Here is a 57671-nt window from a genome sequence, read left to right as displayed (position 1 = left end):
GGCCCTCGCAGCCACGCAGCCTCCTGCGCCAGCAATGCCTCCGTTGCCTCCAGGCTTTGAAGTTCCTCCGGGTGGATTAGTTCTCACCCAGCCTTCATTGCCTGAACCGACGACAGGTTTTTGGACCTTGGAGCAAGTTTTTCCCGTGCTTCCGCACGCTTCCTATTCACCGAAAGGAAAGCGTTACCTGCTGTTCCGCACCCAGTCTCTGCTGAAGGAAAAGGGGCTCTACACTGCTTCTGTGGATGGAGAAGAAGGCAAGAGCACTCACAATGCCATCGTGCTTTTCCAGGTCCGCAGTGGCTTGCAGCCGAACGGACTTTTGGATCTACCTACGCTCGCAGCACTTCAGCTTTCTGCAGAAGTGGACAAGGCAGATTGGAGTCCTCCTTCCAGCGGTGGGGGCTCAGGTGGCACGCGCCGGCGCACGCAGACTAAAGAAGAGCCAGGTTTCCTGCAAAAGACCGGAGATACGCTCAAGCGTCTGAACCCTTTTGGTAAGTAAGCCAGCCATTTCGCTTTTGTGGGCTTTGTAGATAACAAAGCCTCTTTGGCCTTATCTCACTCTAGGGCCCTGTTGGGGAAGGGAAGGTGATATGGCTTTCTGCCACTTGCCTTCTGAATCTTTGGTGAGTTTCAGCGCGGCCCCCACGCTTTCTTTTTCTGCTTGAGCGGGTGGTTCGAGTTGCTCATTTTTGAGCTCTCGATCTCGGGCATCAATGTCGTTGTCGTGATCCAGATCCTCACTTTCACGATCTGCGGTATCAATTCGCCCATCGCGGTCGAGATCGTGAGTAGGATCATCCGCCAGATCCACGTCCCCATCCCCATCAAGATCGCGCAGGGAATTGTTTTTGGGACGTGATGGAGTTGGCATGGGGAGTTACTTCCTGATGGCTACTGCTGGACTGGGCGTCTTAATAGTCGTCGCTTGTTGCGGGCCTTGGCCTGGACCTTTTACCTGGTTCGGATCTACATGCTTACCGTCTAGGTTGATCTTTTTGCCGATCGCTTGACCTGTTTTGGGACTGAGATCGTTCATCTTATCCAGAGCTTGGTCGATCTTTTTATTGAGATCATCCATTTGGGCTCCTTGGGGGCCATTCTCTGCGCTTTTGCTGATGCTTTTCAGCTCTTTCATCATCGCATCAAACCGATCGTTATCGAGTTTCGCTTTGCCCGCAGCGAGTTTATCGGCCTTCATTTCTGAAAGGATTTTCTCGAGTGCTTCGAGCCATTTTTTCAATTCTTCACCAGCGGCGGCAACGGGATTGTCAGACATAAGGAACTCAAGTTGAATGGATTAATAAGAAAGGCGGGCGGGCTGGCGGCTCGTCATTTCATGCGGTTGGGCGCGCACGGTATAAACACTGCTGCGGTACGTTTTCCCTTCTTGCCCGGGATGGGTCACTAAAAGGTAATAACGAGTCCAGCGCAATCCGGCATCGCGGGTGCCAATGCCTTCGGCCCAGAGACGGGCTTCAGCACCCGTCATCTCACGTGGTAGAAAAGCGATGTGGAGATTCGAATTCACCCAGCCACGATCATCATGATCTACCCAGAACTCAATGCGGCTGCCCACGGGAATGACATCCGTGTCTGCCAGGAAAGCTGGTGGTGTGCTGCAACCGCCGAGGAATAGGAGGCTGAGCAGGCCCAAAATGAGCTGCAGACGGCTGGGGATGAGACTGGATGAGGAGGGCTGCATTGGAAGCTCAGGGATTGATTAGCCAGTCAGGTTTCATGTGTGACAGGCGGGGGAATGATGACGGGGGGCTTTTCTGGAAGCATGGGGCCGCCAGGACTTTCGGGTGGGTCTTCCCCATCCCGCTGCGGGTGGGGGATTAGGTGGGTCACGGGCAGGGTTGGTGGTGAGGGGGGGCTTATGGGATCTTCCCGGTGGCGGCCAAGCCAGTCGCTGAACCGCTCTTCCCAGTAGGCTTTGCTTGCGCGGTGCCTTTGCTCCATCTCCGCTTTGCCAATCTGGCGATAGGGCTCACCCCAGCGGCGCATGGCATCAATGAGTAAAACCAGAATAATAACGATGCCTGCGGCCGCATGTCGGCCCGTTATCAGTGCGCTGACGAGGCAGAGCAGGCCGATGCCATAGAGATCAATCTCAGGCTTCCACCGACGGTAAAAATCAAGGATGGATGACCAGATGCCCATTTTCTGCGATGAGGGTTCCAGAGGTGGACCGCCCAGCCATGAGGGCCTCACGTACCGCATGGCGGCAGTTGCTTTCGGCCGTGGTTCTCATGCGGCGTACGCCCAAGCGTGGTTCGACCCCTTGGGAAACGAGGAGGTCGATGACACCATGACCGGCGGTGAGTTCATAACCTTTGTTGCGTAGGTTTTTCAGCTCTTTGTTGAGCATGATGCTGGCGATTTGTTTTTGAGCGCTGTAGCCGAGCTTTTGGAAAACGCAGCGCACATTAAAACGCGCGAGAACTTCAGGTCTCAATTCGGCAGCGGCCAGATCTTCGATAAAACGCTCGATGGTAGCCATGGGACTGTTTTTCAGTTCCATGAGGGCGTCTGCCCCGATGTTGGAAGTGGCGACGATGTAGAAATTACACAGGTTCAGAGTCTCGCCATTGGCCACGGTGATGCGGCCTGCATCCAGCACCTGGAGGAAAATATCGAGCACCCGTGGATGAGCCTTTTCAATTTCATCAAACAAAATGATGCCGCGCCCTTCAGCCCGGTCATAAAAACGCCCCATGTTGCCTCGGCTATGCTCACCTTGGCCTAACAATAAGCCTAGAGATTCCTGGTTCTGGTATTCAGACATGTCCAGGCGAATGCAGTGTTTGCCCACATCTTTAAAGATGTATTCGCACAGCAGAAGGGTGATTTCTGTCTTGCCTACTCCCGTCGGCCCCAGGAACAAAAAGGTGCCTTTAGGTCGCCCTGGGTCACTTAGACCTAGCTCTCCGTTTTGGATGATGGGGACCACCCTTGGGATGACATGGTCCTGCCCGATGATGCGCTCCTGGAGATAAGGCGGTAAGCCGCGGATGTGCTCAAGGTCAACCATGCTTGTGATTCAAAGAGGCGATGCCGAATCTCATTTCTTTTTGCCACCACTGAGGCCTTGAGAAGAGGTGCGCACACGCAGGCGCTCGTTTTCTTCAAGTTCTTCAATGCGTTCTTTGGCTTTTTCCAGTTGGGCGCTGGCTTGGTCGCGTTCCTGAATGGTTTTTGCGAGATAAAGCTGGATCTCTTTGGCCTCTTCTTCGGCTTCGGTGAATTGGGCTTTTTTCTTTTCCAAGTCACGCTGAAGGTTGGTCAGCTTGGCCATGGTGATCTGGAGGGATTGTGTCTTTGCGACCAAGCTTTGACGCTCCTGGTCCAGCAAGCTGCTCTTGGGCACCTCACTGCGAGAAGGCTCCACCACACCTAGCACCACCCCACGTGAATCCATGGGCGTTGCAGGCAGTCGGGTGTCCCAGCGTGCATCTTGTTCTACCCGGTAAACAGTGTGGGCTTCATGCATCTCACGGCGGTCCTTGCTCGGGAGCCGACCAACATGGTAAGCATGGACTTCTTCATTCAATCGCACACGTGAGCTGTCATAGGGGTCTAGGGCGCGTCCCTTGGGCCAGCCGGAGACGACGGTCTTCGAGTAAGTGGGGATGTAAGCGAGTTCCTGCTGCTCTGGTGGCAGGGCGAAAGGGTCGTCTGAAAGAGGGGTTTCCTTCGTGGCACAGGAGGCGAGCAGGGCACCGGTGGCGGCGAGGGCGAATCGAGTGAAGGGTGTCATGGCGTGGTGCTGGAAGGAGTGGAGGTATCAGCCGTGTCTGCGTCAGATTCATCGTCTGACACGAGGCTGCTGACTCGCGCGGCGCGTTCAGCCGTGCGTTTTTGTTCTTCGGCCTTGCGGGTGGCTTCGGCGACTTTGGTGGCTTCGTCAGAGGCGGCGCTCGCCTCCGTCTGGGCGCGGTTGTAGGCTTCTTCAGCTAGCTGCCAGCTGGAGGCGGCTTTGTTGCCTTGCTTGAGTCCGGCGATGCTGGCTAACTCAGGCTCGAAGACATCCTGGGTGTAAATGTAAAATTGCGTGCCAGCGCCGACGCGGACGAAGTCTAGGTCCTGCTCCAGCTTCTTCGTGAGCATGCCTGAGTAGGCAGACGCCGTCTGTGCCCCGCCGCCGAGTGCCGCATTTCGACTGTTGTTTTGTGGGACCAGACCATAGACGGATTGAAACTGGTCTTGCTTGTTGTTCATGATGCCTTCGAGAGCCTCAGCGACCAAGATTTTCAGCTCAGCATATTGGTCGTTTTGAATGATCTGGCCACGAATGCCAGCGGAGCCGTCGGTGATGGAGTAGCTGCCGTCTGCAAGGCGTTCATGATCCAATGCGATGCCGCTAATGGTGTATTCACGACCATCTGCCCAGACGAAGGTGAATCCCCCCGTGACTTCGATGCGGTCGCGCGTTCTGCCTTTTCCCGCCTTAGCTTGAACCTGAGTGCCTGCAGGAACGATGAGGCGTTTGTTCCAATAAATGTCTTCCGTGACCAGGGCGAGCACGGGTGTCTCAAGCGATGAAGAATCCACCGTGATGACGAGGGCTGCCTTGATGAGCAGGCCACGTGGGGCAAAGAGCTTCGGTTCCTTCGGGACGTGGGGTTCTTGGACCGTGTTGGTGACATGGACCAATTTGGGAAAAGGCGGGGCTTTTTGGGATTTCTTTTGGGTGGTCGTTGTGGGGATCAGCGTGGGAGCCTGGGGTTTTTTGGGCGCGATCACAAGTTTGTCCACCTGCTGGCCGCTGCCTACCGTTGCGGTGCGCTTTTCGCCCAGGGCCACGGTTTTGTCCTGGAGGGCGACTTGGGCCTGAGGCCCTGCTGAGGCGGGAGCAGCATTGACAGGCGCGGGTTGCTTTTTGGTGAGGTAAAAAGCCACACCCGCAATGCCGAGGACGACAGCCAAGAGGCCCATCTGCACGCCGGTTTTTTGGAGATACTTGGTCATGGCAGGAACGGGAGACTATTTGCTGTTATCCGCTGAGGCATCGCCAAAAAGAGCAGGGGAGATTTGACTGCGGCCCGCTTCCGGTAGCTCGACCCGGAAATCTTGATTGATGGAGAGGCCTTCACGCCCCCCGCCGGGCCCTCCCTGGAGGAGGATATCCATGAGCACTTTCTGCCCAGGAGGAGCAATGCCGCTGCAATCCACGAGCTGAGCATTGTAACTGCGCTCCCCCACACGGATCTTCACGCCGTTAGGCTCAAACTCATAAGTCTCCGTTCCGGTATTCACCAAGTGGCAGCGGAAGGCGATGATGTCCTTGGCCGGATTTCGTTGGATCTCATAGATGGTAGCATTGACGTTTTTGTAGGTCGAGGTCATGTCCAGGCCGTTGCGTTCCTGCCAGCCTTGGAAGAGGCCGGGATTGAGCGATTGCAGAGCTTTACGACTTTTGATTTTGCTCAGCATCCCGACGAGTTCTTCGGAATTGAAATCAATGCGGTTTTTAACCACTTGCTCCGGCGTGGTGGGCGCGGCGGCATCTTTTTCCTGAGGTGGAGAAACAATAACGGCTAGGTTCGCTTCATCCGCTGGGACGAAACGCAGCAAATGAATGTGGCGAGAGGTGCGCACGGTGGCATGGCAAGGCTCACCGGGCTTTACCAAACGGACGACCAAGGTGTCTCCGATGACATTTTCGTAATGCACAATGGCGACCTTTGATTGGGTCATCTGCGCGGCAGAGTTGGGGTCGGTCACGAGTCCAAATCCCGTAAGCAAAGTGATCTTTTCAGGGAAGGTAATGGTGGTGGCCACCGTGGCGTTGATGGAGATATCATGGACGAGTTTTTTGGAGTCCAGCATCACGAGTTCACGCCCCTGCTGAACTTGTGCCAAGGAGCCCAAGGCAGGCAGTAGAGTTAGAGAAAGAAGGCAAAGGAAGGATCTCATGAGGCGCTGATTTTCTCCAATTCGTAATTCACCATTTCATCAATCACGGAGGGGAAAGCTTTGTTGCGACGGATGTCTGGGTTCAAACGCCAGAAGAGCCTGAGGCGGAAACGATAAGTTTCATTTTGCTCGTTGTTATTGAAGGTGCTGCGGCGGTAAACAAAACCCGTTGCCTCGGTGATGGCGACCGTTTCGCCAGTTCCTAAAAGCGTGTTACTTTCGATGCTGACTGTTTGGTGCACCGACTGAGCCTTGAAGTAACGACTTTCAGTATCCAGTTTTTTACGAATGCTGGAGTAGCTCTTCTTGGTGCAGAGAAGCGGGAGTCTTTGTGCAAAGGTGATGCCATCTGGGCCACGGTCAAAAATGGCTTCCACGGCCATTTCAGACAGGTTTAGATGCATGGGCTTCATCTTGTTAAAATTCACCCCTGGTGCGATGTAATAGCCGCCATTGCTATCCATGACGACAAAGGGTGGACGTGCCTTCAGTTCCTCAGACATGATGACGAGGTACCAGGCACATAAGCAGGCGATGATGCAGGCGAAGACAAACCAAAACACGGCCGTCTGATCACGCGCAATGAGCGTGTCTATGGCACCTTTTTTCTTGGGGAGGGCAGTGGCCATGTTAAGGTTGCTTCTCAGAGCTGGATGACTCTTTTAGTGTGTAACTGATGTCGTTGCAGACGAACATGAACCGTTTGTTGGTGCGTAAACTCGGATTGCGCTGCCACTGGAGTGTGGCGTTCACGAGGAAAGACTGAACGACGTTTTCTTTCAGCGTGGGGTCGAAACTAAGGCGGATAAGTTGGCCTTCGGTACTGGTCACTGCGCTGCCATCGTCAGGGTTATGAACAATGTCCACCCGGCCAAGTTCCACCATCTGGTGGATTTTACGTTGGTTGAAATCAAAGGCGTTATCTTGGATATCCAGCTTGATTTGATCCAGCCCATTGCCAACGAAAAGCTGATCAATGCGGGCTTTATCCAATGGCCCTCCTGGACCACGGTTGAGGACGGTCTCCATGAGCAAGCGAGTATGAAAATCTGCGGCTTCATTGAGGTCCTGAGGCTTCATCTCACGATCCATGAAAATATCATGCTGCTCAATGGGCACGAAGAGCATGCGCCCACGGCCGGCGATGGCTTGGCCATGGAGATACCAGCCTGTGCCGATGATGCAGCCACAGGAGACAAGAAACCAAAAAATGGCCAGCTTGTCCTTGGCTATGAACATGTCAGTGACGCCTTTCATTCGAAAAATAGAAAAAACTTAGCTACCTGCTGAGCCTACCGCTTTACCCATGGAGCTGGCTCCTCCGCCCATGCTGCCAGCACCTGCCGTCATCATGCCGATGCCTGCCCCTGAACCAACTCCTGAAGCCGTAAGGGCGGCACCACCCGCCATCATGGCCGCACCAGAGGCTGCCTGAACGCCAGCGGTGGCGACGCCGGATGCTGTACTCGCGCCAGCAGAGACAAGGCCCATGCCGATTTGTGCACCTGTGGTGATCGCTTTACTCACAATCTTTGGAGCTGCGAAAAGCACCACAATGAGCCAGACGATGATGATCAAAAGGATGATGACAACTGCGCCGACAGCAAGGATCGTATTAACGATAGGTACAGCGGCCAGAGGACCAAAGATAAAAGTACAAACGACGGACGCCTGCGGGATAGCCCCGGTCATGAGCGCTTCGGTGAAGAGCATGCCGATCCCCCAGCCTAAAGGCCAAAAGCAAATGCTGAGCATGCCGATGTGATATTTTACGGCGGTGTCACGGGTCTGCTCAAACACAAGCATCGCTAGGAACATGGGACCTACAGCACTACCCAAATAAAGAGCGATAATCTGAATCTGAAAACCACACCAAAAGAGGGCATACATGACCATGGAAATGACGATCATGAAAAACATGCCGATGATTTGGCAGAAGTAGGAAGCCCATTCAATAGGGTCAAGCACGCCTAAGATGATGTCCGGTGCTGAAGGCTCATCCCAGGGTCCATCGGCAAAGCTCTCGCCAAAATTGATCAAGGTCGAGAGCGGATCTACCTCCAGATCTGTGAGCAGGTCTGACCCTAAAGCAGACTGAGCCGCCAGCATCCACTCCGCATAAAACGGCATGATGGAAATGATGACCCCCGAGACCACGATGTGACGGACGATGCCGGATAGGTCACTGCCCATCATGCACTTATAGCTGTGAATCAGCAGACTGGCGAAGATGAGAACGAAAGCGATCGGCTGGATGGCATCGCTGCAACGCGAGCATACATCCGCGAGATCGGTGTAGAAAAAGATCAGCGGATTTCCCCCTGACTGGATCAGGTCCACGGTTCCTTGGGCTAATAGAGGCATGGTGCTAAAAAGGAGTGTGTGGGGTGAATGCCGCGCTCAAGAGACAGCGGGAAATTAGTTGGCGGGTGGAGTTGGCTCAGGCTCACCCGTCTCAGGTCCGCCGAGTTCTGGATTGCCCTCTTCACCTCTCCGGCCCCAAGGAAGCTTGAAAGTGCTCGTACCACCTGCGCCAGGGAAGGTGCCTGTGGCATTCAGAGGAGCTGCATCTGGGGATGCTGGACGGTTCAGGTAAGCAGCTTCTTGCTTGCCTTTGATGACGACCCGTGCTTGGCCTTCCAATTCCTTGAGCGTCATTTCAGAGTCTGCCTGGGCCACCATGATGGTGGCATTGCACTCAGCCAGTTGGCCTTCCAGGGCGGTGATCATGCCCTGGAGTTTTTGAATGTTCGACAGGTCTTGGGCGTTGTTGAGGTCTTCGATGATGCCTGAGAGTTCGCGATTCAGGGCCTTCTTTCGCTCGATGGCTTCACCGCGCACTTTTTTGTATTCTTTGACGTGGGCGAGCTGGGCTGCCTCCATTTTATATTTTTCAGGATCACGTTCCACTTCCACCCCATCATCACGGATGACAGTTCTGCCGATGGGCTGCATCACGCCGAAGGCTGTGTCATTAAAGACTTCGGAGCCATCAATGGCCTGCATCATGGTGAGCTGCTCTTCCCGAGTTTTCAGGCTCGTCGCACCCTTACGGATGTCTTCCTGAATCGTGCTTATGGCAGAGGCATTGAGATCTCTCGGCTCTCCAAGACGTTCGAGACTGGTCTGCAGTTTTTCGTTTTGCAGTTGAGCTTCGTTGAGGATTTGGGTGAGTTTGGCAGAAAGCTCAGACTGGCCAAGCTCGAGTGTGGGGGCGGAGGTAACAACGACAGCCCCAGTTTGCGCCTTGGCTGCCGTTGCCAGCATCAGCGCCGTGGTGATGAGCAGGTATGTTTTCATGGCGTTTCAGGTTTGATTGAAAGACGTTTATTCGACGACTTCGATGACGACTTTACGAGGTTCCACGAGCACGCCATCCGTGGTCACATGCTCAGGCACGGGGACTTCATAGTAGCGGCGCTGGATGCTGGAGTCTTCGGTGGGGCGTTCGGCATCCCGCTTCACCCAGTAGAGTTCTTTAATGGCATCGCTGCGGCCTTTGTTATACCCGTCGAGATACTTTTGGCGGACTTCGTTTTTGGCAAAGCTGTCGCTGATAGCACCGGCTGCGTAACCTGCCACAGCTCCGGTGATGAGACCGGAATTGTCTTCTAAAAAGCCACCGTTATCGCTGCTACCGCTAGAGCTGCCACTGCCCCCACCACTGGAACTGCCGGAGGAGGAAGAATTGTCATCCCCATTCAACAGTCCATCACCGATGAGGGCACCAATGAGGCCGCCTGAAGCCGCACCGAGCAGGCCTTTGTTCATGGTGCCGTCACTGCTGGTGCAGGAGGCCAGCGCGATGCAGAGACCGCTGAGGAGAATGAAGTGTCGTTTCATGCTTTGGACTTGGCTTGGCTGAGGATCATTTTGTAGGCGTCGCCGCCGAATTCTTTGAGCTGCTCGTTCTGGCGTTCGAAAGCCTCCCCAGAGGTGGCGGAGGCGAGGATCATTTCCTTCGAGGCCTGATGACGACCGATGGCGATGCGCGGGCGGCCCGTGGCCTCATGGTAATAAACAAAGGAACCGTATGGGTCCGTCTTCATTTCCGAGGGGTCAGGGAAGCTCGTGACTTGTTTTTTCGTGATGGAAGGAATGCGGAAGCCTTCACTCATGCTTTCGACATCGCGCTGGTCAGGCTGCTTGAGCATGAACATGATGCGTGAGTTCCCCACGACGGAGGAGCGTACCGGGTGGTCCTTGATACGCTGGAACTGCTGGATGATGGAGAAGACCCAGCAGGAGTATTTACGCATACGTTCGTAATACTCACGGGTGATGCGGTCTCCGTCTGGCATGGCCAGGAAGGCGGAGAGCTCTTCCAGAATAACACGTTTACGGGTGGAGCGCGGGCGGCTCATGATCTCCTTCCGCAGATCATTCGTGATCAAGAAGGCTGCCACGGTGCGCAGTTCTTTGGCAGATTCGGGAATGTAAGAGAGCTCAAAATGAACGACCTTGCCGCTGAGGTCCACGTTGTTCACCCCATCCAAGATGGCTCCATAGCGACCTGTGCGGCTCCAGGGTTCTAACAGCATGCGTAACAACCCCAAGTCTTCGTGAGCGCGACGTTGGCGGCTTTCCAGATTCAGTAGCTCGACGAACTGACTGTGAGTGGGCATGTCCTCCGCTTTCATCAAAGTGTAGGCGAGGCTCATCAAGTCCCACTGGTTGCCGGGATTGTTGAGGTAATCTTCGACAATGCCTGGATCGAGGACGAGGCGATTGATTTCATGGGCCTCGGAATTGCCTTCCAGCATTTCCGCACTGAAGTCCAGCCAAGCATCGGCTAAGACGGTGCCCGGCGGCATTTTACGCCGACGCCATTCGGAGGCGACATTGACACGACGTGCAGCTTCAAAACGGCCTTCGCTATTGCGGCTGGCCCAGGTCTCAAACTGATCCACGTAGATGCGCTCGATCTGCTTGGAGAGCAGGGCTTGGCGGATGCGATCCTTATCTATGTCTGGCGGTGGACCCGCCATAAGATGGGCGATGGCTGTGGCCCCACCAAGTTGATCAGAGGTGAGGGGCAGGCCGCGTGTGTCAAAGTAATTGAATGTCAGGTTCCCGTTCGGCTGAACGATGATGGGCTTGCACCCGTATAGGCGTGTGAAGAGGTTATACGAAAGGCCTTCTTCAACGATGGCGGTATAGTCGTAATACGGAGCCGTTTGGGTGAGAAGGTCAATGGTGAACACCGATTTGCCAGCACCCGAGGCGCCAAACATGATGCCGTGTTCTGGCCGCATGGCACCTTTGACGCCGACGAAGGTGGTGGCACCGACGAGGGCTCCCCGTGGTCCATCATAGATGGCTTCGGCCTCTGCCAAGTCACCCGTGGGGGTGCTGGAGACCGGCAGTAGATCTGCTAAGTTGACGTCTTCGACGTAAAGTTTGAAGTCGTTGTAGTTCGCCCACGTCCAGCCGGGCATGCAGAGCTGCCAGTAATTCCGCACGCTGGTGGGGAGGGTGGGTTCATAGGCCTGCGCCCCACCCAGCTTCAGGATGGAGTTTTTAATGGCGGAGAGTTTGCTGGCGCAGTTGTCTGGATTGCGGTCCCACACCCGCACAATGAGGTGCATGCGGTAAGGGACGACTTCGTTCGTGGTGAGGCGGCGGATACGGGTGCGCAGCTTCATCAGAGTGGCCTCCAGAGAGGGGGTGATCTTACCCCGCTCCAGCCGCGCCACTTTACTTTCCGTGGCGACGCGGTCTTTTTCTACATCCCCAGCTTCGATGTTGGCGACGATCTGGTAATCCAGGATGTCCATCTGTGTGAGCAGACGCATCATGCCGATGTAGGTGAACTTAGGCAGCGTCTTCATGACGCAGATGCCCTGGTAAAAACCGTCCATCTTGAAGGTGGATGTGCCCATCCCATAAGGGGCGGCATCACTGTTGAAGCACATCTCACAAACGGTCTTGGATGGATCGTAAATGTCCTCCAGCTTCAAGGCTTCATTCTCGAAAGCGCTGGGATTGAAATAACGATAAAAGGCCTCGAAATGCTCCATGTTATCCATGGGGGAGATTCGGCCTCCGAGGCTGCCAAGCTGCTGGCGCAGCGTTTCTTCCAACTCCGATTGTTCACGTTTGGCGGCTTGCAGGATCTCTTCGTAGTACTGCCTGCCACCACCCATGGTCTTGTTTTGGATTTTGGAGGTGAAGTAAAATTGAAGATGTTCCCGCCTCAGTTGGTGGTCGCGGATCTTTTTATCGTAACGATTGTAGCGTTCCTCGCGCTGCCGGGTGGACCAGCGGTCCTGAGGGAGTTCTTCGGTATTCTGGCGGTAGCGCTCCAGTTCCTTGCGGTAGTCGCTGTCCACGCTCCAGGAGACTTGCATGCGCAGTTCTGGGCGGATCATGCGCAGGAGCACTCGCAGGTTATCCTCGAGGGACATGAGCCAAGACGCATCCGTGTTTTCCGTGTCGGGCATCTCCACGTTATACCCTTTGCCGATGGCACCTCCGCGGGCGAGGCCGCGATAGATGATGAGGTCCTCGTCGAGGTAAGAATTCACGAATTTCGCCATCGCTTTAAATATCTTTCTCCTTGGTCGGATCATCCACCCAGGGCAGGGAAATCGGCTCGACCTGTTTGGGGGAGAAGTAGGGGTTGTTACTGGCCTTGATGATGAGCCACTCGCCGAGTTCTACATCGTATGAGGGGGGCTTGCCCTGCTTGAGGCCAAAGCAGTAGGCGGAGACGACAATCAACGGAATCGAGGCAAATAAGACTGCCAGCAACATGTTAGGGTTGGCTTCACTGGCGAACTTGCGGAAAATAATCATGGCAAGCCCGAGGGCGAGCATGAAAAAAAGCGCATTGAGACCTTCGAAACCGGCGATGCCCTGCTGGGTTTCGCGGCCTTCGTTGGTTTCATGAAGCCGAACGGATTGTTGCTGTTCCATGAGGGCTAGGCGTGACGAGGGAAATCCCCCTCGATGAAGGTGACTTCATCAAGGGGGAGGAGACTCGCTCTCAGGGGACTAACCACCCATGTTGACGTTTTCGATGCTTTCGCTACCGCCGGAAGCATTGAACATGACCTTCACGATGATGAAGGAGAGGCCGCCGATGCCTGCGCCGACGAGGCCGTAAAGCACACGCTCAGTCTGGCCCATCATGAACATGACGGCAGAGAAAAGCAGGCCGCCAAAGGCCAGAACGAGGCCAACCATGTTCAGGATGCTGACGACGCCGCTCATGTTGTCTGCGAGGGTGTCTTCTGTGCCGGCCTGGGCGAGTGGCATGGTGAAACGGAGGATGTTGACTCCTGCCATAGTGATTGCGACTGGGCTCATAGTATTGCGATGGTGTTTGTTGTGTTTGGGTTAGCTTGCGGGCGCTGCGGCCTTCTGCTGCCAATGGTTATGCCTTCTGTTTTCGGGTGTGACAGATTTTTTCTCAACTTTCGGCAGGGGCTGTCTCCCCGCGCGAAAAGATTTACCCGACAAGCGCATTGCGCAAGGCGGCGAGTTCTTCCTGGACGGACTCGTCGGTGGGATCGGAAAGGGTGGCGGCTACAAGGTCACGCATGATTTCTCGGAAGCGTTTTCGCAATCTGGAAATGGATTGTCTCACGGCATCATGACTGATGCCAAGTTGAGCCGCCATTTCGGCATCATTGCCAGATCCGGCTTGGGAGGGATCCAGACGACTGCGTAGCAAGCGAAAATGCTCTTCTTTGCCGGCGGCTGCTTGTTCCTTCGCCAGTTGGTCGATAGCGGCCTCAATGATGCGCAAAGCGCAGAGCCTCTGGTAGATGGACTCCGGCGTCCGGTGATCTGCTGGGTCAATGGTGATCTCATCCTCCGCTTGCGAGGCTTCAATCGAGACGATCTCTCGACCCCCACCTCGTTTTTGTGCATTGGCCTGCCTTTGCCAGTGTTTGATGTGTCGGCTGAAGGCGGTGAGTAGATAATTACGCATTTTACCCAGAGAGGCGTCAGCCGTTGAGAAGAGGTCTTTCTCAAGAGCGAAGCTGAAAAAGCTCTGGGTGAGGTCTTCTGCATCTGCTGGGGCCAGTCCCTGATAGCGTGCATAAGAGTAGATGGGCCGCCAGTAAATCTGACAGAGCTCATCAAGAGCCAGTCTTCCACGACGGCTGTCATCCTCGTCACGCAATGCTAAAACGACGCTCCATCGTGTTGCGGGAAAACCTCCATGATGAGTGTGTGAATTCATGTGCAGCAGCGTAGTAAGCAACGTTCCAACGAAAGGTGCAATTGGCAAATGGCCTGCTGCAACTTCTAAAGAAAAATGCGTCACAAGCAGTTGGTAATGTGGCTAATAACGTCGTCATTGGGGTTGTTTCGCCAGTTTTACCCGACAAAAGACCAATTGAGGTCTTCTTAGAAAAATGAGCATTTAAAATTCATCTTTACTGACAAACCATGGGAGACGCCCCCGCGAAAAAAAAATCCACCACGAAGCTCAATGGATTGAACCCCCTAGGGCTTTTGGATGGAGTATTGGGGGGCCAAGCGACAGATTGGGAACCTCCGATGGCGGAGGAGTTGGAGCCGCTGTTTCCTGGTTATCACGATTTCCAGTTCATTGATCGTGGCGGTATGGGCGCTGTGTATGCGGCCACGCAAAAGTCTTTAGAAAGACGGGTAGCCATTAAAATACTGCCACCCGAGATGGGGCAGGACGTGGCCTTTGTGGATCGGTTCCACCAAGAGGCACGTTTGCTGGCTCGGCTTCAGCACCCTCACATTGTGGCCATCTATGATTTCGGTCGAAATGCCTCGGGCCACCTTTTCATCGTGATGGAGTATGTGGAGGGGACTTCTCTGCTGGATCTGATGAAAAAACAGCCTTTGTCTTTGAGCAAAACGCTCGAAGTCATTACGCAGGTTTGTGAGGCTCTCCAGTTTGCCCATGATCATGGCGTGATTCATCGTGACATTAAACCTACCAACATTCTGCTGGATGTGCGGGGGAGGGTGCGAGTGGCAGATTTTGGCCTGGCTAAATTATCCGCGACGTCTCAACAGGCGACCACGCAGAGCCGCACGGGTATGGTCATGGGAACGCCAGGTTACGCAGCACCTGAGCAGCGCCGTGCAGAGGCAAACCTTGACCACCGGGCAGACATCTTTAGCACAGGGGTGACGCTGTATGAGCTTTTAACTGGTCACCTGCCGGTGGGCGTTTTTGAACCGCCTTCCAAAAAATCGGATGCGCCGGCCCTGCTGGATAAGGTGGTGACTCGTGCTCTGCGTGAACGCCCTGCAGACCGCTACCAGCGTGCGAGTGACATGCAGGCTGCCATCCGGACGGTGGTGCAGCGTCTGGAGCAGCCCTTGATGCAACGGGCCATCGCTAAACGCCCCATCGTGTCCATGATGACGTCAGTCATCGTCGGCGCAGGTTTCATTTACTTGCTGGATGCGCTGAACACGGAACTCTTTGAGAAGCCCAAACCCGTCAATACCGCCTATGTGGACAGCGAGCATGGCCCGACGGTGGTGAAGCTCAATGATCGATTTTCTTTAGTTCGACTCAAGCTGAATTGGGACGAAGCTCGGCGCCGTATCCAAGTGACGCCGGGTGTGGAAATGGCCAGTTTCCATAGCCAACAAGAGCTGCAGGATGTGGCGAAAAAACTGCATGATATGGGCGTGAATGCGCCTCTCTGGACGGGTGGTTGGATGAACGCCGAAAGCGGTCAATTTGCCTGGACGGATCGCAGTGCTTTTGACTTTGAGGCCTGGATGCCGAAGGCGTCAGAGCCCCCTTTGCTGATCACGGAGATTCAGGCTAAAAATCGAACCACTCTTCGCGATAAAGCTGGCAATACACCGGACTGGATCGAGGTGCATAATCCTGGGACATTACCCGTAGATGTCACCGGCTGGCATCTGCGGCACCTCACAGGGCGCTATGCTTTTGAAGGGCGGCTGGGCGGGCTGCGCAGCCAGCATAGCTCGGAACAACTGCTCATCCAGCCAGGAGAATACAAGGTCATTTACTGCATCGAGTCTGAGCCTCAAGAGTCCGGTAGTTTGGCTTTCGGATTCCAACTGGAAGCACAGGGGGGGCGCCTGCGTTGGTCTGACCCGCAAGGCCACATCGTGCAGGCAATGGAAGGGGACTGGCCCGTTTTCCCGGCAGATGCTAGCCTCGTTTATGACATGTCAGGCCAGAAATGGGGCTGGGCATCTCAGCCGACTCCTGGAAAAGCAAATGCTGTGTCTGATGAGCAGCAAGCGATCAAAGACGGAGCCATGACTCCCAAAAATAATCAGGCGATCCTGATGCTGCCAGACTTTGAAGGCCGGTGGTCTCTGGATACGCAGCGCCGCACCGCTTGGTCTCTGGTGCGGCATTCCTCGCGGTGATGAGGTTACTTTTTGAAGAGGTTTTTGAAGAAATTCTTTTTGGGTTTCTCTTCGGTCGGCACCGGTGCTGTGTTGTTAGGAACAGGCGCGGCGGATGTGGCCCCATTGGCAGGGATTTGTGCGGGCGCAAAGCGAGAGGAGTTAGCTCCCGGTGCTGTGGCTGGCTGGCCGGTGTAATCAATGGCCGCAGGTTTCATCATGGGCGCTGCGGCAGTGTCTAGATTGATCACCTTCGGCGTGAGGGCTTTGCCAGACTTGTCGTATTCATGGATGACTTGCTGGAAAAGTTCCCCCTTGAGGTTGGTGAGCCGGTCTTCCTTGCGGCGGCCAAACTCGTCGTAGGTGGACTGGCACCGGGCGACTAGATTCCCCCGTCCATCATATACATTGCCCTGCAGCGGCTCGCCTTTGTCATTGAGTAAAAAGACTTTTTTCACCGTCAGTTGACCGGAGGTGTTGTAGGTCATTTCCGTCATTTCCCGGGTATTCGGGTCTTTGATGGATTCTGTCCGGGAGTCGTCGGTGTGGTAAATCGTACGGCCTACCACGGCGCTGCCAGCAGGATTGCCCTGGGCGAACGTGGCCAAAGGAAGGGAACAAATGCCAAAAATGACGGCGCAATTTTTCATGGTTTCCGAGAAACGTTAAGCCAGACTAGCCGCACGCATCGTTTTCGACAATCATGTTTTCTGCTTCTATGAGCTTGCCTGCCACCCCCACTTCTGACGACTGGAGTCGTTTTCTCGAAACCACCATCGCTGCATTTGGCTGCGTGACGGGCACCCTGCACCGTTTTGATACGGCGGATCAACACCTGAAATTGGTGGCCCAGGTAGGCATTCCTCCGCAGCTCATGCCTGTGATTCAGTCCATCCCCATCGGCAAAGGAATCGCCGGGGCGGCGGCGGAACGGCGAGAGCCTGTGGAACTCTGCAATTTGCAGACGGATACCAGTGGGGTGGCGCGTGAGGGAGCCAAGCAGACTCAGGTCCAGGGTAGCCTAGCGGTGCCGGTTCTGGAGGGGGAGCGTCTTTGCGGCACTTTGGGTATCGGCAAACGGGAGCCGTACGACTTTACCGAGGCTGAAAAACGGAGGCTTACAGACTTGGCTGCCGAAGTGGCTGCCAGACTGGCCCCGTGAGGCCGCATGGATTTATTTGGCCAGCCAGGGACCATACTCTACGGGGACTGTCGCTTCGAAGTTCATCGGCTGGTCATGGATCGGGTGGTGTAGGCTGAGCTTCCAGGCGTGCAGCATCAGCCTTGGCGTGGAGATTTTTTGCCTGTTCGGGTGACCGTAGATGGGGTCTCCCAGGATGGGGAAGCCCAGCCCCTCCTTCATGTGGACCCGGATCTGGTGCGTCCTCCCTGTCAGAAGTTTGCAGCGAATGAGGGCTGTGTCTTTGTAAACGGAGAGTTGTTCCCACTCGGTGATGGCCTCTTTCCCTGCTCCATCATAAAGGATCGCCATGCGCTTCCGATCTACCGGATGGCGGCCAATGAGGTTTTGGATGCGGCCGCTTTTCTCCTTGGGCACTCCATTGATGGCGGCGAGGTAGATTTTACTCATGCGCCGCTCGGCAAATGCTTCGGAGAGACGGCGGTGGGCGATGTCGTTCTTCGCTACTACCATGCAGCCACTGGTGTCTTTATCGAGTCTATGAACGATACCAGGCCGCATCTCACCTCCGATTCCGCTTAGGTCATCGCAATGGTGCAGCAGGGCGTTGACCAGGGTCCCGTCTGGATTACCCGCAGCAGGGTGGACGACGAGACCTGGGGGCTTGTTGAGCACCAGGATGTCTTTATCTTCAAATAAGATTTCCAGGGGGATGTCCTGCGCCACCACAGCTACCGCAGAAGCTTCCGGGATGGTGACGGAAATGGTGTCTCCAGGCTTCAGAGCGATGCTGGCTTTGGTCGCGCGACCGTTGAGTGTGATGTGCCCGTCACGAATCAAATCTTGCAACCGAGAGCGTGACAAGTCAGTAAGACGTCCCGTAAGATGCTTGTCCAATCGTTGCCCAATATCGTTCTGCTCGGTGATGATCCAGTCCACGTCACATAGTCATGATTCGAATAAATTAGGCAATCTGTAATTTCTGGCATTTCATCTGCGATGGAAGTAAACAGCCTGTGAAAGGCATCAATCCCTCAGTGACCCCACCCCCCGAACAGTCTTACCTCAGCACCTGTCCCGTCTGTCAAAACCAGATTGATGTGACATCGCTGGAGCCGTTCACGAAGCTGAAATGTCCTTTCTGCGGTCAAATGGTGCGGGTACGGCGGAAGTTTGATCACTTCATGATCGTGCGCCAGATCGGCGAAGGTGGGATGAGCCGGGTGTTTGAAGCTGAGGATGAGACGCTAGGGCGGCGTGTGGCGCTAAAGATCCTCAACCGCCAATATTCCCGCGATGCGGCCCGGGTGGAGCAATTCCGCCAGGAAGCCCTCATCACGGCGAATGTGAACCACCCCAACGTGATCAAGCTCTACTCCGTGGGCTACGATCAAGGCTACTTCTACATCGCCATGGAACTGGTGAATGGGGGGAGCCTGGAGCAGCGGATCCGCCGGGAAGGGACGATCAACGAGGAAGAAGGCCTGCGAATTGGCCGGGAAGTGGCCGAAGGTCTGCGCGCTGCCCAGCAACTAGGCCTGATTCACCGAGATGTGAAGCCGGCGAACATTCTGTTTACCGAGACCGGAACTTCAAAGGTGGTGGACTTTGGCCTAGCTTTGTTTGTGGAGCGCGGGCCGGATTCTTCGAGTGAGATCTGGGCCACCCCGTATTATGTGGCTCCAGAAAAGATCATTGATAACCGGGAGGATTACCGGAGCGATATTTTTAGCCTCGGTGCAACGCTTTTTCATGCGCTGACAGGCCGCCCACCTCATAAGGCGGAGTCCAACAACATCCAGGAACTGCGCATGATCAAATGCAAGCGCGTGGCCCTGGAGGATAGTGGACTGCGTTTTGCCCCTCGCACCATTCACGTGATCAATCGCATGGTCGCCTTTCGCCCTCAGGAGCGCTGTGCGAACTACGATGAAACGGTGGAGGAACTGCGCCTCGCCGAAGGGCTGGTGGGACAAAACTACAAAGTGCGTTTCAGCAATCGCAAGCTGCGCTGGCTCATCGGGGCCGCAGCCGCGCTGGTGGTGACCTTTGCCGTGGGCTGGCTGATGCGCAGCACGGGGGACCGTGCAGCCGTGGCCATCACAGAGACGGTGGATGCCTCCCGCAATGACCTAGCAGGTGAGGGGGTGACGCTCCAAGCGGGAAGAGAAACCGTGGCCGAGCGTTTCCTGGAAGCTCGCGCCATCATGCTAGAAAAGAAGCGTTTTGCGGAATCTCGGCAGCAGTTCCAGCGGTTGATCGAATCTGGCCAGGCACGGCAGCCCACTCTAAATTGGGCCCGCTTCAACGCGGCTCTTTGCAGCATCGTGATCGGTAAAAAAGAAGATGCAGTCGGGCATTTGAAAAAGATGGCGGAAGACACCGGGGAAGGCAGCAGTCTTGTCTCAGCTGACTTGGCCGCTTTTTTTAAGTCTTTAGGAAGTCGAATGGGGACGAATCTGGGATTGGGCACGCCGCAGGCAGATCTCAATTACAACACTGCGCAGGAACCTGTGCTGGGCTACTTACTCCAGGGATTGGCCGAATGGCATTTTGGTGATGCGGCCTTGGGCGCTGCCGAGTTGGAGTATTTTTCACAGCACTTGGTGGATGTGAAAACGGGGGTGGGCGCTTCGTCACTGGAGTGGGTGCAGAGTTATGCCTCCATTTATGCGTTGTATGAAAAAGATCTCATCACGGCAAAAGGTGTGCAAAATCTGGCTGCGCCCCATGATCTCAAAGGGTGTCAATCCGCGCTAGCCACGGTCAAAAAAGCGCGTGATAGCCTGCGCACAGGCGGAACTTTGAAGCAAGCGCTCGCTAAACGTGAAGATGAACTGAAGCGTGAACTGGTTCGCCTCCGCCTGGATGTGCAGCGCGAGAAAATGGCGAGTGATCGCGTGCTGAGGGAGCGTGAACTGGCGCAACTTTCAGAGCTTTTGGCGGTGATCCCCACCTTGGTTCAGGGCTACGATTACAGTCGTGTGGTGGAGCTGTTAAAGGATGTGCGGTTCGAGTCTCCAGAGGTGCAGTCCGCATTGGAAGGGCGGCGCTATCTTTATGAGCAGGGGCAGGCCTTTCTAGTGCAACTCTTTGCAGACATTTCCACCCAGGGGTACCAAGGGAAGTTGCAGCGTGTGGCTGGCAGCACCGTGGAGGGCAAAGTCACCGCCGCAGACCTGACCCAGATCACCGTAAGCTTGGAACGCGGGGCGCTGACGCTGCCGCTGGATAGCCTAGCTCCAGAAACCTTGCTAGAGGCCGCTCAATTCTTCGCTGCACAAACGACTGACAGCACCGACTACTACCTGCGGCAGGAGCGCATTGCCGTGTTTGCTCGGGTGACAGGACTGCACAATCTTTCTGCCACCGTGGCTGCACAACTGATGGAGGAGAACCGGGGATTCCGCTCCCGCTGGATGAAGGTGGTGCAGTGATGGGCACGGCTCTCAAAGAGCCCGCTTCAGAAAACGCATTTCTTCCGGTAACAGCAGGATGCCTGGGATAGATTCGGCCAGGCGAAAAGCGGGGCCTACCTGGCCGCAGATCGATAAAAGTCCTGCATAAGTGGCCCGTTGGCCGGGGGGGAGGACAGAAGAGTCTAACGGATGAGCAAGTCTAGCTCTGAGCGCGGTTTCATCGCCTAACCGAAAGTCTGCAAGAGCCTTCATCAGGATCACCGCAGGAGATTCCTGCTGGCTGCTGGGAAGCTGACGGGTTGCCTGGATCGTGACTTCAATCTCATCCCCCGACAAAAGTGAGAGGTAATGGGCGCGCGTGGTGTAAACGTGATTTTCGGGGTGGGTGATTGCCTGCTTACGTGCGGAGTTCAGGGCTGCTGTGGTGTCACGACCGCGAAGAGCCATTTCATGAATTTTTTCCAGTAGGAAGCTTTGGTTGTAGGGTTGCAGGGCGGCCACCTCTGCGTAGAAGCGCGAGGCAAGATCCCAGATTCCCATTTGCTCTGCTGTCTCGGCCGTAAGACGCGCCGCCGTTTCATCTTCCCCCCGCCTCGTCTGGGCAAAAGCTGCCTCTAGATGATGGCGGATGGTCTGGATGCCTGTGTCCTGTTTGTCCGCTGTCCGGGCTTTCCAGAGATGGAGGTAGGCTTCGGAGAGGGGCAGTATTTTGGAGCTGTGGAGAAGGTTGTCTATTTCGTTCCAACGATCTAGGGCACTCAAGGCAACGAGGTAGGACTGGAGAATTGGGCCCGACTTGAGGTGCAGTCCTTCGGGCAGGAGATTGAGGACTTTGGCGGGTTCTTTTTCCTGCAGTAGCCAATTGAGTGCGGGGGCCAGCATCTCTACGCCCTGGCCACGCACGGCTGCTACCTCCTTTTCCATGATCGCTGCCCTGTCCTGTGGACGAGCGCGTAGCCGGGCGGAAAGGGCCGCATAACGAGTGCCGGGCGGTGCCGAGGGGTGGGCCTCCACTAGCCGCAAAAGCTCTGCCGCCTCTTCTCCTGTGAGCTGCACCGTAGAAGCTAAAAAATCCAGTGCGGTGAGCCCGGTGAGATTTGTCTGCCGGGCGATTTCCCAGATCACTTTTCGGGCGCGAGATTGGACTTCGGGGAAGGTTTGGTGATGATCCATCATGGCTAGCCGTAACTGCGATTCGGCATCGCTTGGAGCCATGGACAAAGCACGTCGCAAGAGCTCTTCAGCAGCTTCTGGTTGGCCTTCCGCTTGTAAAAGTTGGGCCAGCAGCCGCATGCCTTCAGGTTTTTGCTGATCGCTTAGGGAGAGCTTTTCATACTCTGCCCGCGCCGCGTGGATATGCCCCAGGGAGATGAGGATCTGGCCAACTTTCAGTCTGTCGGCATTTGTGGATTGCTGGACAGACTCCAGCGCGCGCAAGACTTGCAGCAGGGTGAGGTCATCACTGCGACTCGCCGCTAACAGGTCTGCATATGCCCGCAGCACCTCTGGCGCATTCACCTGCCAGGAGCGTGCTTTGGAGAGATTTTGCCAAGCGCTAGCCCAGTCTTTTTCCAGACGTTTTTCCTGCGCTTTTTTGGCATACGCTTCGGCGATGGCCGAGCGCGCCGTCATGATGACCTTTGATCCCAACCCCCAGTAAAAAAGCCCACCCAGAAAAATCCCCCCCATCACCCACGTCAGCCACGGACGGCGGCGCGGGCGCTGTTCTGCAGAATGAGGAGCGCTGACAGACATCTGACGAACACGAGAGCGGAAGCTTTTACGGCGAGGTGAATTCTAAAACGACGCGGAAACCGATGCTGTTGTTCCGGCTGTCACGAGAAATATGCTGGCGATGCCCTGTGCGCAGTTGGTCTTTGGCATGCATTAACCACGAGCCCCCACGGACCACGCGCTCAGAGTCAGAACCTGGCCAGACGTCTTGGCACCACTCCGCCGCATTGCCGCCTAGGCCCTGAATGCCCAAGCTATTCGCGGCCTCCGTCATCACTGGAGCGGTGTAGGAAAAACTGTCGCGATAGCCCTCCATGCGGGTGGCATCCAAATTCGTGCTGGAAGAAGGTGGCGGGAAGGCACCTTCGGCAGACCAAGGGAAATGAAGGCTGGCCTTTTCATGACGTTGCGCAGGGTCCGCTCCAGGCTCAACGGTGAGCCCGGCTGCACGGCTCCATTCCACATCGGTGGGGAGTCGGTAAGTTGCGTTGGCAGAGATAAGTTTGCTGGCCCGGTCCCGCTCCGTCAACCACGCACAAAAGGCGGTGGCTTCATCCCAACTGATGCCCACAGCAGCGTGTTCGGGGGTCAGTAGAAAGGGGGCTTTGTTTTCCCAAACTCGGTCATTGGCCTTTAGCCAAGATTCATAGTCCTGCACCCGGATCTCTGCACTTCCGATGAGGATGGTGGTGCCGGGCAAAGGGACGAAATTCATCCCGAGATCATTGGTAAAAGCCTGCCCCACTTCGGCGGGTTTCAGAGGGGCATTCGAAGTAGCTGCCGCAGTGCCTGTGGATTTGAGCTTTTCCTTCATGGCGGTTAGGTCATCCTTTGTCACGGCACCGCCCATGATCTCTTCCCGGCGTTTGGAGCGAATCTCAGCTTTGATTTTTTCTGCGGAAGCCAACATCGTGGCCGTGCGCTGCTTATCCTCAAAAACGCAGCGGAAGCCGATGGTCGGCATCTTCATGTCAACGGGCACTGTGTAAACGTAGTCTGAGCGCAGGCACTCCGCGCGAAAGTATGCCCAGGAGCCACCGCGCAGCACACCCACTTGCTCCACCCGGACCTGCGGATCCCAGCACCACTCCCAGACGTTGCCCGCTAGATCGTAAACACCTTCAGCACTGGCTTTGAATTGTCCCACCGGGGCCGTAAAAGGGAAGCTATCGGAGTAACCGGGGATTTCACCTTCGGCGAAGTTGGCTGTGTTAGCGGGTGGCGGCCAGTTAGCCCCCCAGGGAAAGGCGCGTTCATCCGCTACTTTTTCTTCGACGGTCAGGTCCAGCTTGCGCATGCGCAGCAAGCCCACTGCGGCGTCCCAGTCGGCACGAGTCGGCAGCCGATAGAGTTGAGCCGCATTTAGGTGCCCCTCTGCGCGCTCTTTATCAGTTAACCAGGTGCAAAAGGCACGTGCGTCCTCCAGCGTCACACCTACCACTGGATGATCTGGGCCTTGTTCAAAATGAGGCTTGTAGCTCCATTCCCGGCCACTGGCCTGAATGAAAGCCTGCCAATCTGACACCCGTGTCTCAAAGGTCGCCAGGAGTGCAGGCGTACCGGGTATGGAGACAAACGGCAGGCCTAAGGTGCTGCGATGCTCTCTTTTCTCATCAGGAATCTGGCCGAAAGCCGAAAGCAGGCAAAACCCGACCAGGAATGCTGGAACGAGTTGGCGGGAGGAAAGAAAACGCAGAATCACAGTCCATGGATAGAACACTCCCCGTCCACCTTCATTCAAAAAGATTGTCCAGCGTTCACTGTTACGGCTGGCGAGTGGATTGAATCGTGTTTTCACGAGCCGCGTATTTTAAAGGCGGGGCTTGTGCTTCGGGCTGATAATGAGCATGGTACATGCTCTGCCTGCCCTCATATCCATGAGGTCAAAAACCCCCATTTTCCCTTTGCCAAACGGTGCCCCGTCAGGGACGACCAAGGGCGGCAGCTTGGGGAGAAACGAAAGCCAGAGCACCTCTTTCTTAGGTCGGTGGTCGTTCGGCATGGGCCGCTGGGCGAAATGGGCCTGCCTATTGACTGTGGGACCGCTTTGGGCCGTTCAGGGGGCGATGGAGCTGATCGCCCGCGAAACTTTTGAAGGGGTGAAAACCTTGAACGCAGAGAACGTCGGCCAGCTTGGGACCTGGATTCGCGGAGCGTGGCACTGCCGCCCCATCGGCCCCCGCGTGGAGGGAACTCCGGCCCCAGGGTGGTCCGGAAGAACGAAAAAGGAGATGGTGGAATTTCGCTGGGATCTTACCCAGGCTCCTTATTCGCAGGCTCAACAGGGCGGCCTAGTAGGTTGTTGGGTGAGGTTTGAGGATCTTCTCAGTGCTGGTTATTTCAATGAAGGCTCCGGGGTGGCTAATCCGGCCCAGATTCTGCAATTGAACTGCCGCCAGGATAACAACCCGTTTCAAATGATCGGCGTGACGCAGAGCGGGCAATTGCTGTGCCGCAAAGCGGGGGTTTGGCACGCGGGTGGAAATGTGGAAAAACACACGTGGTACTGGCTGCAAATCGAGTGGCTAGACACGGAGACTGGCTTTGCTGCCAAAGCGTCTTTTCAAAAGCTCGGCGGTGAGCTTCAGGAACTGAGCACGGAGAGCATCGTGCTGGCAGACCACCCAGCCAGATATGCGATGGTGATGAATGCACCTTTTCAAACAGCGCCTTTCCAAAATTACATTTGGGGAGGACGTTTAGGTGGAGCGACTCTTGCGAAAATCTCCACTCTGGGAGAGGGGCGGCAGTTACCCGATCTCCTGCAGCCTGTCGAAGAGCGCCACACCTGGTATCTGAACCCCTTGACAGGGAATGATGATCATGACGGCCTCAGTCCCGAGAAAGCCTGGAAAACGGTGGCGAAGTTCAATGAAGAAAGTTTGTGTCATGGCCTGTTGTCTCCAAAAAATGGCGGGTATGCCCAGGGGGATACCGTTTCTGTAGATACCTCAGGGGCTCCGTTACTACTCAAGGCTGAGTCATGGCGCATTCACACCCCAGGGTTGAGCATTGTCCCTGCGGCAGGGCAGCAGCGCATCCAGATTCAGGCGCACGGAGATATCTCTGCCCCTGGTGCCAGATGGGAAAGGGTGGATGGATTTCCCAATGTCTGGACCACGACCGATGCGAATGCCGATGACTTAGCACATGTGGTGGTCTGGGAAGATGATCGCTGGCTGCACCACCCGACGGGTGAACAAGCATCCGCCGTCATGGCCGCATTGAATCAAGTGCCGGGGAGTTTTTACAGCGACGGCACCGCTTTGTATTTGCATCCCTTCGGTAGCACCAATCCCAATGTGGATGGTAAGACGTACACGCGCAGTCGCTTTCGCCCAGGGGGCGCTTCAGCAGTGATGCTAGTAGCTCCAGATCTTTACATTGAAGGCCTCGAGATCTGTAAAACTACGCTCGCAGAAGCCAGCACCAATCTACCTTTCACCGCCTATGGCATCCAGGGAGATGAAGGCTTCGGTGGATTGACTGTTTTGAAGCACTGCACTGTCAGTTATGCTGGAAAGCACTGCATCGGCTTTACGGATTCTAATTCAGGGCGGCAGGTAACGGTTGAAGACTGCCAGGTGGAACAAGGGACTCCCTATGCCAACCAAAGTCCCTGGGTGGATTACAATGGTCTGCCCACAGCTTCAGGTAATAAGACGATCTATAAAAATTGTCTTAACCTGAAGCCCATGGGGAAAATCGGCAGCACGGAAGGAGCCACCCAGGAAACGACTTCTTACCTCCTGCATAACAATGGCAGTGGCACGCAGTTCGCTGAGATCGAATTCATCGGCGGGATCTATGGCGGGCAAATCTCTACCTATGTAGGGGTGACCTCACTGAAGCTGACTGGGACCACCTTTGGTGGTGGCGTGAGTGGGGCCCAGACGACGTCTGTGACTCGCTGTGTGATGACGCAGTTGCCCATGGGCAACTCTGCGCCAGATGGGGTGCTGATAGCTCGGCACAATCTGGGGTTATTTTCGGACGGTGTTTTCAACAGTTCTTTCAACGCCTCCTGTCAGGGCACTCTGATCTATGAGGGAAATACTTTTGATCTCCGGCCTTTCCAGCGCAGCGACAATGCGAGTTTCTCCCTTTTCCAGCGAGTGGCCCCGGTGAATTTTGTTTTCAGAAACAATGTCTTTATCACTCCCGCCGATCAGTTTTTCAGCGTGATTGAAAAAGCACAGGCGACGGATGCACTGACTTTTAGCCACAATGTGTATCATCGAGGGCAAACGGGTGCAGCCGCTAGAGTGGTGAGTCTTTACAATGATGGCCTAACCACGGCTGGAAGGAGTTTGACTGAATGGCAAGCTCTCGGTCAGGACACTGAAGGTCTCGGGCAAGATGCGAAGTTGGATGCCTTTTATATGCCAACCTTGGACTCACCTGCCGTGCGTTCCGGGGCTAATCTGGGGGAAGCGCCAGACTTCACTGGCCGCCATTTTTGGGCTCGTCGTAGCAGAGGGGCCGTGGAGCCAGCAGAGTCATTTTCAGACTGGCAATCCCGTCATTTTACCCTAGCGGAACTTGGCCAAACAGCCGTGAGCGGCCCCCAGGCGGATGATGATCAGGATGGCATTTCTAATTTGGTTGAATTTGCTTTTGGCTACGACCCGCGAGTTTTTGAAAAGGCTTTTCATCAAAAGATCCACGTCACTTATTCAGGGCAGGAGAAACAAGTATCACTCGAGTTTCGTAAACCTGCTTATGCTTTGGGGGTTTCCTACATTCCCGAGATGTCTCTGGATATGACGGCTTGGGAGATTTGGCCTAACAATCTTTTGCCCAGTGTGGAGTCCAGGTCTCTGGACGGCATGATAAGTTTCACTTTTGATCAAAGTCTGCCAGAGATCCATGCTGATCGATTGTTCTTCCGGCTGCGGGTGGATCTCCTGGAAAGCTCTCTGGAAGACGAATGAGCCGTGTTTAGTTTTTCATGAATTTGTTAGTCACTGGCGGCGCAGGTTTCATCGGCTCTCATTTGATTCGATTTCTGATCGGTCTGCCTAGCATTGACCGTTTGGTCAATTTGGATGCTTTGACCTATGCAGGTCGATTGGAGAATCTGGTAGGGATACACGGCCAGCATCCGCGTTATGCCTTTGAGCAGGTGGATCTCCGCCATGCTGCGGAAGTACATCGTGTGGTGCAGGCACATGATATCACCCACGTGATTCACCTGGCCGCAGAATCTCATGTGGATCGCTCCATCGAAAAAGCAGGGGTCTTCATGGAGACCAATGTGCTGGGAACACTGCACCTTCTAGAAGCCTGTCGCCTTCATTGGCGAGATTCTAAAAATCACAAATGGGTTCACGTTTCGACCGATGAAGTCTTCGGCAGTTTAGGGCGAGAAGACGATGCTTTTGATGAAAGTTCATCGTATCATCCCAATTCACCTTACAGCGCTAGTAAAGCCGCTTCAGATCACCTCGTCCGGGCTTGGCATCACACCCATGGTCTGCCCACCATCGTTACGAATGCCTCTAACAACTACGGTCCTTTTCAATTTCCTGAGAAGCTGATTCCGATGACGATTTTGAAGGTGCTGAGCGGTGAGGAGATCCCCCTTTATGGGGCTGGGGAGAACGTGCGCGATTGGCTGCATGTGGAAGATCACTGCGCTGCTTTATGGACTGTCTTGGAAAAGGCACGGATCGGCGAAACCTATTGCATAGGCGCTGGGCAGGAGAGGCGGAATGTGGATCTGATGAAAGAGGTCTGTGAGATTCTGGATGAAGAGCGTGCAAATCTAGTGCCTTCCTTGTCGAAGGCTGTGCCTGCGGCTTCCTTGATCACTCCAGTTCGTGATCGGCCCGGACATGATTTTCGTTATGCCATCAACTCAGATAAAATACGGAAGGAGTTAGGCTGGCAGGCCGAGAAGAATTTGCATCAGGGCTTGCGAGACACGGTGCGCTGGTATTTGCGGAATTTAGATTGGCTGGCAACTGCCAGCGGTCGCAAGTTATGGACCTCATAATACCCCCACGTTGATGAAAGGACTCATTCTAGCAGGAGGTGCTGGCTCGCGGCTTTACCCGTTGACACAGGTGATGAGTAAGCAACTGCTTCCTGTCTATGATAAGCCCATGATTTATTATCCCCTCACGGTGCTCATCGCCGGCGGGATTCGGGAAATAGGTCTAGTTGCTTCACCCCAGGACCTGCCGCGTTTTCAGCAGTTATTGGGAGATGGCAGCCAGTGGGGCATCCAAATTCAATACTTTGAACAGGCAAGGCCTGACGGGATTGCTCAGGCTTTCCTTCTCGCGGCAGATTTTATCCAAAGTGGACCCGTCACTTTGATGCTTGGAGACAATCTTTTCTTCGGCGGGGATGCACTGCCTCGGGCTCTGACTGAGTTTCAAGCTGGGGCCACGATCTTCGCCTATCATGTCAATAACCCCGAATGTTATGGGGTGGTGGAATTTGACCAGGAAGGCCGGGCGAAGTCTTTGGAGGAGAAGCCTGTCTCACCTCGCAGTCCTTTTGCTGTTCCGGGTGTTTATTTGTATGATCATCAAGTGGTAGAAATTGCTCGGCAGTTAAAGCCTTCTGCTCGTGGCGAATTGGAAATCACCGATGTGAATCGTGAATATTTGCGGCGTGGCCAACTTCGGGTCACGCGCTTAAGCCGTGGTTTCGCCTGGCTGGATGCAGGCACCAGCAGCAGTTTATTTGAGGCTTCGGCATTCGTGCAAACGATTGAAAAGAGGCAGGGTATCAAGCTAGGCTGTCCAGAAGAGGCTGCATTGCGGCGCGGCTTTCTGTCGGAGTTGGCGTTTGAGGAGTTGCTCAAAAAAATGCCAGCCTGTGAGTATCGTGATTACTTGGCCAGTGTGGGAGTAGAGATCAGTCGTGGGAGCGCTGTGGCTGCCTAGAAGCATTCTTGATTCGAAGCTGATTTTCTTCAGTGGATTAACAAAAGGTAAGTCATGGGAAGACTCAAACGTGCCATGCAAGCCACTGTGGTCACACAGGGGTTTGCTATCACGGCGATGCTGTTATCCTTGCTAACCGTGCCCCTTTATTTGCAGTGGCTAGGTGATGAGCGGTATGGCGTTTTATTGACAGGCATGGCCTTTGCCAGCTACCTCATGTTTGCCGATGCAGGGCTCACCTGGGCTTCTATCTTGCTCATCGCGCAAGCAAATGGGCGTGGAGATCGGAATGAAATTGCAGCCATCATTCGCACCAATGCGTTGTTGGTGACTCTCTCTTCGTTGCTTGTCCTGGGGTTGATTCTTGGAGCGTATTTTATTCTCATGGCAAAGCCTGTCATCCTGGGGGCATTGGGCCATGAAGAGATGCCTGGACTGCTGCTGGCTATTGGTGCTTCGGCGGTTCTGTCGCTACTGATTTCTCCTATTTACGGCCTTTTCATGGGGGTGCAGGAGATGCATCTAGCTTCCATGTATCAAGGAATTGGAAGGTTGGTGGGTTTGATTTCGAGTGTGCTGGTGGCTACCACGTCAGCTTCGTTAGGGTGGGTTTTTGGAGCCAATGTGACCGCAGTCTTTGTGGTTAGTCTCATAGCCGCAGTGCATTGTTATCTGCGGCATGCCTGGGCATTTAAAGCGGGGCCGTTTTGGGATCGTCAACAGATCCAAGTGCAGTTACGCACCGGTGCTAAAAGTCTTACCATGCAGGTCGGTAACGTGCTTTCAGGCACCGCGCCGCTCTTAGCGGTCAGTAGTTTTGCTGGGGCAGCATGGGTGCCTTATCTTTCGATTCCCCTGGCACTTTTAAACGCACCTTTAAATTTGCTGAACTCCTTCAACGCTATCTTACAGCCTGGTTACGGCGAAGCCATGGGCCGAGAAGAGCAGGCCTGGATTGCCGAGACGATTCGTTCCATTCTGGGGCTGGGTTGGGTTTTTATCGGCGTATTGGCCTCTGGTTTTCTCATCTTGGCGCAGCCTTTTATTCTCCTGTGGACCTTGGGTAAGGTGGATGTGCCGCCGACGATGCTGCTCAGTGTGGTTTTGATCGGTGGCAGTGCCGCTGTGATGGGCGTTTTTCGTTTTGCTCTCACGGGAATCAATCGTCATCGGGTGGCCGGGTTCAGTGAGTTGGCCTGTGGACTTTCAAGTCTGATTGCCTGTACTTTGGCCGTTAAGATGGGAGGCTTTAGCTTCGTCGGAGTTGGGGCATTAGTGGCGGTATTGCTCACCAGTGGCTGGGTCTTGCCCGCACAACTCAAAAAGGCTTTAGGGACGCATCAGCCGTGGCTCCAGATCAAACCCATGTTGGCATTAACCTGTGCTTTCGGGGTCAGTTTATTGCTTGGAAAACTCGCGTTGACGCTCATTACCCCTTATGGCCTTGAATGGGCCATCTTGTTTTCGGGTGGAGTTATTGTTAGCGCATACTTTGGACTCGTTCGCCTGCTGTGCTCGGATTATTGGTTGAAAATGAGAGATTTGATCCTGTGTAAATTGGGGAAAACCCCTGGGTGATTGTAAGACTATGAATTTGAAAAACACATTTCGGAAAATGACGCCTGAGCTCTTGTGGCAGACTCTAGGTTTTATCAAAAGATCGCCCGGCTATTGGTTGATGGATCGGAGTGATTCGCTGCGGCTGAAATACAACCAACGCGAGGGGTATTTTTACGTGAGAGATGACCTATGTGTTCATGCCCCAGAAAACATCACGGCACACATTTGCTGGCGTGCTCACGGTTTTGAAGACATTTCTTCTCGGCATGAAACGCAGGATTTTTTGCAGCTTTCCGAAGGCTGTTCTGGTTTGATTGACATCGGTGGGCAGACAGGATTCATGTCGGCGTTGTTTGCTCAATCGCGGCCCGCTGATTATCGAATTCTCTCAGTGGAACCTGATCCTCTCATTCTACCGATTCTCAAGCGCGCTAAGGAACTCAATCAAACCCCTAAAGGGCAGTGGGACATCGCTGAAATGGCGGTGAGTGATGTGGATGGAGTGATATCATTTCTGGTTAGTAATCCCATCTTTGATTTGCCCGAGAATGCACGGCAAGATGAGTCCAGGGAGGTCAAAGCCATCAAACTTTCCACGCTGTTGAGCTCATTGAACTGGACGCCCGATATTGTGAAAGTGGATGTGGAATCTTTTGAGTATGAAATTTTAGCGGCATCCATGGATTCGATCGCAAAGATCAAGCCCAAGTTGCAGTTGGAAGTGCACTGGGAAATCTTGGCTCGACGAGGTAAGTCAGCACGTGACTTCTTGGCGCCTCTGTATGATTTAGGCTATCGAGGGTTATCTAGAAAATTTCATGATTTAGGGGCCTGGGAACGTGATGGGCGCTCGAATATCGTCTCTCGTTTGTCTCTTTCAGTCTGACATCACGGGCGGGAATCGGCCGAACGTCTAACGTCCTTTTTTTAAATCCATGGCTCTCGATTTTAATAATGCCCGTCTCATCCTCTGGCTTCGTGCCAATGGCATTCCTCTGGGAGATGTTTTAACGGTGGGGCGCTTGGGGGCTTTTTTATCCCCTGATTTATTGGCCTCGGATGCTCGTCAATTCGGGATTTCGCCGACTCAAGGCTCTTGGGTGGAAGGGACGAAGGCGAAGTTCTGCGAGGTGGCTTTGTTGGCCATGGGAGCTTCGACGGTGAAGGCGCTGGACTATTCCGATTACGAAGGAGCAACGGTCCTTCATGATCTCAATAAACCGCTGCCGCCGACCCTGGAGGGGTGCTGTGATTTATTATTCGACAGCGGCTCTCTAGAGCATGTTTTTAACGTGCCAGAGGCCTTGGATAGTTACGCCAAGCTGGTGCGGCCTGGGGGATGGATGGTCCTGGACATGCCAGCGAATGGATGCTGTGGTCATGGGTTTTACCAATTTAGTCCAGAGTTGTTTTTCCAGTATTTTGAGGGGCACCGAGGCTGCCGGGTGGCTGCTGTTTTTTGTGTGGAGGATGAGCCCTTGGGGAAATGGTTTTTGGTACCTTCGCCTGCCTCCATTCGCCAACGTGTCTATCTTCACGGCTCCAAGGCCCTGCACATCTATGTGATCGTGCAGAGATTGGAAGCAGGCTCGCCTGCACCGTCAGAACCTGTGCAGTTTGATTATGATCAAGCCTGGCGGGGGGATGGTGAAGCGGAGCCTACGGCTTTGCCAAAAACACAGAGTGGTGGCTGGAAGGAGATGGCGAGATCATTGGTTAGGCGTCTTGCGCCGATCGCGTATTGGCGCTGGAGTGTGATTCGAAACGCAGCTCGTAATCGGAGTGCCTTCACTCTGAATGAATCCCCTCATGTGAAAGAGATTGATCCATTCACTTGGCGACTGCCGCCCTTACCGAAATAATAGTGGTGGCTAGCTGCGAGCGTGATTTGCATGAGAAAAATAATCCATTTGCTCACGGGGCTCGCCAGAGGTGGCTGTGAGGGGAACGCTCTGCGCTTCGTGGAAAATACACTGGGGTTTCACCATCACCTAGTGGTCCTGGGTGCCTTTGGCCCGATGGAGCAGGACTTCAAGAAGGCTGGAGCTACGGTGGATTATCTGTCATTGGAAAAGTCACCCTGGGGGCTCAGTCAGAGGATTCGTGAATGTGTTTTACCTCACAATGCCGCAGGAGTGATCGTGTGGCATGGCATGGTGATGCTTCCTCAAATCCTTCGTGGTCTCCGGGGTTCATCCTTTAACATTTTAGTCCATGGCGGTAATCCTGCGCACGGCATGCTACGGCGAGTGGATCTGCGTTATTACCTTTTGGAAAAACTGTTAGGGCGGCGGGCCGAAGCCACTTATGTGTGCTGCTCGCAACATGTGGTGGACTCGTTTCAAGAGAGTCTTTATCTGCGTCGCTTTCGCTCGGTCGTGGTGCCGAATGGAGTTCATACCCCATCGGTCTCCCTGCATCAACCTCGCGATTTTAGTCCCGGACAAGCGGTGACTCTAGGGATGGTCGCACGTTTGGATTCTATCAAAGATCATGCTACGCTTCTTCGCGCTTTTGCGGCTCTTTTGAAGGAATGGCCCGAGGCTACCTTGGAGCTTGTTGGAGATGGTGCTGAACGGCAGAAGTTGGAAACATTAGCGGATGAACTGCAAATTGCGCAGCGGGTGGTTTTTCACGGAACGTTGTCGGATGTTTATGAAGCTATGACTCGGTGGGATCTCTTTGTTTATTCAACCACGATTCAGGAAGGCTTGGGAAATGCTCTGGCTGAAGCAATGATTCTGGGATTACCCTGCGTGGCGACCGATGTTAAGCCGATCCAAGAATTGGCAGGAAGCCCGAGCTGTGTCGAGTTGGTGGAGCCCACGAATCCCGAGGCTATGACCCAGGGCATCCTGCGACTTCTTCACTCGTTTGAACTTCGGGAAAAGCTGAGTTCTTCAGCCCATCGACGTGCGAAGAAGGAGTTGAGTGCAAAAGTCTATGCACAGCGTTACAGGAGTCTGCTCTCTGTTTAACTTTCCTGAGTCATGGGAGATCCTTTGTTAAACGCTAACTTGCCTAACTGGGTTTGCTGCCAAAGAGGCGCGCGGGAGCATTACGCGCTGCCGAGGGCGCTGGCACGGGTGGGTCGGCTCGAAGCTTTGATAACCGATTTTTGGTGGCGGGGAACACCAGGGGACTCGTTTCCATGGCCGGCCAAGATGGGGCAGCGCTCACACCCTGAACTGACGGGGAAACAAGTTGTCAGTTTTAACGCTGGGTTTGTGCGCTCAGAATTGACGGCAAAGCTTTCTAAAGCGGATTGGTTTCTTCAGCAGCAGCAAAAGAATCGGTGGTTTCAGCAGCGCTGTATCCAAGTTCTCAAAGGTTTGGCAAGAGATGGCAAGCCTCGAGTCGTCTTTGCTTACAGCTACGCGGCGAAGGAAATTTTGGTGTTTGCTAAGCAGCGGGGATGGCAAACGGTGTTAGGTCAAATTGACCCAGGGCCTTTGGAAAGTGAGTTGGTTTTAAAAGAGTATGCACGGCTCAATCTCCATCCCAGCTATTTATACCAAAGCCCGGCTGAGTACTGGCAGGACTGGCGGCAAGAAACAGCGCTGGCAGATCGAATATTGGTCAACTCACCTTGGTCTCTGGAGTGCCTGCAACAGCAGGGGGTAGCCGCCGGGAAAATGGAGGTGATTCCTTGTGCTTATGAGGTTGCCTTTTCTGCCTCTCAAGAGAAACGAAGCTGGCCTAATCAGTTTACTCAGGCCCGTCCGCTGCGTGTGCTCTTTTTGGGGCAAACGATCATTCGCAAAGGCATTCATATTCTGATGAAAGCCGCTTCTCAAATGCTGGATGACCCCATTCAATTTGAAGTGGCGGGTGGAGGCCTGGATCATCCAAACCTGGGCATTCCAAGCAACGTGAATTGGAGAGGACCTGTATCTCGTGAAGAGACTGGGAAACTTTATGAAGCGGCTGATGTCTTTATTTTACCCACGTTGTCAGATGGCTTTGCCATCACTCAATTGGAGGCCTTGGCGCGCGGAATTCCTGTGATAGCCTCACGCCTATGTGGGCAAGTTGTGCGGGATCAAGAGAATGGCCTTATCTTGGATGAGGTAACACCGGAGGCCATTACGGGGGCTTTAAGAAAGTTGCTAGAAAGTCCGCTGTTGCTAGAGAAAATGAGTCAGCATGCGACCGTGCCCGAAGTTTTTTCCATTCAGCATCTAGGGGCTGCATTGACGCTTCAATCATGAGCTTGAGGCCAGATCATCGGCGGTCCATCGCGGCCTTGGGAGATGTCTCCGACCCTTCTTGCTGGAGTGGCACGCCCTGGCATTTTTGGCGGGCGGCTAAGTCTGGTGGCTTTGTTGAGATCCCCTGGGAACTGGATCTGAGCCGGATCACTTGGCAGCGATGGCTCTGGAATCTAGGCGGCTTGATGTTAGGCAGAAAGGGCGGCTTTCAGTATTCAGATTGGTTTCTAAATCTGGCTGAAAAGCAGATACCCCGTGAGCTTTTTGAAACGGAGATCATCACCTGCAATCAGCATTTTCCCCGAGCTGCATCCGTAAAAGCTGCGGGAGGAAAACTGAGCTATTACGTGGATGCACCTTTTGTAGCCTTGGCTTCGGGGCGTGGTCTAGATCTGCATTTGCCTGCGGCTATCATTCAGCGTGCTACGGCACTGGAGATAGAAAATTTTGAAGCCAGTGAGCGCATTGTCACAATGGCGCGTTGGGCAGCGGATGTGATTGTTCAGGAATGCCGGATGCCCCGCACTAAAGTCCACACCATCCTTCCTGGGGCGAATCTAGAACTGCCTGTGGATTGGTCGTTTCCAGGCTTTGTAAAAGGTGCAGGGAAATCGAGAGATCTGGTGCTGGGGTTCATCGGAAAAGACTGGGCGCGCAAAGGCTTGCCTTGGCTGTTGGATCTGCGAGATGAACTGGAGCGACGAGGTTGGCGTGCGATCGTTCAGGCTGCGGGGCATGCTCCGGCGGAGCTTGCTCACCGCAAGGGCTTAGAATTTGCAGGGTTCATAGATAAACAAAAGGAACCTGAGCGCTTTTTAAACTTTTTAACTCGCTGTGATCTGGGCTGCCTTTTTTCCAAACATGAAGCGTTAGGCCTTTCCACGCTCGAATTCCTCCATGCAGGAGTGCCGGTTATGGGTTTTGCCCATGAGGGGATGGCGGATACTCTGCCCCCAGATGCTGGTTTTAGGTTTCCTTCAGACACGCCTATTGTGGAGGCTGCTGGTGCTTTGGAGGGGTATTTGACCGATGAAGAAGCGCAGTGGCAGATGCGAGAGAATGCGCAGAAGTGGTCTCCCCACATGACCTGGGAAAGGTGCATTCGTGAGTTTAGGGAATTGTGGAGCACCGGGAATATTCATTCGCCTGTGTGTCCCTGGTTAGGTCTTTCAGCAGGCACTCCCGCACTTCTATGAAACGGTCGCTTATTCCAGAATCGTTGCGTTGGCTAGCCCAGCACCCGCTCTTTCGCATCCACCCGATAAAGGTCTCACTCCGGTGGATGTATTGGCAAGGACGCCGTTTCTTCACCCAGCGCCCTATGATGATGGATTTCGTCAACGGAAGTCGGCTGCGGGTGCGATATGGAGAAGGCTTAACGGGATATTGGTACGTGATGTTGCCGGACTATGATGAACAACTCTTTCTGCTGCGTTTTTTAAGGAGAGAAGATTGTTTTTATGATGTAGGTGCCAATGCAGGTGCCTTTACGACGTTAGCGGCATCTTTGGGCTGCACTGTGGTCGGCCTAGAGCCGGTGCCGCATACCTTTGAGAGACTTCTTGAAAATGTGAAACTCAACGAAGGGCTGGGAGATATTCGGCTCATTCAAAAAGCCGCCGGAGCAGAGGAAGGTGCACTGAAAATCACAACTCATTTGGGCACGGGAAATCATCTGGTCACGGAAGGAGATGTGGCCAAAGATACCCTTGAGATCCAGGTGACAACTTTGGATATTTTGGCTTTATCTCAGGGTTTCCCATCCTTCATCAAAATAGATGTTGAGGGTTTCGAATTGGAGGTGCTTCAAGGGGCTGGCGCCGTGCTACAATCCGAGCGCTTGCAAGGTCTGCTGATTGAGACTTTTCGCCCATCAAGTTGGCAGGAGCCCAAACTGCAAGCTCTGGAAAAACTTCTGTCAGACCATGGCTTCAAGCCTTATGAATATGTAGTTGACAAAAACGTCTTGAGAGAACTCTCGGCGCCACATTTAGGATCCAGCAATACTTTCTATTTTCGTGATCCATTGCGGGTAGAAGGGCGCTTAAACAAATCCGTTTCGATTCCTCGAATCTGAATCGTTATTCTTTTACTTGAAAAAAATTCTTCATATCTTGGCGACGCCACGCTCCGAAGGCACGCCTAACCTTGTTTTAGATTGGTTATCCACAGGCACCTGCCAACAAGAGGTTCTTGCTATTGAGGCTAGTCCGGCAGATCTAACTGAGCGGCTGAGGTCGTGTGCCCATTGGTATGGTGAGGCTGATGATGGCCTGCTCAAGGGGTGGCGAGAATTTCCAAGGATCACGGCACGGATTCGTCAGGTATGTGAAGAGAGAAGACCCGACCTCGTGATCTGCTGGCCGACGGGTTTGTCTGCCTGGATGACTTTGGGGGCCAGGCTTGCCGGAGTGAAACAAATTCTCGTTCATAGTGGCAATCCACCCACCCGAGGCTTCAAGGCTGATTGGATCACCCGTTACGTTTTCTGGCCTTTGGGCCTGATGGGGGCGAAAGTGATCTGCTGCTCTCAATATGTTCGAGATGAGTTCTTAGCTATCCCAGCTATCCCGAAGGGTATGCTTCACGCGGTGCATAATTGCTCCAGGGTCAAAGCTATCCAAGAACGTGTTCGTTTGGCACAGGCACAAATGGGTCAACGGAAAAGGCATCAAGCCGTCATGGTGGCCACATTGGAAAATCATAAGGATCATGAAACCTTGCTCAAGGCCTTGCCTCTTGTTTTGAAAGTCTTGCCGGATTTCAGAATCGACTTGGTGGGGGATGGCGGCCTGCGGGCTCACTTAGAGTCAAGAGTGCAGCAACTTGGATTGAATGATGTGGTTTTCTTTTTGGGGACACGGCAGGATGTGCCTGAGATCTTAGCGCGGGCGGAATTGTTCGTATTCTCGACCACGCCGCAAGAGGGCTTGGGCAGTGTGTTATTGGAAGCGCTCGCGGCAGGACTTCCCATTGTGGCCAGTGATGTGCCCGCTTGTCGCGAGATTTTAGGGCAGGGCAAATGGGGTGTGTTAGTGCCTCCCGCAGATCCTGAGAAATTAGCTCATGGGATCATCCAACGTTGGTTGGCACCGATGTGGAGTGAAGATTGGCAAATTCAATGTGATGAATACCTGAATGGATTCAGTCCACAACGCATGCTCGACCGCTATTTGAGCATCGCGGATGAACCTTGATGTTAGTAAGGGAATGGAGCGCGGCTTTACTCATTGCTCCGGATTGTCCAGTGGGGAGTGATGACCGTTGAAGTGCGGATGAAGGTGAATAGGGTAATTTTTAAGGCTGATTAAATATGGATTTTCCTCTCTTTTTCTGGATCTCTTTGATCGTATTGGCGGCATTGATCACTGAGGCTGTTTTACGTTGGGATAAAGCTTGGGCAAAACCTGCGGTCGCGGTGTATTTCACCGTGGGTGCCTGGTATCCAGGCAATCTGCTGTACTCGGGCATGCGGCATTTCCAGGGCCTTTTCTCTGACTCTATTATCCAGACGGCCATTCTTCAGTTCATTTTGTTCTTGGTGGTATTTCGCCTCGGGATTCCGATTGCCTGTAAATTGCTCATCAAACGAGGGTTTGCCTTTCAGGCTGGGGCGGTAATGGTCCCGTTTCATCAACAGATTTCGCCTTTATTTTGGTCAATTTTTACTTTGTGGATTACTCTATTTTTAGTCGGCACGGTGCGGTTGGATGGTGATATTCTACCGGTGATTTGGCCACCTTTGGCAAACGAAAAGGTGTCTTTGTTTGTTCATGAAGGGATTGGTGGAAGGACTGGCTTCATCACCGCTATTGCTCAGTATTCGTATCAATTGAGCTGCGGCTTTTTTGGTGTCGCATTTGTTCTGAGTCGGGGCTGGATCCGTGTGTTTGCTTTTGTGTTGATGTGCTTCACTTGGCCCTACTTCTTATTTGATCGTGCACGAAGCGCTCAGTTGGCGATTTTCATGCCAACGCTGATCAGCTATCTATTGCTAGCTCAAACCCGACTATTATTTAAGTCATTGATTACAATCGCTGGAATAGCATTCATTTATTGTTGGTTCATTCTAGTTTCTATTTACCGTAGTGATTATGACATGTCCAAATTCTTGAGTGCACCGCGTCAATCTTCTCGATCATTTTTGGAGAATCGTCATATGGGATTGGATATGATGGAGGAGCTTTGTAACATTAATTTATTCATTGAGCGAGGCACGTATAAAGTTAATTATGGCGAGCGATACCTTCATGAGGTTCTGAACGTGATTCCACGTGCTATTTGGAATAATAAACCTCTGTTAGGTTTTGATTATGCTGTAGCACGAGGTTTCATGAATCCAAATGCAAACTTTCGTGAGGCAGGTGTGGTAGCCACCGTATCTACAGGTATGATTGGCCAAGGGGTGGTCAACTTTGGGCGTTTATTTGGTGCCGCTGCAGCTGCTCTTTTAATGTCATCGTGGGTTGGGCTTTTGGCTCGGCATTGGTCGGAGCGGTGGGTGATTGGGAAAACTTTTTTGTTTATTCTTGGATTAGGGCTCACTTTTAATTTAGGGAGAGACATTACTCTATTAGTGTTGTGGCCTTTCGTGTTTGCTTCTTTTGGGGTTTGGTTTCTTGGAAAGTATGCCAAGAGGCCTTATTTCTACATTCCGACAAAACCTTCGATCCGAAACCGATCTTTGAAATAAGTGAAAGTTAACAGACGTTCTTACTGATTTGTGGTTACAAAAATGAAACCGCTTATTCTGCTAGGATTTATAAGTTATGGGCCTTATCATCTGGCTCGGCTGAAAGCTTCACGCGATCTATTGACTGGAATGAACATTGAGGGGTGGGAACTCTCTCCTATACAGAAGGAGTATAGCTGGGAGCATAAGAGGGTTGATTATCTACATGCAGTTACTGACTTGCCTCTGGAGAGTGTCAGTCGTCTTCAATGGCTAATACAGGTCTGGAGACATTTAAATCAGCTGAAGCCTGATGCTTGTGTTCTGGCTGGATATAGCCATATTGGAATGCTCTCAGCTCTGATCTGGTGCCGTTTTCATGGGCGTCCTGTTGTTGTGATGTCTGATAGTAAGGAAGATAGTGCTCCGCGCCACAGTTGGCTGGAATGGTGTAAAGCTCAGATTCTCTCATTGTATGAGTCAGCCTTAGTTGCAGGTAGCCCACATCGTGATTATTTCATTAAGTTAGGTTATGATTCAGAACGTATTCACAGAGGCTATGATGTGGTCGATAACTCAATCTACACTGCACTAAAAACCAACCCTCCTGGAATAAACCGACCCTATTTTTTAGTCGTAAGTCGATTCATTCCTGAAAAGAATCTTTCTTTTGTTCTTTCAGCTTTTGCTCAATACGTAAAGGGCTGTGGCCGCGAAAAAGCATGGGATTTAGTGATCTGTGGCGATGGGGCTTTACGTGCCGAATTAGAGGGTCAAATTAGATATTTAGGATTGGCTGATAAAATTTTACTGCCAGGATTTTTGCAGATGGATGAGATGCTGCCGTTTTATTGCCATGCAGAAGTTTTTATCTTAGCAAGTTTGCAGGAGACGTGGGGATTAGTCGTGAATGAAGCTATGGCTTCGGCTCTTCCTGTTTTGCTTTCAAAGAAATGTGGTTGTTTTACTGATCTCCTTGTATCAGGATACAATGGTTATGGTTTTGATCCGCGAAATGAAGTCGAATTGTCTTCGTTAATGTTACAGTGTTATGGAATGAGCCCGGAGGAGCGAAGGGCAATGGGAGCAAGGGGGCGGTTGAAGATCGTTTCAGAATATGGATTAAATCATTTTGCAGAAAGCTTAGGAGACTGTTTGAAGAGTTCGTTTCCTGAGTGTGTTCGTTGACAATAGAGCAAATGAAGTCTGCATTTGTCATTGACAGTGTTTCTCGCTTGGCTGGAGGGCTTCTAGAAGCGAATCGGCGGCTGGCTCAATCTCTGGAAAACCGTGGTGATCAAATTCTCATCTTAGGGGGACGTGATTCCTTCACGGACGATGACCGATCCACATGGAGCCCCTTGGCTGTGAAAACCTTTGATTGTTATGGGCCGCGACGTCTGGGCTATGCGCCGGGGATGGGCAAAAAATTAACGGCCTTTGATCCCGAGGTGGTTCATAGCCAGGGGATGTGGACTTACACATCGTGGGTTGCTGCCCGTTGGCGCAGGCGCACGGGTAAGCCTGAGGTGATCCATCCCCATGGAATGCTGGATCCGTGGGCTGTTAAAAATTCCGCCTGGAAGAAGAAGTTGATAGCTCGGATTTTTGAACGTCGTCATTTGAGTGAGACTTCATGCCTGCGGGCTCTGTGTCATGCTGAGCTCGAAGCTATCCGTAGCTACGGTTTGCGAAATCCTATTTGTGTGATTCCTAACGGGATTGACTTACCTGCTGATCATTTGATCCAGAGAAATCAGAATAAACTTTCCCCTAACAAAAAGGTTTTGCTTTATTTAGGGCGGTTGCACCCCAAAAAAGGATTGGTTAATCTACTGCATGCTTGGGGGGCACTTTCAAAGCAGCAAGGGAAGACTTCTGAGTGGGTTTTGGCGATTGCAGGTTGGGATGAAGGAGGGCATGAAGATGAATTAAAAAGATTAGCTGTGAATCTGAAGATGGCCTGGAACGAGGGGGGCAATATCAATTCTGAAGATGATGATAGGGTGCGTTTTCTTGGGCCAAAATTTGGAAGCGAAAAAGAGCAGCTTTACCGCGATTGTGATGCTTTTATCCTCCCTTCTTTTAGCGAGGGGCTACCCATGGTCATCTTGGAGGCTTGGGCGTATGCAAAGCCCGTTATCATGACGCCGATGTGTCATCTGCCGGAAGGTGTCACAGCCCAAGCCGCATTCGAGGTATCACCCGATGTCGGTCAAATCCAGGATGGGCTCAGCCGGTTGATTCAACTCTCTGATGCTGAGCGGGAGGAAATGGGCACGAGAGGCCGGGCCTTAGTGGGACAGCGTTTTACCTGGGATTTGGTGGGCAGTCAGATGCATTCTGTGCAACACTGGCTAGTGAACGGCACTCCAGCACCTGAATGCGTGTTTTTTTGAATACGCCTCTTTTATTCTGCTCTGATCCATGATCTCAAGTTCTACTGAGCAAAATCGGCTAGCAGTCAAATACTCGCCGCAGGAAAAGGCGTTGCGGGTGTTGTGGATGTTGGGACGCGTGGTGTTTGAATGGAGTCCTCGACCTTGCTTTGGATTCCGCCGTTGGTGGTTGAGGTTGTTCGGTGCTCAGGTGGGCAAAGCGGTGAATATTTACCCTTCGGCCCATATTTATTACCCGTGGAATTTGGAGATCGGTGACTGGTCGTGCATCGGCGAATGGGCTTTGGTTTATAACTTGGGACGGGTGAAGATTGGGGAGCATGTGACCATTTCACAGCGTGTACATCTTTGCGCTGGAACGCATGACTATCGGTCTATGGAGATGCCTCTGATCAAGCTGCCGATTGTGATTGAGTCGTCAGCCTGGATTTGTGCGGATGCTTTTGTGGGACCTGATGTGACGGTTGCTGAAGGTTCGGTAGTTGGGGCAAGAGCCGTTGTTATGAAAGATGTCTCAGCTTGGGTGGTAGTGGCGGGAAATCCTGCCACAATCATCAAACAACGTGTCGTGAAGGATGCCATTTCATGACGGCATTCATCTTGGCTGACTGCATGTGTGCTCTAATCCTACTCCGTCATCACTATGAGTGATCTACCTGTTTCCATCTGCATCCCTGTCAAAAACGAGGAGGTGAATTTGCCTGGCTGCTTGGCGGCCTTGGGCGCTTTTGATGAGGTGGTGGTGGTGGATTCTGGGAGTACGGATGGTACTGTGGACTTGGCCCATGGAGCTGGGGCGACGGTGCTGCAGTTTGAGTGGAACGGGCAGTTTCCCAAAAAGCGAAATTGGACTCTCCGAAATCACCGATTTAAACATCCTTGGGTGCTTTTTTTGGATGCGGATGAGCGCGTGAATGAATCTTTTGTGGCGGAGCTGAGGCGCACTTTAACCACGACTTCGCATGTAGGCTTTTGGCTGTCTTTTACCAATTGGTTTATGGGGGCTCCTTTGAGACATGGGGATGTGTTTCATAAACTGGCCTTGATCAAAACGGGGGCAGGTGAGTATGAGCGTTTTCCGGAGGATGCCTGGAGCCGTCTGGATATGGAGGTGCATGAGCATCCTGTGCTGAGTGGGACCACTGGTGTTTTAAAGACTCGTTTAGTTCACCATGATTACCGGGGCTTAAAAAATTACTTGGCCCGGCACAATGAATACTCGTCCTGGGAGGCAAACCGATTTTTATGGCTTCAGTCGGCGGGGCCTGAGGCTTGGGCGACATTGACGGATCGGCAAAGATTCAAGTATCGGTGGATGGACCGCTGGTGGTTGGCTTGGCTCTATTGGGCCGTGGCAGTGATTTTGAAAAGGGGGTTTTTAGATGGTCTGAACGGGCTTCGTTTTGGCATGCTGAAACGGCGATACTTTGGCGAAATTCGGTTGAAGATTCAGGAAGCCCAGAGAACGGGGAAACCAGCGTAATGAAGGTGTTGCTCATTGTCCCTTGCTACCGTGAGAGTTCGCGGATCGGTCTATTCCTGCCAGAGCTCTGTGCGGAGATGGATCGTCTAGGAGATGTACGGGTCATGGTGGTGGAGGACGGATCTGGGGCTGATGAGCAGTTGAAAATGAAGGCCCTCTTGGACGCGTGGCAGGTGCAGTATCACTGCCTAAAGTCACCGCTGATGCTGGATGAAAATGTGGGGAAAGGTGGGGCTGTTTATGAAGGCTGGGCGCAGGCTGTGGATGAAGAGTGGTTGGCATTTGTGGATGCCGATGGCGCATGCCCTGCCCGGGAGGTGGCGAGATTGATCGGTATCGTGCGATCGCAAGACAGCCGCTCGCGTGCGGTGTTCGCTTCACGCGTCAAGATGTTGGGGAAAAACGTGCAGCGTCTTTTGAAGCGGCATTTGTTAGGCCGAGTCTATGCCACACTGGTTTCTGAGATGCTGAACGTGCCCGTGTATGATTCCCAGTGTGGGTTGAAATTGGTGCCTCGGCTGGCGTATGAGCAGGTGGCACGCTCCTTAGCTATCCGTGGATTTGCCTTTGATGTGGAGCTGATGGTGGCTTTGCTGAAAATCGGATGCCCGATCGAGGAAGTGCCGATTGACTGGTGCGAGGTGGCAGGAGGAAAAGTGAGCATGATTCGGGATTCCTGGCGGATGGCTAAGGATGTGTGGAAAATCCGTTCAGAAAGGGGCATTGTTGTAGGCTGACATCATGCGCGTTTTGCTTCTCAATCAGTGTTTTTATCCGGACCATGTGGCGACGGCGCAGTATCTGACTGAGCTGGCTCTGGGTTTGAAAGAAGCGGGACACGAGGTAACGGTGGTGGCTTCCTCTCGTGGATATGACAATCCGCAAAATCGCTATCCAAGCCATGAAGTCTGGCGCGGGATTGATATTCAACGGATCTGGACGCCGGGTCTGGGGAAGGGGGCGAAATGGAGACGGCTTGTGGACTTTGCGAGCTTTTGGTTAAGTGCGACATTGATTTTGCTGCGGCTCAAAAAATTTGATGTCACAGTGTGTTTGACCTCACCTCCTCTGATCTCGACTTTGGGGACGGCCATGACGAAGATCAAAGGTGGAGCGGTGGTGCCCTGGATCATGGATTTGAATCCGGATGAAGCCGTGGCTGCCGGGTGGCTGAAGGCTGGCGGATTAGTGGAAAGAGTACTGAGCCTGCTCCAGCGGTGGAGTTTCCGCCAGGCCTCTCGCATTATCGCGCTAGATCGGTTCATGGCCGCGAGGTTGGAGGCTAAAGGGGTACCTGCGGAGGTGATCCATACGGATCCTCCCTGGTCCCATGATGCCGCAGTGCGCTACGATGAGGATGGCCGACAGGCCTTTCGAGCAGAGCATGGGCTGACTGAAAAATTCGTGGTGATGTATTCGGGGAACCACAGTCCCTGCCATCCCCTGGATGCGTTGCTGGAGTCTGCGCATGAGTTGGTGGGACAGTCGCACATTCATTTTCTCTTCGTCGGCGGTGGCAGTGAACTTGAAAAGGTGAAGCGTTTTCGTGATCGGCATGGGCTGCCTAACATCACGACTTTACCGTATCAGCCGATGGCCAAACTGGCAGGCTCTTTGTCCTCGGCGGATCTTCATACGGTGGTGCTGGGAGATCCGTTTGTGGGGATTGTTCACCCCTGTAAAATTTACAATATTTTGGCCCTCGGTATTCCTTTTCTAACCTTGGGGCCTAAGGAGAGTCACTTGCGAGATCTCGCAACCCAATTACCGCCTGGAGACCATTGGGCGGTGGAAAATGGGCACCCGGCAGAAGTGCGAAAGATGATTTTGTTAGCTGCCGAACGACGCTTTACGGAGCCGAATCCTGCGGCTCAAAGCTTAGCCAAGGAATTTGCCATGGAAGTCTTGCGCTCTCGATTGATTCAAGTCATTGAAGAGGCTGGAAAAGAATCGTGAATTGAATGGATAGGATCACTGCCATGCTGGCTCTCGCGAAAAACTCTGCTGAGTTTGTAGGGCCTTTGAGGCCTCAGCTCTTTGGCTGGGAAGAGATCGTGATCTTTTTCATAGGGGCCATGATGATCAGTTGGGTTGGAACCTGGAGGGTGATCAAACGTCAAGGGACGCTGGGGCTAGACGCACCTGATGGAAGACGTAAACTGCATGAGAAGCCGGTGTCTCGCCTTGGGGGGGCACCGATTTACTTCGCGCTGATGCTGGGCATCGGGGTGGCCTTCTGGTTCCGTCGAGGAGCCTTCGATGGGTGGTTGCCTTTGATCCTCTGCAATTCGCTCATGTTTTCGGTGGGATTGGTGGATGATCTGAAGCCTTTGGGGGCGCGGGTCAAGCTGGTGGGACAGATCGGTGCGGCGTTAATCCTTTACTCCTTCGGTCTATCCATTGACGTACTGAGCAATCCCTTTGGTCCAGGGGGGCTTGAGCTCGGGTGGTGGAGCTTGCCACTGACATTGCTCTGGTTGGTCGCTATTCCCAATGTGATCAATTTGATTGATGGGATGGACGGTCTGGCGGGTGGGTTTGGGCTTTTCCTTTCACTCACGCTGGCCTTTGTGGGGTTCATTTCTGGGTTCTCGGACGTGATGATTGCTTCCATTGTGATGGCGGGAGCGCTGTCTGGATTTTTGTTTTTTAATTTTCCGCCAGCGAAGATTTTTCTAGGGGATGGCGGCGCGTATTTGATCGGCTTTTTCGTCGCGTCAGTCTCGCTGAAATGTTCCAATAAGGGCTCGATCATCGCGGCTCTTTTGGTGATCGTGATCGCCCTGGGTGTGCCGATTTTAGACACGGCCTTTGCCATTCTCCGGCGCTCGATCCGTGGGGTGCCAATCTTTCGGGCGGATGCTGAGCACATTCATCATCGGTTAATCCTTCTGGGTTACAGCAAGGGGCGCGCGCTGGTGGCGATGTATTCGGTCTGTGTGGTTCTCAGTCTGGTGGGCATCAGCATTTTGCTAACAAAGGGAGTTGCCTTACCCGTGGCGGGGGCCGTGCTATTTCTTTTGGCCATCGGTGCTGCTCGCTACCTGGGCTATGTGCGCAGTTGGTCAAATTTGCGCCAGCAGATAGACATCGCGATGGAACGTAGGCACCGGCTGGAACATGCTCGCGCCCACGCAAGAGTGCTGGACTTTGACATTGAGCTCTGTGGGAGTTTGAAGGAATTCGAAACTCTTTTCCGTCATCGGTTGAAGTGGATGGGATTTTTACCGGAAACTGAACCGGGGGGAATACCGGTGGTGGTGCAGCTAAGTGGCGGACGTGTCTTTACCTTGCGTCGGCCGGAGGATCAGCATGAGGCCGATGAATGGCTGCGCCGTGCAGAAGAGCTGGTGACGGTACTCGAACGGTGCCTGGAAAGATGGCAAGGTCTGCCCCTGCTGAGTGACGGGGAAGATGCGCGCTAGTCCCCCGGACTCCGTGTTTATTTACTGAATTTCAAACCGATGTCATCCAACCCGCTAAGCGCTGATAAATCCGAAACGGAAGTGCCTTTGCAAAAGGTCAAAGTATTCAAGCGGAGGCGAGTGTCTGTGGAGAAGAGTGAGGCTGAAGAGACAGCGCCTGGCTGGCGGGGCGTGCTACTGGCCCTGGTCGTGATCGCTTCGTTTTTGTTGGGATCTGGATCCGGGGTTTGGTCCCTTGGGGCGGTGTGTTGCTTGATGGGCGGGGCGGTGGTCTTCGCTCCTCCAGCTTTTCGGTTGCCAGGTATTGCGGCGGTGAGTCTGTTAATCTTCGGCTTGGTTCCTTTGGTGGGGCTGCTGCCTGGGAGTTGGTTTGGCATTCAGGCCCCGTGGCGTGATAGCTTGCTGGAATCCTGGGGCATTGCAGTGCCACAGACACTCTCACCAGATCCGCGAGCCAGTTTTGAATCCTGGTTGGTGGTCATGGCTGGGATGGCGTGGCTGTGGACGTGCTTAGGGCAAAAGATCTCTGATGAGGGCCGCCGCTGGTGTTTATACACTCTGGCTGCGGGGGGGGCGCTGGTAGCGGGGGCCTCGTGGATCCACAGTGCAGGCTATCCTTTTTCCTGGTGGCCGCAAGATCCGCTGGGCAGCAGTTTTGGCCCGTTTGCAAATCGAAACCACACGTCGAGTTTGAATGCAATCACGTGCATCCTATGCGCGGCTGCGACTTATGATACCTACCGGAGAAAGTCTTATTTGGGGTGGATCTTTGCAGGGCTGTTCTTTTTGCCGTTGATCACCATTTTCATGAACACCTCAAGGGGTGGTCTGTTGATCTTTTTCGTCGGCATGGCGGTGTGGATCACCACGGCTGCGATGAAGCAGGGATTGTTCCGAAAGATGGTAGTGGCAGTGGCTATCCTGCTGGCTGTTTTCTCCGTGGCCCTGGTTTCCAGTGGCAAGTTGGGGGAGCGTTTGCGGGGATTGCTCGTGGAGGAAAAGGCCTCTGTCTTCACCTCTTCCTTACGGGTGGATTTGGCCAAGGCCACCTTGGCCAATGTGGTGGATCGGCCATGGATCGGGCATGGGTTTGATACATTCAGTACCATTTTTCCGGTCTTGTCGGATTTGGATGTTTCTGGGGTGCGTTTTTTGCACCCTGAGAGTGATGTTCTTTTGCTCGCCTTTGAGGGAGGTCTGCTAGCACTGATGCCTTGTGGTTTATTGCTGCTCTGGGTCATCAAATCCACAGGGCCTTGGAAGAAGGGGGCGGTGGATCATCGCTCGCATGAGAGATCTGCCCGACGCTGGCGGCAGACCGCAGCTATCGGTGCGGGAATGGCATTGGTACACTCCTTGTTTGATGTGCCTAACCACGGAATTGCCTACGCCATGCACACTTCACTTTTGCTAGGGCTAGCCATCCGGCCTAGACGGCTGAAGGTGGCTACAGGTCGGGTGGAGCAAACCTGCTTTCGCCTCGCAGGCGTGGCGATTGTGGCCTTAGGGGGCGTATGGCTGGCCATCGCTTCATCGGCTTGGTTGCCGAATCTTCCTGCGATCGTTCCGGTGCTGAAGGGGGAGGTGTTTGAATTAACGAAGCAGGGCCGTTTTCGCGATGCTTTGGTGCTGGCTGATCGGGCGATTTGGCTGACGCCTTTAGATTACCGACTTTATTATTTGAGGGCGCAGTTGCTCTTGCAACTCCGGCAGCGCCCTGAGCGTGCTTTGTTAGACTTCGGACGTTCGCGGACACTGGAGCCGCACTATGCAAATACTTGCTTTGAAGAAGGGGTGTATTGGCTGAAATTTGCACCTGAGATGGCCATGATTCCTTGGCGGGAATGCTTGCGTCGGCACCCCCGGGAGTCGGGTGAACTCAGTTCCGCTTATGGTGAAATGCTAGGCTACACGGGGCTCTTTCCAGAGCTGAGACCACCCCTCTGGGCCATGGCGGAAAGCCCTAAAATGCAGATCATTTTTCTGAACGCTACGCAACGCGGAGCGGAGTGGGAGGAGTATCTGAGTAAGTTTTTAGCAAACCATCCCAAGCTGGATTCTGTCGATCCTGAGCAGCTCCAGATTTTCTTTAAACTATGGCATGACAAAGGCAATCAAGAGAGATTGGTCGAGTGGTTGCAGGCTCATCCCAAGATGCTGGTTTATGGGTGGCGGCATGTGTCTCAAAAGTATGCGCGAGACGGGAAATATGAGGAGGCCGTGCTGCTGGTGAGCAAGTTTTTGAAGCGCCCGGAACGGCCAGCAACCTTTGGTGTGGCGGATGTGGCGCGGTTAGAAAAAGCCTTTGTTTTTAATCCCTCCGATCCACGGCCTGGTATCGAACTTTTTTATGCCAAGCGTGCGATGGGAGACCTGACCGCGGCCCGGCTAACGGCGGAAAAAGTGGTGGCGCTAAAAGAGGTGCCCCCGTACATGAAGCTGGAACTAGCTTACATCTACATGGATCTTCATGATGCGCGTCAGGCCTGGGCGCTGCTGGAACAGGTTATGCTGGCAAGCCCTGAAATTTAAAGTTCGCGCGAGATTGCGTGGCGTTAAGCGATTTTCCAGATCCGCGCTGGAGCGCAGGCCCAAGTGGCCAGGTTCTCATGTTCGCCGCGATATTCGCCCCCTGCCGCCCACGGGGAAAAGGCCGGCAGAATCCAATGCTGCATCTCTGCGCAGACGCGCTGTTGGACTAGAGCCGGGAGTTTTAACTTCATCCCAGCGCCGTCACGGAGGGAGATGGCTGGGTGCTCATGGCCTGTGATGAAGATCACCTGTGAGTGGTGGCCAAAGAGGTCCTCTGCCAGTGATGGCGGCGCTATGCCCTGGTGACCATGATGGAAAACGAAGTCCTCTTCCCGATGTGTTTTTTGCAGATGCCACCCTTTTTTGAGCCCCGAGCGATCATGGTTGCCTTCGATCAAAATGAGCTCAGGAACATAGGTTCGTAGGTTATCCAAAAAAGCGCCTGTCTGCGCCACAGAGCCGCTTCCATCCATGATATCTCCCACGATGATGAGTTTGTGTGGGCGATGATCATGGAGCAGGGCCAGCAGGGTGGCGCGGCACTGGCCCATGCCCCAGTGGGGAAGGAGGGCCCCTTGGCGGCTACGGTGGACTTCATATCCATAATGAAGGTCGGCCACCGCCATCCATCCTTGCGTTTGATGCACCAGCGCGCGTCGTGAATCCAGCAGGATACTCGGTGCGATCTCAGCGGTAATGGCAGATGAAAGGGAAGCGGGCACCTTCACTGATACGTGTGAAGGGGAGCCCTGAAACATAGAATCCAGCCCTTATCAAAACAGCCCGACCTGGATAAAGCAGATCGGGCTGTTGGTGGGAGGCAAAAAAGTGCGCTTATTCCAGTTCTTCGAGGTAGTCGAGTAGTTCGGCCTGCTGGGGGGCCGTCAGCTCACGGAAACGAGCATGGTTGGTCGTGCCCGGTGCATGGGTGGTATTAAAAATCACATCCAGTGTGGCCGCTTGGCCCCGATGCAGATAGGGTGGGGTGCTCCACACGGCGCGTAAAGTGGGGGTGTCTAGACCTGTGAGCGTGCCAAAGATCCGTTGGCCGCTGGAGGCATTTTGGGTGCCCACATTGTGCAGCGGAAAAGTGGTGGCATTGCTATCGGTCATCGGGGTCCCCGTGTGGCAAGTCGCGCAGCCTTTATTGGTGAAATGGGTGGCACCTGCGACTGCGCCAGCGGTGAAGCTGCCATCTTGATTTCGGTAAGGGCTGACGTGGAAGCTATTCAGCGAGGTGACGTAAGCGGCTAAGGCATCGAGATCCGCACTGAGACCCGCATTGGAGGTGCCCAGAGGTGTATTCACAGTGCCATTGATAAGGCCAGAGCCTCCACTGAGATCGCGGATTTGATTTTCAAAGTCCTGCACTTCATTGAAGTTTGCACTCCAGTGCAGAGCCCCATGGCCCATGCCGGCATGACCACGCAGATCAATGGTATTGCGCAGTCCTTCGCCAAACTGGGTGAGATCCCACACACGTCCATCTTGGTCTCCTCCAAGGTGGCAGGAAGCGCACGAAATGTAGCCCTCTGAGGCCAGTCGCACGTCTTCGGAGTTATAGAATAGTTTTTTCCCTTGGAGGACCGTGGCGGTCAGGGGTTCAGTCGTCGTCAGATCCACTGAACCTAGAAGTGTGGCGGCCGAGCCCGTGCCCGCCGTCAGTGCGGTGATGTCAAAGACACGTACTTTGCGTTCGAGGAAATTGTGCACGTAGAGCTTGCTGCCATCTGGGCTGGTGCATAGACCACTAGGGCCAAAGCCGAGGACCTGAGTGCCTGTGGCCGTGGAGATAGCGGGCAAGGTATTGCGGGTATTGGTGTCAATCACCACCACTTGCTCATTGCCGATCGCAGCCGCGAATAGCAGGTCGCCTCGTGGAGAAAAGCAGCTTGATACGGTGATGCCAGTGTTATCAATGTCAATGCGGTTGGCGGTCAATTCGGCATTGCTAGTTAGGCTGAGTTGGGAAATGAGAGAGCGTACCGTATTCTCATGGTTCAGCGGGTTGCCATCCCGGGCTGTAGAGGTGCCTCGGGAGATATTGTCCTTTTTCGCGTTGATCCAGGCCTTGAGTCCATCGGGAGAGATCACCACTTGGGAAAGGTAGTTCGCCACACCTCGGGCTGCATTCGGGGCATCCACTGTGGTGGTATCGCGATTGATAGCAAAGGTGCGCACCGGGGTGGCATTACCGGTTAGGACAATCGAAGCTGGGGTATATTCCCAGACTTCACCGCGATTGTCAGGAGAGCGGAAGCGGCTGACAAGAACACGTGTGGAATCCGCAGTGACTGCCAATCCGCGCGGGGCAGATCCAGTATCTACAACACCGGTTTGAGCACGAGTGGCAGGGTCGTATTTCAAGACACCTTCCAGTCCCTCGCAGGCGATAAAAGCAGCACTGCCATCTGGACTAAAGGCGACTCCTACAGGGAGTGAGCCGCGTCCTGTATTGAGGGTGGTGAGCACCGCCCCAGTATCGGCATTGATGATGCTGACGCTGCCAGCACGTTTGTTTGCTACCCAGACTTCCGCATTGCCTGGGCGGATGGCGAGTGCCACGGGTTCGCTATTGGCTCCCAGGTTGATGCGGTTGTTTACAGAACGGGTGACAGCATCGAAACGAACCACAATGCCCTGAGGCGGAGTGCTGACATTATTGTCATGATCGTTGCCATCTGGGGCGACGACCCATACCTTGTTGCGGCTGCTATCATAGGCCATTTCGGCTGAGATGGAAGGCGGCGTCGCCGTAGGGGCATTGTAAATGATTTGAGTCATCGTCGTGCTGACATCGGCACTGCCATCGCTGACAAAAACGGTGACCACATAGCGACCAGGAGCGCTGTAGGTGTGGCCTACCGCAGGGTTATTCGTCCAGGAGGTGCTGGTGCCATCACCGAAGTCATATCGGTAGAAAAGCTCCGTGCCCACATTGGGATCACTGGCCGTTGCGGTGAAGGTGACCGCAGTGCTGGTAGTTGTCGCGCTGGCTGTGGAGGCTAGCGTGGTGATGGTCGGTGTGGCATTGGGGCTTCCTTCGCCTAACGAACCGATGTCGGTATTGCTGAGCAGTTTGTTATACAGGCGAAGGTCATCTATTTGACCATGAAAATTACCACTGGTGACCAGCCTACCGATGTAGAGGGCGAGGTTGTTGGCAAAATCCGTGCGAATGCTGCTGTCAGTGCTCACGAGGCGGCGGTTGCAGTAAATACTCGCCGTGCCAGCGGTGCGATTTACGACAACAGCGAGGTGGTTCCATTGATTGAAGGCAAACACCCCTGTGTTGCTAGAGGCAGAATCGCCCACCGTGCCATTGCCGGTTTCAAAAAGCAGTCGTCCATCCGCCGTGCCCCAGGTATTGATGAAAAAACGGAAGCCATTGCCCATGCTACCGCCTGAAGCATTCGCCAGCACCGTGCGTGAACCCAAGGCGGAGGAAGTGACCTTGGCCCAGAGGGAGACGCTGAATTGATTCCCTAAATCAAGGGCCGTTGTCGTCGCATGATCATCGAGACCATTGGCAATCCCATCGAGATTGAGAGACTCGGTGCCTTGGGCGTGGTCGGCGGAATAACCCGCGCCATTGAGGAGTGTAGCCGTACGATTGAATCCTGATTCATCCCCGCCACTGCTGTCAAAGCGCCAATGGGCCAAAAGTTTACTGATGGCCAGCACTCGGATCTCCGTTTCAGTCAACCAACGTGGATGGATGCGGAGGTCATCGAGCTGTCCATTCAGCAAGCTCGCATTGTCGGCGGTACGGCCGATCTGGAGGGGGCCAGCAGTGGTAAAGTCTGTGCGGGCCGTGCCAGCAGGTGTGCGGTCTGTGCCATTGACATAGATGCGCGAGAGGCCACGCACGCGATCTATCATCAGGGTGACATGAGTCCAGGTGTTGTAAGTCAATGCATTGTTAGCCGTCTGCACTTGGGTGCCGTTGGTGCCATTGCCCGTCTCCAAAATCAGGCGACCAGGAGTGGTGTGTGTGGAACCTGTGGCATACAGCCTCCAGCCTGCGCTGTTCAGGCCCGCGTTGGAATTGGCGGCCAGTGTTTCCAGGGTGCTCGTGCCGGAAGTAACGCGCACCCAGGTGGCGAGCGCGAAGCTATTTCCCAAATCGCTGCTGGGTGCAGTCGCGTAACCCGTGCTGCCATCCAGAGCGATTGAGGCCGAGCCCTCGGCGGAGTCGGCTGTATTGTAAGTCGCACCAGTGCTGCTGAGATTAAGTGCGCTACCATTCGGCGCTGAAGTGGCCGTGGAGCTGTTCATCCGCCAATGAGCCACAGGGTTTTCACAGAGGCTGCGCAGTTGGTCAAAATCGGCAGCGTTAAGCACTCGATTATATAGGCGGAAGTCATCTAGGTGCCCTCCCAGGTAATAAGGACCAGGGCCCATTCGTCCCAGTGCTAAAACGGCACTGGTGGTGAAATCCGTGGTGATGCTGCTGTCCGTCGTACGGTCCGTGCCATTCACATAAATGCGGGCCGTGCCCGTGGTACGATTGACCGTGAGGCCGATGTGTACCCACTGGTCAAAAGGCATGGTGCCGACGGCTGTGGTAGCGGCATTGCCTGCGGTACCATTGCCCGTTTCTAGCTGGATGCGCCCGGCGGTAGTGGCATGGGCAGATCCGTAAACGAAGAGTTTGAAGCCTGCGGTGGAAAACCCACCAGCACAGTTGCCCAATATGGTTTGCAGTCCAGTATTGCCGGAATTGATCCGTGCCCAGGTGCTGAATGAAAAGGTATTCCCCACATCTAAACTCGCGGTGGAAATGACATCATCCGTGCCATCGAGTGCCACCGCACTGCGACCGACCAAGCCGGCGCTCCAGGGGCTTGGGGGGAAGTTGGTGAGTGTCCCGTCATTGCTGCCTGCCGCGTCCTCAGCCGTGGTGCCAGAGGTTTCATTCAGCGGGTAATGCAACACTAGTCCTGCACCCGTAGTATCCACACTGGTGCCGGTGGAAAAGCGAAACACACGTTCCGTTGTGATGGCGTTTCCCTGCGTGTCTTTGATGCCGCCAGCCGTCACCACGATTTCATAAGTGGTATTGGCCGAGAGAGCCGTGGTGGGGCTGAAATTGACAATGCCGCCCATGTTGGAATACGTTCCGGAAATGGCGCTGCCGCCAAAAGGCCGAACGATGAGGCTGCTGGTGCCGATGGATGGCGTGTCCAAAAGGTCTGTGAATGATACGCCGATCATGCTGCTGGTGGCCACCCTCGTTTCACCATCCAGTGGACGCACGGCATTGATGTCAGGTGCACGGGTATCTGGAGCGGTATCGTGAGGGAGGATCCAGCCAGCGGAGTTATTGACTGAAGTGCCTGTGTTGGAGCCATTCACGCAGCCGATAAAGACAAGATTGCCGATGGGGATGGCCACTTCGGGTTTAGGCGTGGGGCTGCCGGATTCGATCCGTCCTGGCAGCGGCACATTGGCCACAATTTGAGCAGGAACAGTATCCACACGGATCTTCTGATAGCGCCCGTTCCCGACGTTACCCAAGTGGACAAATTCATCCTGCATCACAGGGTAACGGGGCGTGCCACCGAGGGTGGTGACTTGATCCACCAGTTGGATGTTTTCGGGATTTTGGATGTCGTAGATGTAAAGGCCGCCTGCCTGGCCACCGCCATACAGACGATGGCCGCTGAGGTAGGAGGTGTAAGTGTTGGCCCCGGTATCTCCACGATAGACACTGATGAGAAGGGGATTGGTCGGATCACTCAAATCAAACGTGGCAATGCCATTGGTTAGGCTGGCTGAGACGACCAGGACGTTTCCCAGCACATACACGGAGGCGCAGCGAAATCCGGTGATGGTGGGAATATCCACGGAACGAACCAGCGTGGGTGCTGCTGGATTACTGACATTGAAGATGTCAATCCAGCCGCTGGCAGTGCCATAACCTTCCCCGCCTGTGTAAAGGTATTTGCCAGCCCAACAGGTAGAATGACTGGAGGATTTACCGCCTGATCCCTGAACCGTAAGCGAGGGGGCTGCGGCATTGCTGATGTTATAGATGGCAAATTTACCCGCACGCACCTGAGTGAGGTCCCCTGAAAACCCCATGTTGTGACTCTTGAAAATGTTGTCATTCAGGTGGGTTCCTACCACGCTGGGATTCACCACTGTGGGGGTTGCGGACTGAGACAATCGCCAAGTTGTGAGGCGTGCATAACCTGTCGGATCACTGGCTCCATTGCGTCCTCCTGCGATGACTAGATGGCCTTGGTGCATGATCGCATAAGTCGGGGCGATGCCGATCTCCAGCGAAGTAAACGTTCGCAAGGGCACATAGAGCTGGCCCGTGGTGTAGGTGGACTGGGGGACAGGCACCTGAGCCTGTAAGGTGGCAGTAAGTGCCAGGGCAAGAACTCCGCGAGTAACGAGGGAGCGAATCATGGTTGGGTGTCGGGTTGGTTGACACCCATGGATCTATCAGAAATGGCCTAACTAACGCTTGGACTTCGTGACGGATTTTTTGGACAATCTGACGGGGTGGCACTTTGTTCTTTTTGCCGATACGCCAGTGGCGTGCAGTGATAACGCCGCACAAAACAGCGGTTGAGGTAACTTTGATCGCAGAAGCCTGATGCTGCAGCGACATCTGCCACCGGATCATCGGTCTCGCGGAGGAGTTGGGCCGCGCGAGCAAGCCGGAGGTCGCGCACATAGTCCACCAATGTGTGGCCAGTGGTATGCTTGAAAAAGGTGCGGAAGACGGTGCCGCCCATGCCTGCAGCGGCGGCGACTTCAGCCAAGCTAAGGGGGTGGGTGAATCGCTCCGCGAGGAATTTAAAAACGCGACGTAGTTGCTCCCGGCGAGTGTCTTCGCGTGCGAGTGCTCGCGGGTCAACTTGCCGAACGCCGAAGGCTTCGCGGAGGTGGTGCAGCACCGTTAGCAGGTGTAGCTTGCATGCGGGATAATGCTCGCGGGCGGTGCCCGGGGCCGTCGCCGCTTCATGCAGGGCCAGGAGAGATTCATGCACGCGCTGAGCCAGCGGGTGGCTGCTTTTAAGCATGGGAGGCACCCCAGAAGGACGCGCCCGTAGCGGATCTAAAAACGCGGCATCACCCGAAAGGTGACCATTGCAGGTGATGAAATCCGCAGGAAATAAAATGACCAACGAGCGATGCGGCCCACTGAGTCTGGACACACCATGAAGGCGCAGAGTATCCACAATCAAAAGATCACCGGGAGCAAAGTCCACATCCCAACTGCCCATGCTAAAACGGCCTGCTCCATCTACGGGAAGGATCATTTCGTGGTAGTCGTGCCAGTGCATCCAGTTTTCTCCCACCATGCCCTGATAGGTGGGAAAGGAGTAGAGTTTAGTCAGTAGAGGCAGATCGGGGTCAAAGTTACGTCGCAGGTAGCGGCGATCATCAATGAGGGGGTGAATCTCAAAGGGCTGCGGTGCAGCCGCTGCTAACTGCGTGAGAGCTGTGGGGACGATGGAGGGCGGAAGCTTCGGTTGGAGGGCCACGGGTGGGAGGCTAACGAAAAATCCATCAGCAGGTCCAGTGCAAATCACGGAGAGCACTGCTTCTATCATGTCTGATCGAGGAAGGCATGATCTGTGCTCGACACAGAGCGAGATGTCCTTATCTCTGCCTGGATGATTTTTACCGTGATTCTGGCTTCACTTTTTGAAATGCAGACACTGGGTGCTCTGGTTCTCGTGGCCCTGGTCTCTTCATTGTTCGCTTGGTGGTTGCAAGAGCGAAAGCTCCGTCTGCGACAGGCTTTACACGCACAAGAGAGGATGCAGGGGCAGAGTCTTCTGGAACAGGTGAAGTCCAGTGCGGCTGAACAAGCCGCCAGCGCCCAGTTAAAACTAGAGGAAGCTAAAGCTGAACGAGTGCAGATGGAAGAGCGTTTTGCTTCTCACCGGGATGCGGCCCAACGCCGAGAAAC

General features: G+C 54.0%; 49 protein-coding genes (2 of these 49 only partly in view). 25 read left to right on the top strand and 24 right to left on the bottom strand.

Annotation, left to right across the window (positions count from 1 at the left end; genetic code table 11):
* On the top strand, positions 1-505 hold the final stretch of the coding sequence (locus HNQ64_RS18950) for a serine/threonine-protein kinase (RefSeq protein WP_184211616.1). The gene continues 1628 nt to the left of window position 1, outside the view; 505 of the gene's 2133 nt are visible here — the last part of the coding sequence; its start codon lies beyond the left edge, outside the window; it ends in the stop codon at positions 503-505.
* 51 nt (positions 506-556) lie between these two features.
* Here HNQ64_RS18950 and HNQ64_RS18945 read toward each other — a convergent pair whose 3' ends face one another.
* From HNQ64_RS18945 to HNQ64_RS18865, 17 genes are all read right to left on the bottom strand, one after another.
* Positions 557-877 carry a hypothetical protein gene (locus HNQ64_RS18945; RefSeq protein WP_184211614.1) on the bottom strand — a complete coding sequence of 107 codons (321 nt, stop codon included), beginning with the start codon at positions 875-877 and terminating at the stop codon, positions 557-559.
* Between the two features lie 6 nt (positions 878-883).
* Positions 884-1282: a hypothetical protein gene (locus tag HNQ64_RS18940; protein WP_184211612.1), complete on the bottom strand. Its 399-nt coding sequence runs from the start codon at positions 1280-1282 to the stop codon at positions 884-886.
* Between the two features lie 21 nt (positions 1283-1303).
* Positions 1304-1708 (bottom strand): hypothetical protein, encoded by a 405-nt coding sequence (locus HNQ64_RS18935; RefSeq protein WP_184211610.1) that lies wholly within the window; start codon positions 1706-1708, stop codon positions 1304-1306.
* Between the two features lie 26 nt (positions 1709-1734).
* A complete protein-coding gene (locus HNQ64_RS18930) occupies positions 1735-2169 on the bottom strand; it encodes a hypothetical protein (RefSeq protein ID WP_184211790.1) in 435 nt (144 codons plus the stop codon).
* On the bottom strand, positions 2144-3040 hold the full coding sequence (locus tag HNQ64_RS18925; RefSeq protein ID WP_184211608.1) for an AAA family ATPase: 897 nt from the start codon (positions 3038-3040) through the stop codon (positions 2144-2146). Before HNQ64_RS18925 ends, HNQ64_RS18930 begins: the two co-directional genes overlap by 26 nt.
* Before the next feature lie 30 nt (positions 3041-3070).
* Positions 3071-3766, bottom strand: a complete 696-nt coding sequence (locus HNQ64_RS18920) for a hypothetical protein (protein WP_184211606.1) — start codon at positions 3764-3766, stop codon at positions 3071-3073.
* Entirely contained in the window at positions 3763-4977 is a 1215-nt protein-coding gene (locus HNQ64_RS18915; RefSeq protein ID WP_184211604.1) for a TrbI/VirB10 family protein, read from the bottom strand. The genes HNQ64_RS18920 and HNQ64_RS18915 overlap by 4 nt, the downstream gene beginning before the upstream one ends.
* A 15-nt stretch (positions 4978-4992) precedes the next feature.
* Entirely contained in the window at positions 4993-5925 is a 933-nt protein-coding gene (locus HNQ64_RS18910; protein WP_184211602.1) for a hypothetical protein, read from the bottom strand.
* Positions 5922-6554 (bottom strand): hypothetical protein, encoded by a 633-nt coding sequence (locus HNQ64_RS18905; protein ID WP_184211600.1) that lies wholly within the window; start codon positions 6552-6554, stop codon positions 5922-5924. The genes HNQ64_RS18910 and HNQ64_RS18905 overlap by 4 nt, the downstream gene beginning before the upstream one ends.
* Before the next feature lies 1 nt (position 6555).
* Positions 6556-7182 carry a hypothetical protein gene (locus HNQ64_RS18900; RefSeq protein WP_184211598.1) on the bottom strand — a complete coding sequence of 209 codons (627 nt, stop codon included), beginning with the start codon at positions 7180-7182 and terminating at the stop codon, positions 6556-6558.
* Positions 7183-7200: 18 nt separating this feature from the next.
* Complete coding sequence (locus HNQ64_RS18895; RefSeq protein ID WP_184211596.1) at positions 7201-8289, bottom strand: hypothetical protein; 1089 nt, start codon at positions 8287-8289, stop codon at positions 7201-7203.
* Positions 8290-8343: 54 nt separating this feature from the next.
* On the bottom strand, positions 8344-9225 hold the full coding sequence (locus HNQ64_RS18890) for a hypothetical protein (protein WP_184211594.1): 882 nt from the start codon (positions 9223-9225) through the stop codon (positions 8344-8346).
* A 27-nt stretch (positions 9226-9252) separates the two neighbouring features.
* Positions 9253-9768: a hypothetical protein gene (locus HNQ64_RS18885; protein WP_184211592.1), complete on the bottom strand. Its 516-nt coding sequence runs from the start codon at positions 9766-9768 to the stop codon at positions 9253-9255.
* Positions 9765-12452, bottom strand: a complete 2688-nt coding sequence (locus HNQ64_RS24375) for a TraG/VirB4 family ATPase (protein ID WP_184211590.1) — start codon at positions 12450-12452, stop codon at positions 9765-9767. Before HNQ64_RS24375 ends, HNQ64_RS18885 begins: the two co-directional genes overlap by 4 nt.
* A 16-nt stretch (positions 12453-12468) precedes the next feature.
* On the bottom strand, positions 12469-12843 hold the full coding sequence (locus HNQ64_RS18875; RefSeq protein ID WP_184211588.1) for a hypothetical protein: 375 nt from the start codon (positions 12841-12843) through the stop codon (positions 12469-12471).
* Between the two features lie 78 nt (positions 12844-12921).
* Positions 12922-13215 (bottom strand): hypothetical protein, encoded by a 294-nt coding sequence (locus HNQ64_RS18870; protein WP_184211586.1) that lies wholly within the window; start codon positions 13213-13215, stop codon positions 12922-12924.
* 163 nt (positions 13216-13378) lie between these two features.
* The gene (locus tag HNQ64_RS18865) at positions 13379-14119 is read right to left on the bottom strand and encodes an RNA polymerase sigma factor (RefSeq protein ID WP_184211584.1); all 741 of its coding nucleotides are present in this window, start codon (positions 14117-14119) and stop codon (positions 13379-13381) included.
* A gap of 209 nt (positions 14120-14328) precedes the next feature.
* On the opposite strand from HNQ64_RS18865, the gene HNQ64_RS18860 reads away from it, so the two are divergent.
* Positions 14329-16281 (top strand): serine/threonine-protein kinase, encoded by a 1953-nt coding sequence (locus HNQ64_RS18860; protein WP_184211582.1) that lies wholly within the window; start codon positions 14329-14331, stop codon positions 16279-16281.
* 5 nt (positions 16282-16286) lie between these two features.
* On the opposite strand, the gene HNQ64_RS18855 is transcribed toward HNQ64_RS18860, so the two are convergent.
* Positions 16287-16910: a hypothetical protein gene (locus HNQ64_RS18855; protein WP_184211580.1), complete on the bottom strand. Its 624-nt coding sequence runs from the start codon at positions 16908-16910 to the stop codon at positions 16287-16289.
* Positions 16911-16963: 53 nt separating this feature from the next.
* On the opposite strand from HNQ64_RS18855, the gene HNQ64_RS18850 reads away from it, so the two are divergent.
* Entirely contained in the window at positions 16964-17422 is a 459-nt protein-coding gene (locus HNQ64_RS18850; RefSeq protein ID WP_184211578.1) for a GAF domain-containing protein, read from the top strand.
* A 12-nt stretch (positions 17423-17434) separates the two neighbouring features.
* On the opposite strand, the gene HNQ64_RS18845 is transcribed toward HNQ64_RS18850, so the two are convergent.
* Positions 17435-18340, bottom strand: coding sequence for an RluA family pseudouridine synthase (locus HNQ64_RS18845; RefSeq protein ID WP_184211576.1), 906 nt, complete (start codon positions 18338-18340; stop codon positions 17435-17437).
* 98 nt (positions 18341-18438) lie between these two features.
* Between HNQ64_RS18845 and HNQ64_RS18840 the strand changes: the two genes are divergently transcribed.
* Positions 18439-20838, top strand: coding sequence for a protein kinase domain-containing protein (locus HNQ64_RS18840; RefSeq protein WP_184211574.1), 2400 nt, complete (start codon positions 18439-18441; stop codon positions 20836-20838).
* 12 nt (positions 20839-20850) lie between these two features.
* On the opposite strand, the gene HNQ64_RS18835 is transcribed toward HNQ64_RS18840, so the two are convergent.
* Complete coding sequence (locus HNQ64_RS18835) at positions 20851-22452, bottom strand: tetratricopeptide repeat protein (protein ID WP_184211572.1); 1602 nt, start codon at positions 22450-22452, stop codon at positions 20851-20853.
* Positions 22453-22600: 148 nt separating this feature from the next.
* Positions 22601-24352: an SUMF1/EgtB/PvdO family nonheme iron enzyme gene (locus tag HNQ64_RS18830; protein WP_221305499.1), complete on the bottom strand. Its 1752-nt coding sequence runs from the start codon at positions 24350-24352 to the stop codon at positions 22601-22603.
* A gap of 79 nt (positions 24353-24431) precedes the next feature.
* On the opposite strand from HNQ64_RS18830, the gene HNQ64_RS18825 reads away from it, so the two are divergent.
* The 20 genes from HNQ64_RS18825 (at position 24432) to HNQ64_RS18730 (ending at position 49735) form a co-directional block, all read left to right on the top strand.
* A complete protein-coding gene (locus HNQ64_RS18825; protein ID WP_184211563.1) occupies positions 24432-27488 on the top strand; it encodes a hypothetical protein in 3057 nt (1018 codons plus the stop codon).
* A 17-nt stretch (positions 27489-27505) separates the two neighbouring features.
* Positions 27506-28552 carry a dTDP-glucose 4,6-dehydratase gene (rfbB, locus tag HNQ64_RS18820; protein ID WP_184211561.1) on the top strand — a complete coding sequence of 349 codons (1047 nt, stop codon included), beginning with the start codon at positions 27506-27508 and terminating at the stop codon, positions 28550-28552.
* 13 nt (positions 28553-28565) lie between these two features.
* Complete coding sequence (rfbA, locus tag HNQ64_RS18815; RefSeq protein ID WP_184211559.1) at positions 28566-29453, top strand: glucose-1-phosphate thymidylyltransferase RfbA; 888 nt, start codon at positions 28566-28568, stop codon at positions 29451-29453.
* A gap of 195 nt (positions 29454-29648) precedes the next feature.
* Positions 29649-31031, top strand: coding sequence for a lipopolysaccharide biosynthesis protein (locus tag HNQ64_RS18810; RefSeq protein WP_184211557.1), 1383 nt, complete (start codon positions 29649-29651; stop codon positions 31029-31031).
* A 37-nt stretch (positions 31032-31068) separates the two neighbouring features.
* Positions 31069-31899, top strand: a complete 831-nt coding sequence (locus HNQ64_RS18805; protein WP_221305498.1) for an FkbM family methyltransferase — start codon at positions 31069-31071, stop codon at positions 31897-31899.
* 49 nt (positions 31900-31948) lie between these two features.
* Positions 31949-32875 (top strand): methyltransferase domain-containing protein, encoded by a 927-nt coding sequence (locus tag HNQ64_RS18800; protein WP_184211553.1) that lies wholly within the window; start codon positions 31949-31951, stop codon positions 32873-32875.
* Between the two features lie 30 nt (positions 32876-32905).
* Complete coding sequence (locus HNQ64_RS18795; RefSeq protein WP_184211551.1) at positions 32906-33991, top strand: glycosyltransferase; 1086 nt, start codon at positions 32906-32908, stop codon at positions 33989-33991.
* A 249-nt stretch (positions 33992-34240) separates the two neighbouring features.
* Complete coding sequence (locus tag HNQ64_RS24370; protein WP_184211549.1) at positions 34241-35224, top strand: glycosyltransferase; 984 nt, start codon at positions 34241-34243, stop codon at positions 35222-35224.
* Complete coding sequence (locus HNQ64_RS18785; RefSeq protein WP_184211547.1) at positions 35221-36420, top strand: glycosyltransferase family 4 protein; 1200 nt, start codon at positions 35221-35223, stop codon at positions 36418-36420. Before HNQ64_RS24370 ends, HNQ64_RS18785 begins: the two co-directional genes overlap by 4 nt.
* Positions 36417-37301, top strand: a complete 885-nt coding sequence (locus HNQ64_RS18780; RefSeq protein WP_184211546.1) for an FkbM family methyltransferase — start codon at positions 36417-36419, stop codon at positions 37299-37301. The genes HNQ64_RS18785 and HNQ64_RS18780 overlap by 4 nt, the downstream gene beginning before the upstream one ends.
* 16 nt (positions 37302-37317) lie before the next feature.
* Positions 37318-38421: a glycosyltransferase gene (locus HNQ64_RS18775; protein ID WP_184211544.1), complete on the top strand. Its 1104-nt coding sequence runs from the start codon at positions 37318-37320 to the stop codon at positions 38419-38421.
* Positions 38422-38537: 116 nt separating this feature from the next.
* Positions 38538-39917, top strand: a complete 1380-nt coding sequence (locus HNQ64_RS18770; RefSeq protein WP_184211542.1) for a hypothetical protein — start codon at positions 38538-38540, stop codon at positions 39915-39917.
* A gap of 42 nt (positions 39918-39959) precedes the next feature.
* Complete coding sequence (locus HNQ64_RS18765; protein WP_184211540.1) at positions 39960-41084, top strand: glycosyltransferase family 4 protein; 1125 nt, start codon at positions 39960-39962, stop codon at positions 41082-41084.
* Between the two features lie 11 nt (positions 41085-41095).
* Positions 41096-42295: a glycosyltransferase gene (locus HNQ64_RS18760; RefSeq protein WP_246431125.1), complete on the top strand. Its 1200-nt coding sequence runs from the start codon at positions 41096-41098 to the stop codon at positions 42293-42295.
* 28 nt (positions 42296-42323) lie between these two features.
* On the top strand, positions 42324-42884 hold the full coding sequence (locus HNQ64_RS18755; RefSeq protein ID WP_184211536.1) for an LbetaH domain-containing protein: 561 nt from the start codon (positions 42324-42326) through the stop codon (positions 42882-42884).
* A 54-nt stretch (positions 42885-42938) separates the two neighbouring features.
* The gene (locus HNQ64_RS18750) at positions 42939-43778 is read left to right on the top strand and encodes a glycosyltransferase family 2 protein (protein ID WP_184211534.1); all 840 of its coding nucleotides are present in this window, start codon (positions 42939-42941) and stop codon (positions 43776-43778) included.
* Positions 43778-44515: a glycosyltransferase gene (locus HNQ64_RS18745; RefSeq protein ID WP_221305497.1), complete on the top strand. Its 738-nt coding sequence runs from the start codon at positions 43778-43780 to the stop codon at positions 44513-44515. Before HNQ64_RS18750 ends, HNQ64_RS18745 begins: the two co-directional genes overlap by 1 nt.
* A 4-nt stretch (positions 44516-44519) precedes the next feature.
* A complete protein-coding gene (locus HNQ64_RS18740; protein ID WP_184211530.1) occupies positions 44520-45734 on the top strand; it encodes a glycosyltransferase family 4 protein in 1215 nt (404 codons plus the stop codon).
* Positions 45735-45739: 5 nt separating this feature from the next.
* The gene (locus HNQ64_RS18735) at positions 45740-47203 is read left to right on the top strand and encodes an MraY family glycosyltransferase (RefSeq protein WP_184211528.1); all 1464 of its coding nucleotides are present in this window, start codon (positions 45740-45742) and stop codon (positions 47201-47203) included.
* A 39-nt stretch (positions 47204-47242) separates the two neighbouring features.
* Entirely contained in the window at positions 47243-49735 is a 2493-nt protein-coding gene (locus HNQ64_RS18730; protein WP_184211527.1) for an O-antigen ligase family protein, read from the top strand.
* Positions 49736-49758: 23 nt separating this feature from the next.
* Here HNQ64_RS18730 and HNQ64_RS18725 read toward each other — a convergent pair whose 3' ends face one another.
* The 3 genes from HNQ64_RS18725 to HNQ64_RS24365 form a co-directional block, all read right to left on the bottom strand.
* Entirely contained in the window at positions 49759-50457 is a 699-nt protein-coding gene (locus tag HNQ64_RS18725) for a metallophosphoesterase (RefSeq protein WP_184211525.1), read from the bottom strand.
* 112 nt (positions 50458-50569) lie between these two features.
* Positions 50570-56155: a LamG-like jellyroll fold domain-containing protein gene (locus HNQ64_RS18720; RefSeq protein ID WP_184211523.1), complete on the bottom strand. Its 5586-nt coding sequence runs from the start codon at positions 56153-56155 to the stop codon at positions 50570-50572.
* Between the two features lie 47 nt (positions 56156-56202).
* A complete protein-coding gene (locus HNQ64_RS24365) occupies positions 56203-57240 on the bottom strand; it encodes a helix-turn-helix domain-containing protein (RefSeq protein WP_184211522.1) in 1038 nt (345 codons plus the stop codon).
* Between the two features lie 93 nt (positions 57241-57333).
* Between HNQ64_RS24365 and HNQ64_RS18710 the strand changes: the two genes are divergently transcribed.
* Positions 57334-57671 carry the start of a coiled-coil domain-containing protein gene (locus tag HNQ64_RS18710; protein WP_184211520.1) on the top strand. 838 nt of this gene lie beyond the right edge of the window, so 338 of the gene's 1176 nt are visible here — the first part of the coding sequence; its start codon is at positions 57334-57336; its stop codon lies beyond the right edge, outside the window.

Origin of the sequence: Prosthecobacter dejongeii (assembly GCF_014203045.1) — a bacterium.
Taxonomy (GTDB): Bacteria; Verrucomicrobiota; Verrucomicrobiia; order Verrucomicrobiales; family Verrucomicrobiaceae; genus Prosthecobacter; species Prosthecobacter dejongeii.
The sequence above is the reverse complement of the archived record's forward strand: the minus strand, read 5'-3'. Positions and strand labels throughout refer to the sequence as shown.

Excerpts from the sequence above, each read along its gene's own strand:
- HNQ64_RS18740 (WP_184211530.1), top strand. The coding sequence starts at position 44,520 with ATGCGCGTTTTGCTTCTCAATCAGTGTTTTTATCCGGACCATGTGGCG.
- HNQ64_RS18795 (WP_184211551.1), top strand. The coding sequence starts at position 32,906 with ATGAGAAAAATAATCCATTTGCTCACGGGGCTCGCCAGAGGTGGCTGT.
- HNQ64_RS18920 (WP_184211606.1), bottom strand. The coding sequence starts at position 3,766 with ATGACACCCTTCACTCGATTCGCCCTCGCCGCCACCGGTGCCCTGCTC.
- HNQ64_RS18810 (WP_184211557.1), top strand. The coding sequence starts at position 29,649 with ATGGCCTTTGCCAGCTACCTCATGTTTGCCGATGCAGGGCTCACCTGG.
- HNQ64_RS18720 (WP_184211523.1), bottom strand. The coding sequence starts at position 56,155 with ATGATTCGCTCCCTCGTTACTCGCGGAGTTCTTGCCCTGGCACTTACT.
- HNQ64_RS18905 (WP_184211600.1), bottom strand. The coding sequence starts at position 6,554 with ATGGCCACTGCCCTCCCCAAGAAAAAAGGTGCCATAGACACGCTCATT.
- rfbB (WP_184211561.1), top strand. The coding sequence starts at position 27,506 with ATGAATTTGTTAGTCACTGGCGGCGCAGGTTTCATCGGCTCTCATTTG.
- rfbA (WP_184211559.1), top strand. The coding sequence starts at position 28,566 with ATGAAAGGACTCATTCTAGCAGGAGGTGCTGGCTCGCGGCTTTACCCG.
- HNQ64_RS18770 (WP_184211542.1), top strand. The coding sequence starts at position 38,538 with ATGGATTTTCCTCTCTTTTTCTGGATCTCTTTGATCGTATTGGCGGCA.
- HNQ64_RS18765 (WP_184211540.1), top strand. The coding sequence starts at position 39,960 with ATGAAACCGCTTATTCTGCTAGGATTTATAAGTTATGGGCCTTATCAT.
- HNQ64_RS18870 (WP_184211586.1), bottom strand. The coding sequence starts at position 13,215 with ATGGCAGGAGTCAACATCCTCCGTTTCACCATGCCACTCGCCCAGGCC.
- HNQ64_RS18885 (WP_184211592.1), bottom strand. The coding sequence starts at position 9,768 with ATGAAACGACACTTCATTCTCCTCAGCGGTCTCTGCATCGCGCTGGCC.
- HNQ64_RS18865 (WP_184211584.1), bottom strand. The coding sequence starts at position 14,119 with ATGAATTCACACACTCATCATGGAGGTTTTCCCGCAACACGATGGAGC.
- HNQ64_RS18895 (WP_184211596.1), bottom strand. The coding sequence starts at position 8,289 with ATGCCTCTATTAGCCCAAGGAACCGTGGACCTGATCCAGTCAGGGGGA.
- HNQ64_RS18915 (WP_184211604.1), bottom strand. The coding sequence starts at position 4,977 with ATGACCAAGTATCTCCAAAAAACCGGCGTGCAGATGGGCCTCTTGGCT.
- HNQ64_RS18805 (WP_221305498.1), top strand. The coding sequence starts at position 31,069 with ATGACGCCTGAGCTCTTGTGGCAGACTCTAGGTTTTATCAAAAGATCG.
- HNQ64_RS18730 (WP_184211527.1), top strand. The coding sequence starts at position 47,243 with ATGTCATCCAACCCGCTAAGCGCTGATAAATCCGAAACGGAAGTGCCT.
- HNQ64_RS18900 (WP_184211598.1), bottom strand. The coding sequence starts at position 7,182 with ATGAAAGGCGTCACTGACATGTTCATAGCCAAGGACAAGCTGGCCATT.
- HNQ64_RS18800 (WP_184211553.1), top strand. The coding sequence starts at position 31,949 with ATGGCTCTCGATTTTAATAATGCCCGTCTCATCCTCTGGCTTCGTGCC.
- HNQ64_RS18875 (WP_184211588.1), bottom strand. The coding sequence starts at position 12,843 with ATGGAACAGCAACAATCCGTTCGGCTTCATGAAACCAACGAAGGCCGC.
- HNQ64_RS18780 (WP_184211546.1), top strand. The coding sequence starts at position 36,417 with ATGAAACGGTCGCTTATTCCAGAATCGTTGCGTTGGCTAGCCCAGCAC.
- HNQ64_RS18760 (WP_246431125.1), top strand. The coding sequence starts at position 41,096 with ATGAAGTCTGCATTTGTCATTGACAGTGTTTCTCGCTTGGCTGGAGGG.
- HNQ64_RS18855 (WP_184211580.1), bottom strand. The coding sequence starts at position 16,910 with ATGAAAAATTGCGCCGTCATTTTTGGCATTTGTTCCCTTCCTTTGGCC.
- HNQ64_RS18925 (WP_184211608.1), bottom strand. The coding sequence starts at position 3,040 with ATGGTTGACCTTGAGCACATCCGCGGCTTACCGCCTTATCTCCAGGAG.
- HNQ64_RS18850 (WP_184211578.1), top strand. The coding sequence starts at position 16,964 with ATGTTTTCTGCTTCTATGAGCTTGCCTGCCACCCCCACTTCTGACGAC.
- HNQ64_RS18755 (WP_184211536.1), top strand. The coding sequence starts at position 42,324 with ATGATCTCAAGTTCTACTGAGCAAAATCGGCTAGCAGTCAAATACTCG.
- HNQ64_RS18785 (WP_184211547.1), top strand. The coding sequence starts at position 35,221 with ATGAGCTTGAGGCCAGATCATCGGCGGTCCATCGCGGCCTTGGGAGAT.
- HNQ64_RS18890 (WP_184211594.1), bottom strand. The coding sequence starts at position 9,225 with ATGAAAACATACCTGCTCATCACCACGGCGCTGATGCTGGCAACGGCA.
- HNQ64_RS18910 (WP_184211602.1), bottom strand. The coding sequence starts at position 5,925 with ATGAGATCCTTCCTTTGCCTTCTTTCTCTAACTCTACTGCCTGCCTTG.
- HNQ64_RS18940 (WP_184211612.1), bottom strand. The coding sequence starts at position 1,282 with ATGTCTGACAATCCCGTTGCCGCCGCTGGTGAAGAATTGAAAAAATGG.
- HNQ64_RS18745 (WP_221305497.1), top strand. The coding sequence starts at position 43,778 with ATGAAGGTGTTGCTCATTGTCCCTTGCTACCGTGAGAGTTCGCGGATC.
- HNQ64_RS18750 (WP_184211534.1), top strand. The coding sequence starts at position 42,939 with ATGAGTGATCTACCTGTTTCCATCTGCATCCCTGTCAAAAACGAGGAG.
- HNQ64_RS18735 (WP_184211528.1), top strand. The coding sequence starts at position 45,740 with ATGGATAGGATCACTGCCATGCTGGCTCTCGCGAAAAACTCTGCTGAG.
- HNQ64_RS18945 (WP_184211614.1), bottom strand. The coding sequence starts at position 877 with ATGCCAACTCCATCACGTCCCAAAAACAATTCCCTGCGCGATCTTGAT.
- HNQ64_RS18835 (WP_184211572.1), bottom strand. The coding sequence starts at position 22,452 with ATGACGGCGCGCTCGGCCATCGCCGAAGCGTATGCCAAAAAAGCGCAG.
- HNQ64_RS18860 (WP_184211582.1), top strand. The coding sequence starts at position 14,329 with ATGGGAGACGCCCCCGCGAAAAAAAAATCCACCACGAAGCTCAATGGA.
- HNQ64_RS18935 (WP_184211610.1), bottom strand. The coding sequence starts at position 1,708 with ATGCAGCCCTCCTCATCCAGTCTCATCCCCAGCCGTCTGCAGCTCATT.
- HNQ64_RS18825 (WP_184211563.1), top strand. The coding sequence starts at position 24,432 with ATGAGGTCAAAAACCCCCATTTTCCCTTTGCCAAACGGTGCCCCGTCA.
- HNQ64_RS18930 (WP_184211790.1), bottom strand. The coding sequence starts at position 2,169 with ATGGGCATCTGGTCATCCATCCTTGATTTTTACCGTCGGTGGAAGCCT.